Origin of the sequence: Streptomyces sp. NPDC001568 (genome assembly GCF_042893755.1) — a bacterium.
Lineage (GTDB): Bacteria > Actinomycetota > Actinomycetes > Streptomycetales > Streptomycetaceae > Streptomyces.
In genome coordinates, this window is record NZ_JBIAVF010000001.1 from 541257 (window position 1) to 595815 (window position 54559).

The 54559-nt window shown below is 71.8% G+C and carries 56 protein-coding genes and 1 riboswitch (1 of these 57 running past the window's edge); of the genes, 26 read left to right on the plus strand and 30 right to left on the minus strand.

What is annotated here, in order from left to right:
* Window positions 1-153: 153 nt before the first annotated feature.
* The gene (locus ACFY0I_RS02565; RefSeq protein WP_388889038.1) at window positions 154-573 is read right to left on the minus strand and encodes a Fur family transcriptional regulator; all 420 of its coding nucleotides are present in this window, start codon (window positions 571-573) and stop codon (window positions 154-156) included.
* Window positions 574-702: 129 nt separating this feature from the next.
* On the opposite strand from ACFY0I_RS02565, the gene ACFY0I_RS02570 reads away from it, so the two are divergent.
* On the plus strand, window positions 703-2172 hold the full coding sequence (locus tag ACFY0I_RS02570; protein WP_388889041.1) for a catalase: 1470 nt from the start codon (window positions 703-705) through the stop codon (window positions 2170-2172).
* 109 nt (window positions 2173-2281) lie between these two features.
* On the opposite strand, the gene ACFY0I_RS02575 is transcribed toward ACFY0I_RS02570, so the two are convergent.
* On the minus strand, window positions 2282-2674 hold the full coding sequence (locus ACFY0I_RS02575; RefSeq protein WP_388889044.1) for a cyclic nucleotide-binding/CBS domain-containing protein: 393 nt from the start codon (window positions 2672-2674) through the stop codon (window positions 2282-2284).
* A gap of 188 nt (window positions 2675-2862) precedes the next feature.
* Window positions 2863-3666 (minus strand): histidinol-phosphatase, encoded by an 804-nt coding sequence (hisN, locus tag ACFY0I_RS02580; protein ID WP_388889047.1) that lies wholly within the window; start codon window positions 3664-3666, stop codon window positions 2863-2865.
* A gap of 125 nt (window positions 3667-3791) precedes the next feature.
* On the opposite strand from hisN, the gene ACFY0I_RS02585 reads away from it, so the two are divergent.
* On the plus strand, window positions 3792-4433 hold the full coding sequence (locus ACFY0I_RS02585; RefSeq protein WP_388889050.1) for a TetR/AcrR family transcriptional regulator: 642 nt from the start codon (window positions 3792-3794) through the stop codon (window positions 4431-4433).
* On the opposite strand, the gene ACFY0I_RS02590 is transcribed toward ACFY0I_RS02585, so the two are convergent.
* From ACFY0I_RS02590 to ACFY0I_RS02605, 4 genes are all read right to left on the minus strand, one after another.
* On the minus strand, window positions 4399-4722 hold the full coding sequence (locus ACFY0I_RS02590; protein WP_030011402.1) for a multidrug efflux SMR transporter: 324 nt from the start codon (window positions 4720-4722) through the stop codon (window positions 4399-4401). The two genes, ACFY0I_RS02585 and ACFY0I_RS02590, sit on opposite strands and share 35 nt — an antisense overlap.
* A 116-nt stretch (window positions 4723-4838) precedes the next feature.
* Window positions 4839-5849: a ribosome small subunit-dependent GTPase A gene (gene rsgA, locus ACFY0I_RS02595; RefSeq protein ID WP_388889053.1), complete on the minus strand. Its 1011-nt coding sequence runs from the start codon at window positions 5847-5849 to the stop codon at window positions 4839-4841.
* Between the two features lie 8 nt (window positions 5850-5857).
* Window positions 5858-7204 carry a 3-phosphoshikimate 1-carboxyvinyltransferase gene (aroA, locus tag ACFY0I_RS02600; RefSeq protein ID WP_388889055.1) on the minus strand — a complete coding sequence of 449 codons (1347 nt, stop codon included), beginning with the start codon at window positions 7202-7204 and terminating at the stop codon, window positions 5858-5860.
* A gap of 53 nt (window positions 7205-7257) precedes the next feature.
* Window positions 7258-7971 (minus strand): M50 family metallopeptidase, encoded by a 714-nt coding sequence (locus ACFY0I_RS02605; RefSeq protein WP_388889058.1) that lies wholly within the window; start codon window positions 7969-7971, stop codon window positions 7258-7260.
* Window positions 7972-8024: 53 nt separating this feature from the next.
* On the opposite strand from ACFY0I_RS02605, the gene ACFY0I_RS02610 reads away from it, so the two are divergent.
* The 8 genes from ACFY0I_RS02610 (at window position 8025) to def (ending at window position 15683) form a co-directional block, all read left to right on the plus strand.
* Window positions 8025-8840 (plus strand): SOS response-associated peptidase, encoded by an 816-nt coding sequence (locus ACFY0I_RS02610; protein ID WP_388889060.1) that lies wholly within the window; start codon window positions 8025-8027, stop codon window positions 8838-8840.
* Window positions 8841-8934: 94 nt separating this feature from the next.
* Window positions 8935-9603 (plus strand): alpha/beta family hydrolase, encoded by a 669-nt coding sequence (locus ACFY0I_RS02615; RefSeq protein ID WP_388889062.1) that lies wholly within the window; start codon window positions 8935-8937, stop codon window positions 9601-9603.
* Window positions 9604-9922: 319 nt separating this feature from the next.
* Entirely contained in the window at window positions 9923-10567 is a 645-nt protein-coding gene (locus ACFY0I_RS02620) for a sigma-70 family RNA polymerase sigma factor (RefSeq protein WP_266576354.1), read from the plus strand.
* Window positions 10564-10866 (plus strand): mycothiol system anti-sigma-R factor, encoded by a 303-nt coding sequence (gene rsrA / locus ACFY0I_RS02625; RefSeq protein ID WP_388889065.1) that lies wholly within the window; start codon window positions 10564-10566, stop codon window positions 10864-10866. The genes ACFY0I_RS02620 and rsrA overlap by 4 nt, the downstream gene beginning before the upstream one ends.
* 218 nt (window positions 10867-11084) lie before the next feature.
* Window positions 11085-12566 (plus strand): HD-GYP domain-containing protein, encoded by a 1482-nt coding sequence (locus tag ACFY0I_RS02630; RefSeq protein ID WP_388889068.1) that lies wholly within the window; start codon window positions 11085-11087, stop codon window positions 12564-12566.
* Window positions 12563-13879: an HD-GYP domain-containing protein gene (locus ACFY0I_RS02635; protein WP_388889070.1), complete on the plus strand. Its 1317-nt coding sequence runs from the start codon at window positions 12563-12565 to the stop codon at window positions 13877-13879. Before ACFY0I_RS02630 ends, ACFY0I_RS02635 begins: the two co-directional genes overlap by 4 nt.
* A 104-nt stretch (window positions 13880-13983) precedes the next feature.
* On the plus strand, window positions 13984-14979 hold the full coding sequence (locus ACFY0I_RS02640) for a tetratricopeptide repeat protein (protein WP_388889073.1): 996 nt from the start codon (window positions 13984-13986) through the stop codon (window positions 14977-14979).
* A gap of 68 nt (window positions 14980-15047) precedes the next feature.
* Window positions 15048-15683 (plus strand): peptide deformylase, encoded by a 636-nt coding sequence (gene def / locus ACFY0I_RS02645; protein ID WP_388889075.1) that lies wholly within the window; start codon window positions 15048-15050, stop codon window positions 15681-15683.
* Window positions 15684-15708: 25 nt separating this feature from the next.
* Here the strand turns inward: def and ACFY0I_RS02650 are convergent, their stop codons facing one another.
* The gene (locus tag ACFY0I_RS02650; RefSeq protein WP_388889077.1) at window positions 15709-16674 is read right to left on the minus strand and encodes a helix-turn-helix domain-containing protein; all 966 of its coding nucleotides are present in this window, start codon (window positions 16672-16674) and stop codon (window positions 15709-15711) included.
* A gap of 82 nt (window positions 16675-16756) precedes the next feature.
* Between ACFY0I_RS02650 and ACFY0I_RS02655 the strand changes: the two genes are divergently transcribed.
* Window positions 16757-16981, plus strand: a complete 225-nt coding sequence (locus ACFY0I_RS02655) for a hypothetical protein (protein ID WP_388889080.1) — start codon at window positions 16757-16759, stop codon at window positions 16979-16981.
* An 88-nt stretch (window positions 16982-17069) separates the two neighbouring features.
* On the opposite strand, the gene ACFY0I_RS02660 is transcribed toward ACFY0I_RS02655, so the two are convergent.
* The 6 genes from ACFY0I_RS02660 to ACFY0I_RS02685 all read right to left on the minus strand — a co-directional run bounded on the left by ACFY0I_RS02660 (window position 17070) and on the right by ACFY0I_RS02685 (window position 24779).
* Window positions 17070-18083 carry a ribonucleotide-diphosphate reductase subunit beta gene (locus tag ACFY0I_RS02660; protein ID WP_388889083.1) on the minus strand — a complete coding sequence of 338 codons (1014 nt, stop codon included), beginning with the start codon at window positions 18081-18083 and terminating at the stop codon, window positions 17070-17072.
* A complete protein-coding gene (locus ACFY0I_RS02665) occupies window positions 18083-20476 on the minus strand; it encodes a ribonucleoside-diphosphate reductase subunit alpha (protein ID WP_388889086.1) in 2394 nt (797 codons plus the stop codon). The genes ACFY0I_RS02660 and ACFY0I_RS02665 overlap by 1 nt, the downstream gene beginning before the upstream one ends.
* 162 nt (window positions 20477-20638) lie before the next feature.
* Window positions 20639-20770, minus strand: a riboswitch (cobalamin riboswitch).
* 44 nt (window positions 20771-20814) lie between these two features.
* The gene (locus tag ACFY0I_RS02670) at window positions 20815-21327 is read right to left on the minus strand and encodes a GNAT family N-acetyltransferase (protein WP_388889088.1); all 513 of its coding nucleotides are present in this window, start codon (window positions 21325-21327) and stop codon (window positions 20815-20817) included.
* Window positions 21328-21419: 92 nt separating this feature from the next.
* Window positions 21420-21617 carry a CstA-like transporter-associated (seleno)protein gene (locus ACFY0I_RS02675; protein WP_388889328.1) on the minus strand — a complete coding sequence of 66 codons (198 nt, stop codon included), beginning with the start codon at window positions 21615-21617 and terminating at the stop codon, window positions 21420-21422.
* Window positions 21618-21631: 14 nt separating this feature from the next.
* Window positions 21632-23884, minus strand: a complete 2253-nt coding sequence (locus ACFY0I_RS02680; protein WP_388889091.1) for a carbon starvation CstA family protein — start codon at window positions 23882-23884, stop codon at window positions 21632-21634.
* Window positions 23885-24014: 130 nt separating this feature from the next.
* Complete coding sequence (locus ACFY0I_RS02685) at window positions 24015-24779, minus strand: GntR family transcriptional regulator (protein WP_281208094.1); 765 nt, start codon at window positions 24777-24779, stop codon at window positions 24015-24017.
* Window positions 24780-25068: 289 nt separating this feature from the next.
* Here ACFY0I_RS02685 and ACFY0I_RS02690 point away from each other — a divergent pair, with 289 nt between their 5' ends.
* From ACFY0I_RS02690 to ACFY0I_RS02705, 4 genes are all read left to right on the plus strand, one after another.
* Window positions 25069-26358 (plus strand): extracellular solute-binding protein, encoded by a 1290-nt coding sequence (locus ACFY0I_RS02690; RefSeq protein ID WP_388889094.1) that lies wholly within the window; start codon window positions 25069-25071, stop codon window positions 26356-26358.
* 371 nt (window positions 26359-26729) lie between these two features.
* Window positions 26730-27749, plus strand: coding sequence for a carbohydrate ABC transporter permease (locus tag ACFY0I_RS02695; protein ID WP_388889097.1), 1020 nt, complete (start codon window positions 26730-26732; stop codon window positions 27747-27749).
* Between the two features lie 68 nt (window positions 27750-27817).
* Window positions 27818-28654 (plus strand): carbohydrate ABC transporter permease, encoded by an 837-nt coding sequence (locus tag ACFY0I_RS02700; protein ID WP_388889332.1) that lies wholly within the window; start codon window positions 27818-27820, stop codon window positions 28652-28654.
* Between the two features lie 8 nt (window positions 28655-28662).
* On the plus strand, window positions 28663-30144 hold the full coding sequence (locus ACFY0I_RS02705; RefSeq protein WP_388889100.1) for a glycoside hydrolase family 3 protein: 1482 nt from the start codon (window positions 28663-28665) through the stop codon (window positions 30142-30144).
* Between the two features lie 93 nt (window positions 30145-30237).
* Here the strand turns inward: ACFY0I_RS02705 and nagB are convergent, their stop codons facing one another.
* Window positions 30238-31023 (minus strand): glucosamine-6-phosphate deaminase, encoded by a 786-nt coding sequence (gene nagB / locus ACFY0I_RS02710; protein ID WP_388889102.1) that lies wholly within the window; start codon window positions 31021-31023, stop codon window positions 30238-30240.
* Between the two features lie 195 nt (window positions 31024-31218).
* The gene (locus ACFY0I_RS02715; protein ID WP_388889105.1) at window positions 31219-31980 is read right to left on the minus strand and encodes an SDR family NAD(P)-dependent oxidoreductase; all 762 of its coding nucleotides are present in this window, start codon (window positions 31978-31980) and stop codon (window positions 31219-31221) included.
* Window positions 31981-32065: 85 nt separating this feature from the next.
* On the opposite strand from ACFY0I_RS02715, the gene ACFY0I_RS02720 reads away from it, so the two are divergent.
* Together ACFY0I_RS02720 and ACFY0I_RS02725 are read left to right on the plus strand one after the other, a co-directional pair.
* Window positions 32066-32659 carry a TetR/AcrR family transcriptional regulator gene (locus tag ACFY0I_RS02720; RefSeq protein WP_388889108.1) on the plus strand — a complete coding sequence of 198 codons (594 nt, stop codon included), beginning with the start codon at window positions 32066-32068 and terminating at the stop codon, window positions 32657-32659.
* A 422-nt stretch (window positions 32660-33081) separates the two neighbouring features.
* Window positions 33082-34551 carry a sensor histidine kinase gene (locus tag ACFY0I_RS02725; RefSeq protein WP_388889334.1) on the plus strand — a complete coding sequence of 490 codons (1470 nt, stop codon included), beginning with the start codon at window positions 33082-33084 and terminating at the stop codon, window positions 34549-34551.
* Window positions 34552-34747: 196 nt separating this feature from the next.
* Here the strand turns inward: ACFY0I_RS02725 and ACFY0I_RS02730 are convergent, their stop codons facing one another.
* Together ACFY0I_RS02730 and ACFY0I_RS02735 are read right to left on the minus strand one after the other, a co-directional pair.
* Complete coding sequence (locus tag ACFY0I_RS02730) at window positions 34748-35005, minus strand: WhiB family transcriptional regulator (protein ID WP_004937597.1); 258 nt, start codon at window positions 35003-35005, stop codon at window positions 34748-34750.
* A gap of 319 nt (window positions 35006-35324) precedes the next feature.
* Window positions 35325-36290, minus strand: a complete 966-nt coding sequence (locus ACFY0I_RS02735; protein WP_388889111.1) for a diacylglycerol/lipid kinase family protein — start codon at window positions 36288-36290, stop codon at window positions 35325-35327.
* Window positions 36291-36374: 84 nt separating this feature from the next.
* On the opposite strand from ACFY0I_RS02735, the gene ACFY0I_RS02740 reads away from it, so the two are divergent.
* Window positions 36375-36836 (plus strand): hypothetical protein, encoded by a 462-nt coding sequence (locus tag ACFY0I_RS02740; RefSeq protein WP_388889113.1) that lies wholly within the window; start codon window positions 36375-36377, stop codon window positions 36834-36836.
* Between the two features lie 23 nt (window positions 36837-36859).
* On the opposite strand, the gene ACFY0I_RS02745 is transcribed toward ACFY0I_RS02740, so the two are convergent.
* The 3 genes from ACFY0I_RS02745 to ACFY0I_RS02755 form a co-directional block, all read right to left on the minus strand.
* Window positions 36860-37849: an RNA polymerase sigma factor SigF gene (locus ACFY0I_RS02745; RefSeq protein WP_388889337.1), complete on the minus strand. Its 990-nt coding sequence runs from the start codon at window positions 37847-37849 to the stop codon at window positions 36860-36862.
* Between the two features lie 11 nt (window positions 37850-37860).
* Complete coding sequence (locus tag ACFY0I_RS02750; RefSeq protein WP_281208104.1) at window positions 37861-38274, minus strand: anti-sigma regulatory factor; 414 nt, start codon at window positions 38272-38274, stop codon at window positions 37861-37863.
* A 215-nt stretch (window positions 38275-38489) separates the two neighbouring features.
* The gene (locus ACFY0I_RS02755; RefSeq protein WP_388889117.1) at window positions 38490-38750 is read right to left on the minus strand and encodes a UBP-type zinc finger domain-containing protein; all 261 of its coding nucleotides are present in this window, start codon (window positions 38748-38750) and stop codon (window positions 38490-38492) included.
* Window positions 38751-38805: 55 nt separating this feature from the next.
* On the opposite strand from ACFY0I_RS02755, the gene ACFY0I_RS02760 reads away from it, so the two are divergent.
* Window positions 38806-40389 (plus strand): Na+/H+ antiporter, encoded by a 1584-nt coding sequence (locus tag ACFY0I_RS02760; RefSeq protein WP_388889120.1) that lies wholly within the window; start codon window positions 38806-38808, stop codon window positions 40387-40389.
* Between the two features lie 102 nt (window positions 40390-40491).
* On the opposite strand, the gene ACFY0I_RS02765 is transcribed toward ACFY0I_RS02760, so the two are convergent.
* The 4 genes from ACFY0I_RS02765 to ACFY0I_RS02780 form a co-directional block, all read right to left on the minus strand.
* Window positions 40492-41385: a 1-aminocyclopropane-1-carboxylate deaminase/D-cysteine desulfhydrase gene (locus ACFY0I_RS02765; protein WP_388889123.1), complete on the minus strand. Its 894-nt coding sequence runs from the start codon at window positions 41383-41385 to the stop codon at window positions 40492-40494.
* A gap of 39 nt (window positions 41386-41424) precedes the next feature.
* The gene (locus tag ACFY0I_RS02770) at window positions 41425-42015 is read right to left on the minus strand and encodes an N-acetylmuramoyl-L-alanine amidase (RefSeq protein ID WP_388889126.1); all 591 of its coding nucleotides are present in this window, start codon (window positions 42013-42015) and stop codon (window positions 41425-41427) included.
* 125 nt (window positions 42016-42140) lie between these two features.
* On the minus strand, window positions 42141-43337 hold the full coding sequence (locus tag ACFY0I_RS02775) for a globin domain-containing protein (RefSeq protein WP_388889128.1): 1197 nt from the start codon (window positions 43335-43337) through the stop codon (window positions 42141-42143).
* A gap of 168 nt (window positions 43338-43505) precedes the next feature.
* Window positions 43506-43964 carry an RrF2 family transcriptional regulator gene (locus tag ACFY0I_RS02780; RefSeq protein WP_388889130.1) on the minus strand — a complete coding sequence of 153 codons (459 nt, stop codon included), beginning with the start codon at window positions 43962-43964 and terminating at the stop codon, window positions 43506-43508.
* A gap of 248 nt (window positions 43965-44212) precedes the next feature.
* Between ACFY0I_RS02780 and ACFY0I_RS02785 the strand changes: the two genes are divergently transcribed.
* From ACFY0I_RS02785 to ACFY0I_RS02800, 4 genes are all read left to right on the plus strand, one after another.
* A complete protein-coding gene (locus ACFY0I_RS02785) occupies window positions 44213-45619 on the plus strand; it encodes a family 2B encapsulin nanocompartment shell protein (protein WP_388889133.1) in 1407 nt (468 codons plus the stop codon).
* A complete protein-coding gene (locus ACFY0I_RS02790) occupies window positions 45619-46665 on the plus strand; it encodes a family 2 encapsulin nanocompartment cargo protein polyprenyl transferase (RefSeq protein ID WP_388889135.1) in 1047 nt (348 codons plus the stop codon). Before ACFY0I_RS02785 ends, ACFY0I_RS02790 begins: the two co-directional genes overlap by 1 nt.
* A gap of 183 nt (window positions 46666-46848) precedes the next feature.
* On the plus strand, window positions 46849-47442 hold the full coding sequence (locus tag ACFY0I_RS02795; RefSeq protein WP_388889138.1) for a GNAT family N-acetyltransferase: 594 nt from the start codon (window positions 46849-46851) through the stop codon (window positions 47440-47442).
* A gap of 111 nt (window positions 47443-47553) precedes the next feature.
* On the plus strand, window positions 47554-48138 hold the full coding sequence (locus ACFY0I_RS02800) for a dihydrofolate reductase family protein (protein WP_388889141.1): 585 nt from the start codon (window positions 47554-47556) through the stop codon (window positions 48136-48138).
* Window positions 48139-48434: 296 nt separating this feature from the next.
* Here the strand turns inward: ACFY0I_RS02800 and snpA are convergent, their stop codons facing one another.
* Window positions 48435-49091 (minus strand): snapalysin, encoded by a 657-nt coding sequence (snpA, locus tag ACFY0I_RS02805; RefSeq protein WP_388889143.1) that lies wholly within the window; start codon window positions 49089-49091, stop codon window positions 48435-48437.
* A gap of 206 nt (window positions 49092-49297) precedes the next feature.
* Here snpA and ACFY0I_RS02810 point away from each other — a divergent pair, with 206 nt between their 5' ends.
* The 3 genes from ACFY0I_RS02810 to ACFY0I_RS02820 all read left to right on the plus strand — a co-directional run bounded on the left by ACFY0I_RS02810 (window position 49298) and on the right by ACFY0I_RS02820 (window position 52229).
* Window positions 49298-50230: a LysR substrate-binding domain-containing protein gene (locus ACFY0I_RS02810; RefSeq protein ID WP_388889146.1), complete on the plus strand. Its 933-nt coding sequence runs from the start codon at window positions 49298-49300 to the stop codon at window positions 50228-50230.
* Window positions 50231-50377: 147 nt separating this feature from the next.
* Window positions 50378-51295 (plus strand): DUF4097 domain-containing protein, encoded by a 918-nt coding sequence (locus ACFY0I_RS02815; RefSeq protein WP_388889149.1) that lies wholly within the window; start codon window positions 50378-50380, stop codon window positions 51293-51295.
* Between the two features lies 1 nt (window position 51296).
* Window positions 51297-52229, plus strand: a complete 933-nt coding sequence (locus ACFY0I_RS02820) for a helix-turn-helix transcriptional regulator (protein WP_388889151.1) — start codon at window positions 51297-51299, stop codon at window positions 52227-52229.
* 25 nt (window positions 52230-52254) lie between these two features.
* Here the strand turns inward: ACFY0I_RS02820 and ACFY0I_RS02825 are convergent, their stop codons facing one another.
* From ACFY0I_RS02825 to ACFY0I_RS02840, 4 genes are all read right to left on the minus strand, one after another.
* A complete protein-coding gene (locus ACFY0I_RS02825) occupies window positions 52255-52815 on the minus strand; it encodes a Clp protease N-terminal domain-containing protein (protein ID WP_388889154.1) in 561 nt (186 codons plus the stop codon).
* A complete protein-coding gene (locus tag ACFY0I_RS02830) occupies window positions 52815-53024 on the minus strand; it encodes a helix-turn-helix domain-containing protein (protein WP_243336126.1) in 210 nt (69 codons plus the stop codon). Before ACFY0I_RS02830 ends, ACFY0I_RS02825 begins: the two co-directional genes overlap by 1 nt.
* Before the next feature lie 77 nt (window positions 53025-53101).
* A complete protein-coding gene (locus ACFY0I_RS02835; RefSeq protein WP_388889157.1) occupies window positions 53102-54064 on the minus strand; it encodes a zinc-binding dehydrogenase in 963 nt (320 codons plus the stop codon).
* 183 nt (window positions 54065-54247) lie between these two features.
* On the minus strand, window positions 54248-54559 hold the 3' portion of the coding sequence (locus ACFY0I_RS02840) for an NADP-dependent malic enzyme (RefSeq protein WP_388889159.1). It continues 891 nt past the right edge of the window; the window shows 312 of its 1203 coding nt (coding positions 892-1203); its start codon lies off the right edge, out of view; its stop codon occupies window positions 54248-54250.

The window sequence follows — 54559 nt, forward strand, 5'->3', positions numbered from 1 at the left end:
GCTGTGGTGGGGGGGGTTGGGGGGGGGGGGCCCCGGGGGGGCGGGGGGGGGCCCCCCCGGGGGGGGGGGGGCCGGGGGGGGCGGGGGGGGGGGGGCCCCCCCCCCCCCCCCCCGCCGCTCTTCGTGCGGGTGCTTCGCGTGCGCGCCGCGCGGCTACGCGCCCGCGCAGTTCGGGCACACCCCGCGGTACGTCACCTCGACCGCCGAGACCACGAAGCCGAAGCGCTCGCCGTCCGGCAGGTCGGCCAGCGGGTCGCCCGCCGGGTGCACGTCGCGGATCGCGCCGCACTGGGCGCAGACCAGGTGTTGGTGGGGCCGGTGCGCGTTCGGGTCGTACCGCTTGGCGCGCCGGTCCGTCGAGACTTCCAGGACTTCGCCGAGGCTCACGAGCTCGCCCAAGGTGTTGTAGACCGTGGCTCGAGAGATCTCGGGCAGTTTGGTCACGGCGCGCGCGTGCACCTCGTCCGCCGTCAGGTGGACGTGGTCGCCGTCGAGCACTTCGGCGACGACACGCCGCTGGGCGGTCATGCGCCAGCCGCGTCCGCGAAGTCGTTCCAGCAAGCGGTCACTCATGGACGCCAGCCTAACAGCGAGGCGATTCGGTGTAGATCCCGAACCGGTGCGGAATTGGACCCTTACTTGACTTAGACAAAGTCCATCGTAGGATCGGTTACGGCAAACGCCAAGGACAGGACAGCAGTAATGACGCAGGAGGCGCACGTGACGCAGGGACCGCTCACCACGGAGGCCGGGGCTCCGGTCGCCGACAACCAGAACAGTGAGACCGCCGGCGTCGGCGGACCGGTTCTCGTCCAGGACCAGCTCCTGCTGGAGAAGCTCGCCCACTTCAACCGCGAGCGCATTCCGGAGCGCGTGGTGCACGCCCGTGGCGCCGGCGCCTACGGCACGTTCACCCTCACGCGTGACGTCTCCCAGTGGACCCGGGCGAAGTTCCTCTCCGAGGTCGGCAAGGAGACGGAGACCTTCCTGCGGTTCTCCACCGTCGCGGACAGCCTCGGCGGCGCCGACGCCCGTCGTGACCCCCGCGGCTGGGCGCTGAAGTTCTACACCGAAGAGGGCAACTACGACCTCGTCGGCAACAACACCCCGGTCTTCTTCATCCGGGACGCCATCAAGTTCCCCGACTTCATCCACACCCAGAAGCGCGACCCGTACACCGGCTCGCAGGAGCCGGACAACGTCTGGGACTTCTGGGGCCTGTCGCCCGAGTCCACGCACCAGGTGACCTGGCTGTTCGGTGACCGCGGCATCCCGGCGTCCTACCGCCACATGAACGGCTACGGCTCGCACACGTTCCAGTGGAACAACGAGGCCGGCGAGGTCTTCTGGGTCAAGTACCACTTCAAGACCGACCAGGGGATCAAGAACCTCACCCAGGCCGAGGCCAACGCCCTCGCCGGTGACGACCCGGACTCCCACCAGCGAGACCTGCGCCAGTCCATCGAGCGCGGCGACTTCCCGTCCTGGACCGTCCAGGTCCAGATCATGCCGGCGGCCGAGGCGGCCGAGTACCGCTTCAACCCGTTCGACCTCACCAAGGTGTGGCCGCACGAGGACTACCCGCCGATCGAGATCGGCAAGCTGGAGCTCAACCGCAACCCGGAGAACGTCTTCGCCGAGGTCGAGCAGTCGATCTTCAGCCCGGCGCACTTCGTCCCCGGCATCGGTCCCTCCCCGGACAAGATGCTCCAGGGCCGTCTCTTCGCGTACGGCGACGCCCACCGCTACCGCGTCGGCATCAACGCCGACCACCTGCCGGTGAACCGTCCGCACGCCACCGAGGCGCGCACCCACTCCCGTGACGGCTTCCTGTACGACGGCCGCCACAAGGGTGCGAAGAACTACGAGCCCAACAGCTTCGGCGGTCCCTTCCAGACGGACCGGCCGCTGTGGCAGTCCACCCCCGTCACCGGCGGCACGGGCAACCACGCCACCCCCTCGCACTCCGAGGACGACGACTTCGTCCAGGCGGGCAACCTCTACCGCCTGTACTCGGAGGACGAGAAGACCCGTCTGATCGAGAACCTCTCCGGCTTCATCGCCAAGGTCTCGCGCGACGACATCGCCGAGCGGGCCATCAACAACTTCCGCCAGGCGGACGGTGACTTCGGCAAGCGGCTGGAGGCCGCGGTCCAGGCCCTTCGCGGCTGATCGGTCCGCTTGTCGTAGCAGGCCGCCGGGCCGGAACCCCCAGTCGGGGGCTCCGGCCCGGCGGCCGTTTTCGGGTGCGCGTGCGGGGCCGTGCGCACGGGTGCGTGGATCAGGCGGGGACCGTGCGGCGCGCCGGCGCCCAACAGCGGACGACGTCGCGGACGGACACGATGCCGACCGGGCCGCCGTCCTCCAGCACGATCAGATGACGGAAGCCGCCGTGGACCATGGCCTCGGCGGCTTCCCGCAGGGTCGCGTCCGGGGTGCAGAAGACCACGTTGTTGGTGGTGTGGGCGCCCACGGACTCGTGGTCGGGATCGTGCCCCGCGCCGAGGGAGTTGAGGATGTCGCGCTCGGTCAGGATGCCTATGCCGCTGTGGTCGGTATCGAGGACGACGGCCGCGCCGACGCGCCGGCCGGACATCAGGCAGGCCGCCTGACGCAGGGTGTGCGCGGGTCCGAGGGTGAGGATCACGGTGCTCATGGCGTCACGGACGAGCATGGAGAGAGCCACCTCCTGGGGTGAGCCCCCCGCTCGGGTGGGGTGCGCGGGCGGGGCATTTCTTCGAGAAATGCTTCACAAGCGCACAAGCGGGGGGATCCTCAGATTCCCACGGGGGCGGAGGGTCAACAAGGGGGCGTGCTCGGCGCACTCGGCGGCGCGCGGCGCGGCCTTGCCGGCGCCGTGCGTCAGGCGCGCGGCCGGATCAGGTCCAGCATCTCCTCGTGCAGCAGGCCGTTGGAGGCGGCGGCGTTCCCGCCGTGCACCCCGTCCGCCCCGTCCAGGTCGGTGAAGCGGCCGCCCGCCTCCTGGACGACGACGGCGAGCGCGGCCATGTCCCACAGGCTCAGCTCGGGTTCGGCGCACAGGTCCAGCGAGCCCTCGGCGACCATCATGTACGGCCAGAAGTCGCCGTAGCCGCGGGTGCGCCAGCACGCGCGGGTCAGGTCCAGGAAGCCGGGAAGCCGACCCTGCTCCTCCCAGCCGCCCAGCGAGGAGTACGCGAAGGAGGCGTCGCCCAGGGTCGCCACCTTCGACACCCCGAGGGGCGTGGTGTCGCCGAGCGCGCCGCCCGTGAAGGCCCCCGAACCCTGGGCGGCCCACCAGCGGCGACCCAGCGCGGGTGCGGACACCACGCCGACGACCGGCCGGAACACCCCGTCGGCGTCCTCGGTCATCAGGGAGATCAGCGTGGCCCACACGGGGACCCCGCGCACGTAGTTCTTCGTACCGTCGATCGGGTCGACGACCCAGCGGCGCGGGCCCTCGCCCTTGAGGCCGTACTCCTCGCCCAGGATCGCGTCGGAGGGCCGCGCGGCCAGGATCCCGGCCCGGACGATCTCCTCGGTGGCGGTGTCCGCCTCGCTCACCGGGGTCATGTCGGGCTTCGTCTCGACCGCCAGGTCCAGGGCGCGGAACCGCCGCATCGTGGCGACGTCGGCGGCGTCGGCGAGCTCAAGGGCAAGGCGCAGGTCATCGTCATACTCGGGCATGCCCGAACAGTATCGACACTCCCGCGGACCGGCGAACGGGTCCCACGGTGCGGCCGGGAGGCGCCCTTGACAGAACCTGTCGCTCCGTCAACTCTGGCGGGGAGCCTATCGGGGGGAGCCGGGCGATGCCTGCGGCGCGCGAGTCCTTGCTGCGAGCGGCGGAAGCCGCCCTGTCCGCCCACCCCTGGCCCGCCGTGCGGATGACCGAGGTGGCGGCCGTCGCCGGGGTGTCCCGGCAGACCCTCTACAACGAGTTCGGCGGAAAGGGCGGCCTCGGTCGCGCCCTGGTGCGCCGCGCGGCCGACCGCTATCTCGACGGCGTGGACCGTGCCCTGAGTCCCGAGGCCCGGACCCCCGGGGGCCCGGCCGGCGCCGCCGAACGGCTCGCCGCCGTCGCCGAGTGGACCGTACGGGAAGCGCGGGCGCAGCCGCTCGTACGGGCCCTGCTGACCGGATGCTGGGACGGGGCGTTGCCCTCGCCGCCCACGATGGGATTGCGGCCGGGGCAGGCGGCGCCCGGTCCCGCGGAGCTGGTCCGCGCCGTCAGCGAGCGGGCCGCGGCCGCGCTCGCGCCGGAACCGGCCCAGCGCTGCGAGCTCGTCGTGCGGCTGGCACTCTCCTACGTCCTGGCGCCGGGCGCGGACGACGCCGGTCCCGGCCGGTTGCTGCGGCTCACGGGTGCGGCGCCCGCCGGGGCGGCGGTCGGAGGGGCACCGGTCGGTGGAGCCGCCCTCAGTGGGCCGAACCGGACAACTGGAGTCCGATGACCCCGAGGATGACCAGCGAGATCGAGACGAGCTTCAGGGTGGAGACCAGGTCGCCCAGGAAGACCATGCCGTAGATCGCGGTGCCGGCCGCACCGATGCCCGTCCACACCGCGTACGCCGGCCCCACGTCCAGCTTCTTGAGGGCGAGCGTCAACAGTCCGAAGCTGCCGAGCGCGAAGCACGCGAACGCGACGGTGGGCCACAGGCGGGTGAACCCGTGGGACAGCTTGAGGCAGACCGCGAAACCCGTCTCCAGGAGTCCGGCGACCACGACCAACAGCCACGCCATGGCTTGTGCCTCCCCGCGTCAGGTGACGTCGTGTCACTTGGTGCGATGAGCATTTATCCCGATGTGACCTCGGGTAAACCCGGGCCCACCCCGCCGGAGGACCCCGGGGCCGGGGGTCAGTCGCCCTCGCGCCGCTCCCGCGTCTGCAACAGACGGCGCAGCGAGTACAGCCGCGCCGGGTCGGCATGGCCCTTCTCCACCCAGGCGTCGAGCGCGCAGTCCTGCTCGTCGTGGCTGCACGCCCGCGGGCACTCCTCCGTCCCCGGCACCAGGTCCGGGAAGGCCAGGATCACCCGGGAGGGGTCCACGTGGTGCAGGCCGAAGGAGCGCACGCCCGGGGTGTCGATGACCCAGCCGTCGCCGGAGGGCAGCGGAAGGGCCAGCGCGGAGGTCGTGGTGTGCCGGCCGCGGCCGGTGACCGCGTTGACGTGGCCGGTGGCCCGCTGGCGGCCCTCGGCGACCAGCGAATTGACCAGCGTGGTCTTGCCGACGCCCGAGTGCCCGACGAAGGCGGTGATCCGGCCGTTCAGCCGCTCGCGCACCCGCTCGGCCGTGTCGCCCGTCGCCAGCTCCTCGCGATTGGTGACGACGTAGTTCAGGCCGAAGGTCGAGTAGATCTCCAGGATCTTGTCGGCGGAGGTCAGGTCGGACTTGGTGAGCACGAGCAGCGGCTCCAGCCCGGCGTCGTACGCGGCCACCAGACAGCGGTCGATCATCCTGGGCCGGGGCTCCGGATCGGCCAGGGCCGTGACGATGGCCAGCTGGTCGGCGTTGGCCACGACCACCCGCTCGTACGGGTCGTCGTCGTCCGCGGTGCGCCGCAGGACCGACTTGCGCTCCTCGATCCGCACGATCCGGGCCAGGGTGTCCTTGTTGCCGGTCAGGTCACCGACGATCCAGACGCGGTCACCCACCACCGCGGCCTTGCGGCCGAGCTCGCGCGACTTCATGGCGTGGACGGTGCGGTCCTCGACCAGACAGGTCAGCCTGCCGCGGTCGACGGTCAGGACGAAGCCCTCCGAGGCGTCCTCGTGCTTGGGCCGGATGTTCGTCCGCGGCCGGTTGCCCTTGGGGTTCGGGCGCTGGCGGATGTCGTCCTCGTCGGTGTGCTTGCCGTACCTGCGCATGACGGGCCCTACGCTCCCGCTCCCGGCGCTTCGCCGAGCATGTCCGCCCACATCGCCGGGAAGTCCGGCAGGGTCTTCGCGGTCGTCGCCACGTTCTCGATCTCCACGCCCTTCACCGCGAGGCCGATCACCGCGCCGGCGGTGGCCATGCGGTGGTCGTCGTAGGTGTGGAAGACACCGCCGTGCAGCGGGCGGGGCCGGATGTGGAGGCCGTCGGCGGTCTCGGTGACGTCGCCGCCGAGCCCGTTGATCTCCGCCGTCAGGGCCGCCAGGCGGTCCGTCTCGTGCAGCCGCAGGTGCTGGACGCCGCGCAGGATCGACTCAGAGTCGGCCAGCGCCGCGACCGCCGCGATGCCGGGGGTCAGCTCACCGACCTCGCCCAGGTCGACGTCGATGCCGTGGATCTTGCCGGTGCCGGTGAAGACCAGGCCCGCGTCGGTCAGCTCGCAGGAGCCGCCCATCTCGGTGAAGATCCGGCGCAGCGCGTCACCGGGCTGCGTGGTGCGGCGCGGCCAGTCGGGGATGGTGACCGTGCCGCCCGTGATCAGCGCCGCGGCCATGAAGGGCTGGGCGTTGGACAGGTCCGGCTCGACGACCATGTCGCGACCGAGCAGCGCGCCCGGCGCGACCCGCCACACGTTCTTCTCGCCCCCGGCCTCGGGGGTGTCGACCTGGGCCCCGGCCGCGCGGAGCATCTCCACCGTCATCCGGATGTGCGGCATGGAGGGCAGGGTCGCGCCGGTGTGCCGGACCTCGACGCCCTGGTTGAAGCGCGGGGCGGAGAGCAGCAGCGCGGAGACGAACTGGGAGGAGTTGGAGGCGTCGATCTCGACCGTGCCGCCCTCCAGGGCGCCGCCGCCCTGGACGGTCAGGGGCAGTGCGCCACGGCCGTCGTCGTCGATCCGGGCGCCGAGGGTGCGCAGGGCGTTGATGACCTCGCCGAGGGGGCGCTCGTAGGACCGCGGGTCGCCGTCGAAGCGGATGTCGCCGGTGGCCAGGGTGGCGACGGGCGGCAGGAAGCGCATGACCGTGCCCGCGTTGCCGACGTCGACGGTGGCCGGGCCGTGCAGGCCGGCGGGGATGATCCGCCAGGCCTCGCCGCTGTCCCCGTCGGCGGAGCTGGAGGCGACGGTCTCCTCGATGCCGACGCCGAGCGCGCGCAGCGCGTCCGACATCAGCCGGGAGTCGCGCGAGCGCAGCGGACGGCGGACCCAGCCGGGTTCGGCGGCGAGGGAGGCGAGCACGAGGGCCCGGTTGGTGACCGATTTGGAACCCGGCACGGTGACGGTGGCGTGGACGGCCCCGTCCGCGAGGGGGGCGGGCCAGAGGGCGTGGAGCGCGGGGGTCTCGGTCATGGCCTCCACTTTAGTGGCTTCCCCGGACCCCGGATCTTGATCGCGACGCCGTCTCAGAGGCCGAGAAGGCGGGTTCCGCCCCCGATGAGCGAGGACAGCGCGACGATGTGGAAGAACAACAGCCACACGACCGGGTGGACGTGGGTGAGCCGCCCCAGCTGGTCGGCGTCGGAGTCGGGCGCCCCACCGTGCCGGCGCTTGGCCTGGAGCTCGAAGACCGGCCGGACGCCGCCCAGCAGCAGGAACCACACCACCGCGTACGCGAACACCGCCTGCACCTCGGACGGCGCGAACCAGGACACCAGGACGAAGACGGCGCCGGTCAGCACCACCGTCAGCACCCCGTACGCGTTGCGGATCATGATCAGCATCACGACCAGCAGCGCGGTGGCCAGCCACAGCAGCAGCGTGATCCGGTGCGCCGAGAGCAGTACGGCCCCGCCGAGGCCCAGGAGGGACGGCGCCGTGTACCCGGCGGCGGCCGTGAGGATCATGCCGAGCCCGTAGGGCTTGCCGCGGCTGACGGTGACCCCGCTGGTGTCGGAGTGCAGGGTGATCCCGTCGAGCCGGCGCCCGGAGAGCAGGGCGATCAGGCCGTGGCCGCCCTCGTGCGCGATGGTGATCGCGTTGCGGGCGACCCGCCACACCGGCCGGACGGCCACCACGGCCAGCGCGACCAGGCCCGCCGCGACCACCAGCCGCCAATCCGGTTCCGTCTGTATCCCGGTGAGCCGGTCCCAGATGCCGGCCGTCGTGGTGCTGTCCATGAAGTGGCGGACTCCTTGCGGTGGTGTACGGGTGCCATGGCAGTGTGTCAGCCATGTGCGGAAGGTTTGCGGCGAGTCGTACGCCCGAAGAGCTGGCGGGGATATTCGGCGTCGAGCGGTGGGAGCCGCGCGAGACGTTGGCCCCCGACTGGAACGTGGCTCCGACCAAGGAGGTCCAGGTCGTCCTCGACCGTCCCCTCAAGGACGCGGCGGATCCTCGTCCGGTTCGCCAGCTGCGGACACTGAAGTGGGGGCTCGTGCCGTCCTGGGCGAAGAGCCCCGAGGGCGCCGCCCGGATGATCAACGCACGGTCGGAGACCCTGCACGAGAAGCCGTCCTTCCGGCGCCCCTTCGCGCAGCGCCGCTGCATCGTCCCCGCCGACGGCTACTACGAGTGGGTCACCGCCCACGACGAACGGCAGCTGGAGGTGGAGGGGAAGAAGAAGAGGGCCCGCAAGCAGCCGTACTTCGTGCTCCCCACCGACGGCTCGGTCTTCGCGATGGCCGGCCTGTACGAGTTCTGGCGCGATCGGACCCTGCCCGACGAGCACCCCCTCGCCTGGTGGGTGACCTGCTCGGTGATCACCGCCGAGGCCGAGACCGGCCCGCTGGGCGCGGCCCCCGACGAGGGGCCGAAGTCCCTGTCCGACATCCACCCCCGGATGCCGCTGATGCTCACCCCGGACCGCTGGGACGCCTGGCTGGACCCGGGCCGCACCGACGAGGGCGATCTGCGGGACCTGCTGACCCCGCCGCCGGGCGGGCTGATGCGCGCCTACCCGGTGTCCACCGCCGTCAGCAACGTCCGCAACAACGGGCCGGAACTGCTGGGCGAGCTCGCCGCGCCGGAGGAGGGCACGCTCTTCTGACCCGGCGCGGCCGGGCGCGACCCGGGCGCGATGGCCCGGCGCGGCCCGACGCGGCTTGACCGGCGGGACCCGGCGACCCGGCATGATCGGCCCCATGACACCGCAGCGCGCCGTGACCACCGAGAGCGTCGACACCCCGGCGGGCGAGGCCCGCATCACCTGGCACCCCGCCCGCGGGGCGCGGCTCGTCCTCGCCGTGAGCCACGGGGCCGGGGGAGGGATCGAGGCCCGAGACCTCCAGGCCCTGGCCGCCGCCCTGCCGCCGCTGGGGGTGACCGTCGCCCTGGTGGAGCAACCCTGGCGGGTCGCCGGGAAGAAGGTCGCGGCCGCGCCCAAGGTGCTGGACGAGGGCTGGCGGGGCCTGTGGCCCGCCCTGGCCCGACCCGGGCTGCCGGTGGTGGCGGGCGGGCGCAGCGCCGGGGCCCGGGTGGCCTGCCGGACCGCCGCCGAGCTGGGCGCGGCCGGGGTGCTCGCGCTGGCCTTCCCGTTGCACCCGCCGGGTCGGCCCGAGAAGTCCCGGGCCGCGGAGCTGCTGGGCGCCGACCGGCCCGTGCTGGTGGTGCAGGGCGGGCGGGACCCGTTCGGGAGGCCGGAGGAGTTCCCGGAGCCGGTCGGGCAGGACCCGTACGAACTGGTCGAGGTGCCGTACGGCGACCACGGGTTCGCGGTGCCGAAGAAGACCGGCCCGACGCAGGAGGAGGCCCTCGCGGTGATCACCGCGGCGGTGGCCCCGTGGCTCGCCCGGCTCAGCGGGCGGCCATGACCTGACAGATGTCCGGGTGATCCCGCTCACCCGGACACCGGCGCGCCCCGACGGGGTCGGAAAAGGCGTACGGGGCCCGGGAATGCGGGGCCCCGGGGGCCTGTTGTGGGGAGTGTCGGTACACACGGGAAACACGTCGGAGGAGAGGGACCGCATGGCCCAGGTCATCAGCCAGAACCGTCCGCAGGCCGCTGACCTGGACTGGACCGTTCTGCCCGGCCCCAAGCGCGCTTCGCTTCGGGCGGCGGAAGGCCGGGATGGTCGACTATTCTCCGATTCGAGCGGATCCGCTTTCGGAGCCGCCACGCTGTCGGAGGAGGTGGGTCCTGTCGCTGGGACCGACGAAGGCCAGGCGCAGGAGACTACTCCGGAGCGCAATGCGCGCTTCGAGCGGGATGCCCTCGGCTACCTCGACCAGATGTACTCCGCCGCGCTGCGCATGACGCGCAACCCGGCCGACGCCGAGGACCTGGTCCAAGAGACGTACGCCAAGGCGTACGCGTCCTTCCACCAGTTCCGTGAGGGCACCAACCTCAAGGCGTGGCTGTACCGGATTCTGACCAACACCTTCATCAACTCCTACCGCAAGAAGCAGCGCGAGCCGCAGCGCAGTGCGGCGGAGGAGATCGAGGACTGGCAGTTGGCGCGCGCCGAGTCGCACATGTCGACCGGATTGCGTTCGGCGGAATCGCAGGCGCTCGATCATCTGCCCGATTCCGATGTGAAGGAAGCGCTCCAGGCCATTCCGGAGGAGTTCCGCATCGCGGTCTATCTTGCCGACGTAGAAGGCTTTGCGTACAAGGAGATCGCGGACATCATGGGTACACCCATCGGTACGGTCATGTCGCGACTGCACCGTGGCCGCCGTCAACTCCGCGGAATGCTGGAGGACTATGCCCGTGAGCGCGGGCTGGTTCCCGCCGGCGCGGGAGAGTCGAACGACCTGAAAGGCTCGGGCTCATGAGCTGCGGAGAGCCGCACGAAACGGAGTGCGCGGAGGTCCTGGACCATCTCTATGAGTTCCTGGACCACGAGATGCCGGACAGTGACTGCACGAAGTTCGAGACGCACTTCGGCGAGTGCAATCCCTGCTTGGAGAAATACGGCCTGGAACAGGCCGTCAAGAAGCTGGTGAAGCGCTGCTGCGGTTCGGACGACGTGCCGTCCGATCTGCGTTCCAAGGTGATGGGCAGGATCGAACTGATCCGCTCGGGCCAAGGCGTGCCCGATCACGATGTGACCGCGGGTCCGGCCCCCGGCTGAGGAACCCCGGGCCGAAGAGCCGGCGGCTGAATGGTCGCCGCTTCAACAACCGCCCCCGGAAGAGCACTTCGTTCACCCGAAGGTGCTAATCCGGGGGCGTCCGTACGGCGCAAAGCGCTAATGGGCCCCGCTCCGTTCGGAGGTCGCCCTATTCTCCCCTCCCGGTACTGGTTCGTTTCCGGTATCCGGCCTGTGCGTCACGGGGGGAGGAGAGCGCCATGCGGGTACTGCCGCCGGCCGCGCGGGTCTGCGTCCTGACCGCGGTGTTCGCCGCCCTCGCGTGCGCGGCCCCCGCCCTGACGGACACCGCCACGCCGTGGGACGTGGTCGCCTTGGCGGCCGCGCTCTACCTCGGCTGCGAACTCGTCCGGATCCGCCCCTTTCCGGGCCGCCGGGTCCCCGAGGGCATCGGCTCCTTCTTCCCCGTCGTGCTGGCCGCCGTCTTCCTGCTGCCGCCCGCCGCCGCCGCGCTCGTGGCCGTGCCCGGGGGACTCGCGCAACTCGTGGTCGAGCGGCCCGCCGGGGTGCGACGGGTGTGGCACGCCGCCCAGCAGGCGATGGCCGCCTGGGCCGCCGGTCAGCTCTTCGGGCTCCTCGGCGGTCGCCGGGCCCTGGGCGCCGCGGCCGCATCGGGGGGCGGGGGCTCCGGACCTTCGAACGGCGCCGGGCGCACGGCCGACCCGGCCGGGTGGCCGGCGGACTTCCCGTACGCGATGCTCCCCGCGACGGCCGCCGCCGTCGCCTTCTGCCTCGTCCTGACCGCCCTCGACGGGATCGTCCTCGCCGCCGCCGAACGCCGCCCCGCCGCCACCGCCTGGCGCGGACTGCTGACCCGCTCCCTCCTTCCGCACTGCGTCCACGGCCTCGCCGGACTGATGATGGCCGTCATGTGGCGCAGCCCGTACGGGCTGCCGGCCGCGCTGCTCGTCCTGCTGCCGATGTACATCTCCTGCTGGGTCTTCGCCCGGTACCACCGCGAGCACGCCGCCCACCAGGCCACGATCCGGGCCCTCGTCCAGGCCGTCGACATCAAGGACCGCTACACCCGCGGGCACAGCGAGCGGGTCGGGCAGGCCTCCGCGATGATCGCCCGGGAACTGGGCATGGCCGGGGACCGGCTGGAGACCGTCCGCATCGCCGGAATCCTGCACGACGTCGGCAAGCTCGGGGTACCCACCCGACTGCTGCGCAAGGACGGGCCGCTGACGCCCGAGGAGCGCCGCGTCATCGAGCTGCACCCCGAGTACGGGCACGAGATGGTGCGCGGCATCGGGTTCCTGGGGGAGGCCCGGTCCGCGATCCTGCACCACCACGAGCGCGTCGACGGCTCGGGATACCCGTACGGGCTGAACGGGGAGCAGATCCCGGTGCTGGCCCGGGTGGTGGCGGTGGCCGACTCCTTCGACGCGATGACCTCGACCCGCTCCTACAGCCGGGCGCGCCCGGTGCCGGTCGCCCTGGCCGAGTTGGAGCGGTGCGCGGGCTCCCAGTTCGACCCGGCGATGGTCAAGGCCCTGGTGGGCGCGATCGGCCGGCACGGCTGGCATCCGGTGGTCACCTCCGACGAGGACCTCCAGGTCATCGGCCCCGCCGCCCCCGCCGCCCTCGGGCTGCCGCCCCAGGGCCGCGAAGGCGGCCCGCCGCGGTCGGACGCCGGGACCGGGACCGGTGACGGCGCCGGCGGCCGGGGCGTCCGGTGAGGGCCGCCGGCGTACGGGCGATCCGCGTGGCCGCCGCCCTGGTGGCCCTGGCCGGACTCGCCCACACCCTGTGGAGCGGAGTCGCCGAACCCGGTGTCGCCCTCGCCTTCGGCACCCTCATCACGGTCGGTGAGCTGGCCCGCCGCCACCCCCGCCCCGTACCCCGCCCCGATCCGCGCGGCGGCGGGGGCGGGGAGCCGGCCGGGCCGCCGGCCGCCGAGGACCGGCACCCGGCGCCGCTGGGCTCCGCCGGCGCGCTCGCCTACGCCCTGCTCGGCCAGAACGGCGGCCACTCCACCCACCACGGGGTCCTCCAGACCGTCACCGTCGTCGTCGCGGCGGCCCTCGTCGGGATCGTCCCGCACGTCGCCCGGGGTCGCGGGCCCGCCCTCGACCACGTGGCCCGGCGGGTGCTCACCGTCGCCTTCGCCGCCGCCTGTTTCCAGCCGCTCTACAACTCCGGGCGACTGGAGGAGTGGGTCGGGCAGGGCCCGTACCTCGTCGGGTTCCTGCTGTTCCTGCTCGGCCTCACCGCCCTGTGCGACGCCGTGCTCGCCGCGGCCCCGGCGGCCGCCCGCACCGGCTGGCCGTACGGACCGCTGCTGCGCGACGAACTGCGCGCGCAGCTCGGCATCGGCTCGGCGATCTGCGCGACCGGGGTGGTGATGACCCTCGGCGTGGCCGTGGTGGGCCTGTGGGCGCTGCCCGTCTTCAGCGTGCCGCTGCTGCTGACGCAGATGTCCTTCCACCGGATCACGGCCGTCCGCACCACCTACCGGCAGACGATCACCTCGCTGGCCCGGGCCACCGAGATCGCCGGCTGCACCCCGCCCGGCCACGCGCGCCGGGTCGCCGCCCTGAGCCGCTCGGTCGGCCGGGAGCTCGGGCTCTCGGAGCGGGAGCTCACGGTGCTGGAGTACGCCGCCCTGATGCACGACATCGGGCAGCTGTCCCTCGTCGACCCCGTGCCCTGCGGGGCCACCGCCGAGCTGCCCGCGGCCGAGGCCCGCCGGATCGCCGAGCTCGGCGGCGAGGTGGCCCGTCGCACGGGGGTCCCCGCCGAGGTGGCGGTGATCGTGGAACGGCAGGCGGACCCGTACCGGGACCAGCCCGTCGCCGCCCGCATCGTGCGCGCGGTGAACGCGTACGACGACCTCGCCGGCGGGGCCCGTCACCCGGGCGGCTCCCTCGCGGCCCTGGAGCGGCTGCGGCTGGGCACCGGGCACGACTACGAGCCTGAGGTCGTGGAGTCCTTGGCCCGGGTTCTGGCCAGGGGCGGGCGGAGCCGAGTCGTTCCCGTTCCACCGGGGTAACCCATGGGTAATGAGCGGGCGTCCGAGCGGGCATGGTTGGATGCAGTAGGAGTGTCCGTGAGGGTGTCCGCAAGGCTGCACCGTTGGACCGGCAGGCGGGAATCGTGAGGATCTTCGGGAAGGTACGGCATCGGCCCTCCGCCTCTTGGCGGCAGGCCACCGACCGCGCGTTCACGCTGATCGGTGACGGGCGGTACGAGGACGCGGGCGCGCTCCTGACCAGAGCGGCGGACCTGGAGCCCTGGCTGTCGGAGTCCTGGTTCAACCTGGCCCTGCTGCACAAGTTCCGCCACGACTGGGAGCAGGCACGGGCCGCGGGGCTGCGCGCGGTGGCGCTCCTGGACCGGGAGGCGGGCGCGCCGGACTGGTGGAACGTCGGCATCGCCGCGACCGCGCTCCAGGACTGGCCGCTGGCCCGGCGGGCCTGGCAGGCGTACGGGCTGAAGGTGCCCGGGGACCCGCACAGCAGCGCGGGGGCGGGCGAGCCGGTCGGCATGGAGCTGGGCAGTGCCGCGGTGCGGCTGTCGCCCGAGGGCGAGGCCGAGGTGGTGTGGGGCCGGAGGCTCGATCCGGCCCGCATGGAGGTCCTCTCGATCCCGCTGCCCTCCTCGGGGCGGCGCTGGGGCGAGGTCGTCCTGCACGACGGGGTCCCGCACGGCGAGCGGGTCACCGCGGCCGGGCCCTCGTACCCCGTATTCGACGAGATCGAGCTGTGGGCGCCCTCGCCGGTGCCGACCTGGGTGGTGCTGCTCGAAGCGGCCTCCGAGGCCGACCGCAACGCGCTGGAGCAGCTGGCCTCGGACGCGGGCTTCGCCGCCGAGGACTGGTCCTCGTCGGTGCGGCTGCTGTGCCGGACGTGTTCGGAGAGCGCGATGCCGAGCGGCGAGGCCGCCGGCGACCACCTGGACCCGCACGACCACAGCGAGCCCGGTCACCCCGGCCCGCTGGGCCACCGTACGGCGGGCTCCGGCCCGCTGTGGGTGCCCGAGCGCGAATGCGGCATCGCCGCGCCGGCCGGCCTGGTGCGCGGGCTCCTCGACGGCTGGGTGGCCGACAGCCCGGACAGCCGGGAGTGGCGGGATCTCGAAGAAGTCTGCTGAGTACGGGCCGTAGGCTGTACCGGTCACATCGGTGGCTCGGGCGAATCTACGGAAGGCGTACGGCGGACATGGCGCAGCAGGAGAACCAGGTGGTCCCGGTCGACGACGAGGGCTGGGTCGTGGACACCGAGGACTGTGAGGCGCGCGAGCTCGCCCACCGCGAGCGGGGTACGTCGCGCCCGATCACGGTGGTCGGCAATCCGGTGCTGCACCGGGAGTGCAAGGACGTCACCGAGTTCGGCGAGGAGCTCGCGCAGCTCATCGACGACATGTTCGCCAGCCAGAAGACCGCCGAGGGCGTCGGCCTGGCCGCGAACCAGATCGGCGTGGACGCGAAGGTCTTCATCTACGACTGCCCCGACGACGACGGCAAGCGCCACACCGGTGTCGTCGTCAACCCGAAGCTCGTCGAGCTGCCGGCCGCGGGCCGCGTGCTGGACGACTCGAACGAGGGCTGCCTCTCCGTCCCGACCGCCTACGCCGCGCTGGCCCGCCCGGACTACGCCGAGGTGACCGGCCAGGACGCGCGGGGCAACCCGATCAAGGTCCGCGGCACCGGTTACTTCGCGCGCTGCCTCCAGCACGAGACCGACCACCTGTACGGGTACCTGTACATCGACCGGCTCTCCAAGCGGGACCGCAAGGACGCCCTGCGCCAGATGGAGGAGAACACCCCGCGCTACGAGGTCGTCCCGAACGACTGACGCGTCGGGGGTCCGGCCCCGCCCGCTACGCCGCCTGCGGACCCCGGAAGGCGCGGCGGAAGGCGTTCGGGGTGGTGCCCAGGGTGCGCAGGAAGTGGTGGCGCAGGGCCGCCGCGTTGCCGAAGCCGCTGCGGGTCGCGATGGAGTCCACCGTCTCGTCGGTGGACTCCAGCAGTTCCTGCGCGAGCAGGACCCGCTGGCGCAGCACCCACTGGTAGGGGGTGGTGCCGGTCTCCTGGAGGAAGCGGCGGGCGAAGGTCCGCGGGGACATGTGGGCCCGCTCCGCGAGGTGCTCGACGGTGATCTCGTCCTCCAGGTGCCGGGTCATCCACCCGATGACCTCGCCCACCGTGTCGCACGCCGTCCGCGGCAGTGGCCGCCGGACGTACTGGGCCTGCCCGCCGTCCCGGTGCGGGGGTACGACCATCCGCCGGGCGATGGCGTTGGCCACCTCGGCGCCGTGTTCCTGGCGGACCACGTGCAGGCAGGCGTCGATGCCCGAGGCGGTGCCGGCCCCGGTGATCACCGGGCCCTCGTCCACGTACAGCACGTCGGGGTCCACGCGCGCCTTCGGGAAGCGGCGGGCCAGCGCCGGGGCGTGCATCCAGTGCGTGGTGCAGCGCCGGCCGTCCAGCAGCCCGGCCGCGCCGAGCACGAAGGCCCCGCTGCACACGCTGAGCACCCGCGCGCCCCGGTCCACGCCCCGCCGCAGGGCGTCGAGGAACGGCTCGGGGTACTCCCGCACGGGTGCCTGCCGGTCGGCGGGCACGCAGATCAGGTCCGCCTCCTCCAGCCGCTCCAGGCCGTGCGCGGGTGCGATGGCGAAGCCGACGTCGGACATGGTCAGCGGACCTTCCTCGGCCGCGCACACGGCGAAGTCGTACACCGGCAGCCCCTGGGCGCCGCGGTCGATCCCGAAGACCTCGCAGAAGATCCCGAACTCGAAGGGGGCCACTCCGTCGACGAGGGCCACGGCCACGTTGGTCAGCATGACCTCAGTGTGGCAGTAATTCGTACTTGAGTGACAGTACTGCCACTGTTCGATCATGGCCGATCAGGCGGACAGTGGAGGTATGAGCACCTTCGTGAACTACCTCGTCGTCCTGGCCATCGCCGCGGTCCTGCTCGGGCCCAGCCTGTACGGGATGTGGCGCGACCGACGGATCGACCGGCAGCTGCGGGCCGTCGCGACCCGGCGGGTGTGGCTGCCGCGCCAACGGGCGGGCGGTCTCGCACCCCCTCCGCGCCGGCGGGGCATCCGCTTCGGCCTCGGCCGCCGGGGACGCATGGCCCACTGAGCCACGACCCCGACCCCCGAAACGCGAGGAGCCGGAACGCGGTTCGTTCGCGTTCCGGCTCCCGGCGCACACCCGCGCGGAGGGGGGACTAGAAGTCCTCGTCCAGGTCGACCGTGCCCTCGACCGCGACCTGGTAGGCCGACGGGCGGCGCTCGAAGAAGTTCGTCAGCTCCTGGACGCCCTGGAGCTCCATGAACGAGAACGGGTTCTGCGAGCCGTAGATCGGCGGGAACCCGAGGCGCACCAGACGCTGGTCCGCGACGCACTCCAGGTACTCGCGCATCGACTCGGTGTTCATGCCCGGCAGACCGTCGCCGCACAGGTCACGACCGAACTGCAGCTCCGCCTCCACGGCCTCCTTCAGCATGTCGACGACCTGCTGCTGGAGGGCGTCGTCGAAGAGCTCCGGCTCCTCCTTGCGGACGGTGTCCACGACCTCGAAGGCGAAGTTCATGTGCATGGTCTCGTCGCGGAACACCCAGTTGGTGCCCGTCGCCAGACCGTGCAGCAGACCCCGCGAACGGAACCAGTACACGTACGCGAAGGCACCGTAGAAGAACAGGCCCTCGATGCACGCCGCGAAGCAGATCAGGTTCAGCAGGAAGCGCCGGCGGTCCGCCTGCGTCTCCAGCTGGTCGATCTTCTCGACGGAGTCCATCCACTTGAAGCAGAACTGCGCCTTCTCGCGGATCGAGGGGATCTCCTCGACCGCGTCGAACGCGGCGGCGCGGTCGTCCGGGTCGGGCAGGTAGGTGTCGAGCAGCGTCAGGTAGAACTGGACGTGCACGGCCTCCTCGAACAGCTGGCGCGACAGGTACAGGCGCGCCTCCGGGGAGTTGATGTGCTTGTACAGCGTCAGCACGAGGTTGTTCGAGACGATCGAGTCGCCCGTCGCGAAGAACGCGACCAGCCGGCCGATCATGTGCTGCTCACCGGGCGTCAGCTTCGCGAGGTCCGCGACGTCCGAGTGGAGGTCGACCTCCTCGACGGTCCAGGTGTTCTTGATCGCGTCCCGGTAGCGCTCGTAGAAGTCCGGGTAGCGCATCGGGCGGAGCGTCAGCTCGAAGCCCGGGTCCAGCAGGTTCTTGTTGGTGGTGCTCATTACTGGCAGGCCTCGCACGATTCGGGGTTCTCAAGGGAGCAGGCCAGCGCCTCCGCGTCGGTCACGGCCTGCGGGAGCGCCGCGGGGGCGGCGGCCTGCGCGGCGCGGGCGATCTTCGTCGCCGGGCGCGAGCGCAGGTAGTACGTGGTCTTCAGGCCCTGCTTCCAGGCGTACGAGTACATCGAGCTGAGCTTGCCGATGGTCGGCGTCTCCAGGAACAGGTTCAGCGACTGCGACTGGTCGAGGAACGGCGTACGGGCCGCCGCCATGTCGATCAGGCCGCGCTGCGGGATCTCCCACGCCGTCCGGTACAGCTCGCGCACCTCGGCCGGGATCCAACCGAAGCCCTGCACGGAGCCGCTGGACTCGCGCAGCGCCTCGCGGGTCTGCGCGTCCCACACGCCGAGCTGCTTCAGCTCCTCCACCAGGTACGCGTTGACCTGGAGGAACTCGCCGCTGAGGGTCTCGCGCTTGAACAGGTTGGAGACCTGCGGCTCGATGCACTCGTACACGCCCGCGATCGAGGCGATCGTCGCCGTCGGCGCGATGGCGAGGAGCAGCGAGTTGCGCATGCCGGTCTTCGCGACGCGGGCGCGCAGGGCGTCCCAGCGCTCGGGCCAGTTCAGCTCGACGTCGTAGTGGTCCGGGTGCAGGACGCCGCGGGCGGTACGGGTCTTCTCCCAGGCCGGGAGCGGGCCGCTGCGCTCGGCGAGGTCGCAGGAGGCCTCGTACGCGGCCAGCATGATCCGCTCGGAGAGCTTCGTGGACAGGGCCTTCGCCTCGGGGGAGTCGAAGGGCACCTTCAGCTTGAAGAAGACGTCCTGGAGGCCCATCGCGCCCAGGCCCACCGGACGCCAGCGGGCGTTGGAGCGCCCGGCCTGCTCGGTCGGGTAGAAGTTGATGTCCACCACGCGGTCGAGGAAGGTCACGGCCGTGCGGACGGTCTCGTCCAGGCGCTCCCAATCGATCTCACCGTCCACCACGAAGGCGCCCATGTTGACCGAGCCGAGGTTGCAGACGGCCGTCTCGCCGTCGTCGGTGACCTCGATGATCTCGGTGCACAGGTTGGAGGAGTGGACGACCGAGCCAGGCTCGGCGGTCTGGTTCGCCGTGCGGTTGGAGGCGTCCTTGAAGGTCATCCAGCCCTGGCCGGTCTGCGCGAGGGTGCGCATCATCCGGCCGTACAGGTCGCGGGCGGGCATGGTCTTGCGGGCCAGACCGTCCGCCTCGGCCTTGCGGTAGGCGGCGTCGAACGCGTCGCCCCACAGGTCCACGAGCTCGGGGACGTCGGCCGGGGAGAACAGCGACCACTGGCCGTCGGAGTTCACACGGCGCATGAACTCGTCCGGCACCCAGTGGGCGAGGTTCAGGTTGTGCGTACGGCGCTGGTCCTCACCGGTGTTGTCGCGCAGCTCCAGGAACTCCTCGATGTCCGCGTGCCAGGTCTCCAGGTAGACGGCGGCGGCGCCCTTGCGCCGGCCGCCCTGGTTCACCGCGGCGACGGAGGCGTCGAGGGTCTTCAGGAACGGGACGATGCCGTTGGAGTGGCCGTTGGTGCCGCGGATCAGGGAGCCGCGGGCGCGGATGCGGGAGTACGACAGGCCGATGCCGCCGGCGTGCTTCGACAGGCGGGCGACCTGGTGGTAGCGGTCGTAGATCGAGTCCAACTCGTCGAGCGGGGAGTCCAGCAGGTAGCAGGAGGACATCTGCGGGTGCCGGGTGCCGGAGTTGAAGAGCGTGGGGGAGGACGGCAGGTAGTCGAGGCGGCTCATCAGCCGGTAGAGCGAGGCCACTTCCTCGACGGCCTGGACGCTCTCGTCCGCGGCGAGGCCGCAGGCCACGCGCAGCATGAAGTACTGAGGGGTCTCGATGACCTGGCGGGTGATCGGGTGGCGCAGCAGGTAGCGGCTGTGCAGGGTGCGCAGGCCGAAGAAGCCGAAGCGGTCGTCGGCGCCCTCGGTGAGGGCGTGCTCGACCAGGGAGTTCAGCCGGGCGGCGTGGGTCTCGACGAAATCGGCCGTGCGGTCGGCGATCAGGCCCTCGCGGTGGCCGACGGCGACGGACTCGGCGAAGGAGGTGGAGCCCTGGCCCGCGGCCTCGTCGGCGACGGCGAGGGTCAACAGCCGGGCGGCGAGCCGGGAGTACGCCGGGTCCTCGGAGATCAGACCGGCCGCGGCTTCGGTGGCCAGCCCGCGCAGTTCGGCCTCGTCGGCGACGGAGCTGCGACCCCGCAGGGCGGCGGCGGCGACCCGGCCGGGGTCGGTGTCGGGCAGATCGGCCGTGAGTTCGGTGAGGGTGCGCAGCAGTGCGGTCCCCGGGCCCTCGGGCGCGAGCGCGGCCTCGTTGGCGGACTGGGCGGACTCGGCGCGCGGTGCGGCGGGCGCGATGGTCACGGGGGGAGCTCTCCCTCACTCGGCCCGGTCTTCGACGGGGCGGGGAGAGCGGGCGCACGCGGGAAGACCACGCACCGGCCCGGACAGGGCAGGCGGTACGTGCACCGCGTGGCGTCCACCGGCCCAACCGCGAGGCCCGGACGTGTCGACACCCGGTTCGGTCGAGCCGGGCGCGCTGTCGGCAGGTCCTCGGACTTGCGGACGCACCAATGGGTGCACTTCATACCGTTGCGGGACAGTTCCGGATTCGCACCGGATTCCCCTGCGGCGACAGCAGGCATGAGCATACATGTGGGGGCGGCTCGTTGCGGTAGCCCCCACATGTTGTGTCGGGGTGGCTACTGCTCGGGTGCGTACAGCTCCAGGGCGTAGGTGATCAGGGGCACCGTGGGCAGCGGGGACCAGTCCCGCGTGGGGGTGCGGACGAAGCCCAGGCGGCCGTAGAGCCGGTGCGCGGCGGGGCTCTGCGGCTGGGTGGAGAGCACCAGCCGGGTCACTCCGGGCAGCGCCCTGGCCCGCTCGGCGCAGGCCCGTACGAGGGCCTCTCCGGCGCCCTTGCCCCGGCCGGCGGCGTCCACCGCGAGCATCCGGAACTCGGCCTCGCCGGGGCCGGCTATGTCGGCGAGCGGGCTGCCCGGAGGGGCGAACGTCACACCGCCCAGCAGCTGCCCGTCGAGCACGGCCACGAGGACCTCGCCGTGGTCGGCGCGGCCGGCGACGTCGCGCAGCACGCGCTCGTAGGAGCCGTCGGGATTCCCGTCGAGCAACCCGTCACCGAGGTAGGCCCGCGCGGTCACATCGCCCAACTCTTCGTACTCGGCGGGGAGTGCCGCCCTGATCGTCATGTCCATGCGTCGAGTGTGCGGGACGGATGGAGGGCGGGGGCGACCCGCGGACGCGGAAGGGCCCCGCCGGGGTGCGGCGGGGCCCTTCGCGCGGGCGGTCAGCAGCAGCGGAAGCCCTCGCGGGGGTCCGCCTCGCGGGCGTCGGTGCGGGCCCGCTCGAAGGCGCGCCGGGTCAGGACCCCGGCGTCCGGGTCGTGGGCCCGGGCGTGGGCGACGTAGCGGTCGTACGCCGCCTCGCCGGAGAACTCCCGTACGTAGTACCGGGCCTTCGTCAGCGCCCGGCGCAGTCCGCCCACCGCGCGCGCGGTGTTCACGCGACGGGCTCCTTGACCTTGCCGCCGCCGCTGTCGAGGCCGGCCGCCGCGAGCTCGGCCTTCTCCTCGGCCGTGGCGATGAGCCCCGCCGGCGCGACGATCTTCGACTCGGACCACGGGACCTCGGAGAGGCGGACCGACTCGGGGTGGGCGATCGCCCTGAAGCAGGTCCGGCCCGCGTCCACCAGCACGATGATGATGAGGACGGCGAACAGCACCGACAGGACGCCGTCGACCGTGGCGTTGGTGACCACGGTGTGCATCTCGTCCATGGTCTTGGCGGGCGGCAGCACCTTGTCGGCGTCGATGCCCGCCTGGTACTTGTCGCGCTGGGCGAAGAAGCCGACCTTGACGTCCTCGGAGAAGATCTTCTGGTAGCTGGCGGTGAGGGTGACGGCCACGTCCCACGCCAGCGGGACCCCGGTGACCCAGGCCCACTTCAGCCGCCCGGACTTGACCAGCAGGGTCGTGCAGACGGCCAGCGCGACCGCCGCGAGCAGCTGGTTCGCGATGCCGAACAGCGGGAACAGCTGGTTGATGCCGCCCAGCGGGTCCTTGACGCCGACCCACAGGAAGTAGCCCCAGCCACCGACGACGATGGCGCTCGCGAGCCACACGCCCGGCTTCCAGCTGACGTCCCGGAAGGACTTGTGCACGTTTCCGAGGGTGTCCTGGAGCATGAACCGGCCCACGCGGGTGCCCGCGTCGACCGTGGTCAGGATGAACAGGGCCTCGAACATGATGGCGAAGTGGTACCAGAACGCCTTCATGCCGGCGCCGCCTATGACGGCCGAGAAGATCTCCGACATTCCGAGTGCGAAGGTCGGGGCGCCACCCGTACGGGAGAGCAGGCTGGCCTCCTCCACGTCCTTCGCGGCCTGCGCGAGGGCGTCCGGGCTGATGGCGAAGCCGAAGTTGGTGACGGCGGCGGAGGCGGTCTCGACCGTGGTGCCGATGACCCCGGGGGGCGAGTTGACGGCGAAGAAGAGGCCGGGCTCGATGATGCAGGCGGCGATCACGGCCATGATGGCGACGAACGACTCGGTGAGCATCGCGCCGTAGCCGATGACCCGGACCTGGGTCTCCTTCTGGATCATCTTCGGGGTGGTGCCCGAGGCGACCAGCGAGTGGAAGCCGGACAGGGCACCGCACGCGATGGTGATGAAGACGAACGGGAACATCGAGCCGGCGAACACCGGTCCGTCGCCCCGCGCCGCGAAGTCGGTGACCGAGGGCATTTGGAGCGTCGGCATCGCGATGACCACGCCCAGCGCCATCAGGGCGATCGTGCCGACCTTCATGAAGGTGGACAGGTAGTCGCGGGGCGCGAGCAGCAACCACACCGGCAGCACCGAGGCGATGAAGCCGTACACGATCATCCAGACGACCAGCGTCTCCTTCTCCAGGGTGAAGGTGTCCGCCCAGGAGGACTCGGCGACCCAACCGCCCGCGACGATGGCGAGCAGCAGCAGCGCGACGCCGATGGCGGAGACCTCGGTGACCCGGCCCGGCCGCAGCACGCGCAGGTACACGCCCATGAAGAGGGCGATCGGGATGGTCATGCCGATGGAGAAGACGCCCCAGGGCGAGTGCGCCAGGGCGTTGACGATGACGAGGGCCAGCACCGCCAGCAGGATGATCATGATGGCGAACACGGCGACCAGGGCGGCGGCTCCGCCCACCGGCCCTATTTCGTCCCGGGCCATCTGGCCGAGCGAACGACCGTCGCGCCGGGTGGAGAAGAACAGCGTCACCATGTCCTGGACGGCGCCGGCGAAGATGACGCCGACGACGATCCAGATGGTGCCCGGCAGGTAGCCCATCTGCGCGGCGAGCACGGGACCGACGAGCGGGCCCGCGCCGGCGACGGCCGCGAAGTGGTGGCCGAAGAGCACCCGACGGTCGGTGGGATGGAAGTCGACACCGTTGTCGAGGCGTTCGGCGGGGGTGGCCCGGGTCTTGTCGACCTTCAGGACGCGCCGCGAGATGAAGCGCGCGTAGAAGCGGTACCCGATGGCGTACGAGCCCAGCGCCGCCGCGAGCAACCAGGCGGCCGAGATCTCCTCACCCCGTGACAGGGCCAACACGCCCCAGCCGATGGCTCCGATCAGGGCCACGAGCGCCCACACGGCGATCGACTGCGGGGAGAGGCGGCCCGACGGAGAGGGCGAGTCGGGCCTGCCGCCCGGGCTCGCCGCATCCCCCGGTGGTGGAGTCCGGTCTGTCCTTGTTGCGTCCGGTTCCGGCATGATCCTCGTCCCCTCGTTGATCATCTGCTTAAGCGCAGGGAATCTACGGGGGCTCGACCGCTGGACGTAAGCCCCCGTCCGCATAGCGGTACGAGCGTCCACCGAGGATCGAACGGGAGTCAACCGGTGATCACAAGGCAGGCCTCTGAAGACGGGCAACGAACTTGTAACGGTCGCCGCGATATACCGAACGTACCCATTCGACCGGTTCCCCGTCGGCGTCGAGGGAGTGCCGGGAGAGCATCAGCATCGGCAGTCCGACGTCCGTGCCGAGCAGTCCGGCCTCCCTCGGGGTGGCCAGGGAGGTCTCGATGGTCTCCTCCGCCTCCGCGAGGCGGACGTCGTACACCTCGGCGAGGGCCGTGTAGAGAGAGGTGTACTTGACCAGCGAACGGCGCAGCGCGGGGAAGCGCTTGGCCGACAGGTGCGTGGTCTCGATGGCCATCGGTTCGCCGCTCGCCAGACGCAGCCGCTCGATGCGCAGGACCCGTCCGCCCGTGGAGATCTTGAGCAGGCCGGCGAGGGTGTCGTCGGCCGTCACGTACCCGATGTCGAGGAGCTGGGACGTCGGCTCCAGGCCCTGGGCCCGCATGTCCTCCGTGTACGAGGACAGTTGGAGCGGCTGGGAGACCTTGGGCTTGGCGACGAAGGTGCCCTTGCCCTGGATCCTTTCCAGCCGGCCCTCGACGACGAGTTCTTGAAGGGCCTGCCGGACGGTGGTCCGGGAGGTGTCGAATTCGGCCGCGAGCGTGCGCTCCGGCGGGACCGGCGTGCCGGGGGGGAGCGTTTCGGTCATGTCGAGCAAGTGCCGCTTGAGCCGGTAGTACTTGGGCACGCGCGCCGTCCGAGTGACTGCCCCGCCTTCCGGCTCCGTGGTCGCCCCTTCGGTGGCCATCGCCGCCCGCCTTCCCGACTCCAGTTTCGCTGCCGTCACCGGCTCCTCCGATATGTGCGGTCACATCGTGACACGGGAGGGAGGACAGGCCTCCTCCCTCCCCCAGGTGTCGGTCCGATAACGGACCGAGCACCCGCTCATTAGACCCTTGACACCCCTAAAGGTCTAGGCCAAGCTCCAGCTACTGGTCTAAACCAATCTGGATCGGATCCCGGCCCCACGGGCAGTACTTGGTACGTCACCGCGGTGGGCGAGGGAAGTTGCAGGCAGCATCCCTGAGGAGGGTGGCGTGAAGCGCAAGCTCATCGCGGCGGTCGGAGTCGCGGGCATGGTTATCGGCCTCGCGGCGTGTGGCGACGGTGCCGACGACAAGGCGAAGACCGAAGCATCGGGTGGCGCGGCCAAGGAGATCACCGTCTGGGTGATGGACGGTTCCGCACCCAAGGCCTGGATCGACGAGGTCAACAAGGAGTTCTCGGCCAAGCACCCCGGTGTCACGGTCAAGGTCGAGGAGCAGAAGTGGACCGGCATCCAGGAGAAGGTCACCACGGCCCTCTCCGAGAACACCCCGCCGGACGTCATTGAGCTCGGCAACACCCAGACCGTCGGCTACGCCGTCACCGGTGGCCTCGCCGACCTGTCGGGCGACAAGTCCAAGCTCGGCGCCGACGCCTGGTCGAAGGGCATGACGTCCTCCGCCGAGGTCGACGGCAAGCTCTACGCCGCCCCGTGGTACGCCGCCAACCGCGTCGTCATCTACGACAAGAAGGCCTACGAGAAGGCCGGCATCACCGCCCCGAAGACCCGCGACGAGTGGGTGGCCGGCCTGGAGAAGCTGAAGACGACGGACCCGGCCTCGCAGCCGATCTACCTGCCCGGCCAGAGCTGGTACGTCCTCGCCGGCTTCGTCTGGGACGAGGGCGGCGACCTCGCCGTCAAGGACGGCGGCAAGTGGAAGGGCCAGCTGGCCACCCCGCAGGCCGCGTCCGCGATGGACTTCTACAAGAAGCTCCAGTCCTTCTCCACGGCCCCCAAGGACAAGGACGAGGCCACCCCGCAGCAGTCCACCGACATCGTCCCCAAGGGCGGCGTCTCGTCCTGGATCGGTCTCGGCTGGGAGGCCCAGGGCGCGCTGAAGGCCCTGAAGGAAGCGGGCAAGGAAGGCGACTTCGGTTACTTCCCGATCCCGGGCAAGACCGCCGACAAGCCGGGCTCCGTCTTCCTCGGTGGCTCGAACCTCGCCGTCGCCGAGCGCTCCAAGAACAAGGAGCTCGCCAAGGAGTGGCTGGCCCTCGCCGCAGGCAAGGACCAGATGACCAAGTACGCCACCGCCACCGAGGGCGCGCTGCTCCCGAACCAGACGGCCGCGAACTTCCCCGCCGCCCCGGGCTCCTTCGCCGAGTCGATGGCCAAGGCCGCCGCCTCCGGCAAGATCACCCCGGTCACCGCGGGCTGGGCGAACGTCGAGACCGAGCCGAACCCCATCAAGGAGTTCATGACCAAGGTCCTGAAGGGTGAGGACGCCGCCAAGGCGGGCGCGGACGCGGACAAGGAAATCGCGAGCCGCATCAACAAGTAGTCCCACCCGGCAGCACCGCACCACCGCACCACCGCACCACCGCTCCACCGCAGCACCGCTCCACCCGACACACCGCAACACCCGCAGCAACCAGCAGTGTGAACGCACCGGGGGGTGGGGGGGGGGGGCCCCCCCCCCCCGCGCCCCCCCCCCCCCCCCCCCGAGAGAACAACAAAAAACCACCCAGCACCCCCCACCACCACACCGCCACCCGCCCGCCCCCCCACCGCGCCCACCCCGCCCCCCCATCACCTCCCGGGCATGCAATTTTATTTTTTAGGATGGGGGTGGGCGGGTACGCCCCCCCCCCCCCCCCCCCCCACCCCCGGTCGCGCATTTGACTCCACAGTCAACCGCGAGGAAGCCCAGACATGACCGTGCACTCCCAGGGAGCGACCACCAGCGCTCCACAGGACGCACCACAGAAGTCCGCCGGACGGCCGAAGGTGCCCGGCACCGGTAGCGGCCCCAGCCATCCGTCGCCTCGCGGGGGCAGAAGGTCGCTCCCCTCGGGGTGGGCGCCGTATCTGCTCGTCCTGCCCGCGGTGCTCAGCCTCGCGACACTGCTGCTGTATCCGCTGATCAAGAACGTGATCCTGTCCTTCCAGGACATCAACAAGATCGAGTTCATCCAGCGGAAGTACCCGTTCGCGGGACTGGACAACTACACCCAGCTGCTCGGCGACTCCGACTTCTGGACCGTCGTCCTGCGCAGCTTCGGCTTCACCCTCGCCAACGTCGCGCTCATCATGGGCATCGGCTGCCTCATCGGCATCCTGCTGAACCGGCTCGGCAAGTGGATGCGCCTGGTCCTGTCGATGGCACTGGTGATGGCCTGGGCCATGCCGATCGTCGCGTCGGTCCAGGTCTTCAAGTGGCTCTTCGACGAGCAGTTCGGCGTCATGAACTGGGTCATGCGCTCCGCCGGCATCGCCGGGTACGACCAGCACAACTGGTTCGAGACCGGCCTCTCCACCATGGTGATCATCACGATCCTGGTGGTCTGGGGATCGGTCCCCTTCGTCGCCCTCAACATGTACGCCGGCCTGACCACGGTCGGGGCCGAACTGTACGAGGCCGCCCGGATGGACGGCGCCAACGGCTGGCAGACCTTCTGGAAGGTCGTCTTCCCCCAGCTGAAGCCCTTCTTCCTGATCACCACCTTCCTCGAGGTGATCTGGGTCTTCAAGGCCTTCACCCAGGTCTACGCGATGAACAAGGGCGGCCCCGACCGCGCCTCCGAGATCCTCCCGGTCTTCGCCTACGTCGAGGGCCAGAGCCAGTTCCACTACGGTCTGGCCGCCGCGATCTCCGTCCTGACGATCCTGATCCTCATCATCGTCATGTCCTTCTACTTCCGCCTGATCCTGAAGCAGGAGGAGGAGCAGTGAGCACGACCACCGCCCCGAAGCCGGCGCCGTCCGCACCGTCCGCACCGGCGACGCAGACCGCCCAGCGGCTGCGCACCCGCCGGCCGCTGCGCCCCGGGACCGTCGCCAAGAACGTCGGCGCCCTCCTGCTGGCCCTCGTCTTCGTCTTCCCGGTCTACTGGATGTTCTCCTCGGCGCTCAAGCCGCAGAGCGAGATGCTCAGCAAGGACCCGGTCTTCGTCTTCACGCCGACGCTGAAGAACTTCGACAAGGCCACCGGCGTCGACAACTTCTGGTCGTACGTCACCAACAGCCTCATCGTCACCGTCTGCGCGGTCGTGCTGGCCCTGCTCGTCGCCCTCGCCGCGAGCTTCGCCATCGCCCGCATGAAGTTCAAGGGCCGCAAGGGCCTCGTGCTCGCCGTGATGATGGCCCAGATGGCCCCCTGGGAGGTCATGGTCATCGCGATGTACATGATCGTCCGCGACGCCGAGATGCTGAACAGCATCGGCGTGCTGACCGCCATCTACTTCGTGATGGTCCTCCCCTTCACCATCTGGACCCTGCGCGGATTCATCGCCGCCGTCCCGGTGACCCTGGAGGAGGCGGCCCAGATCGACGGCTGCACCCGCGGCCAGGCCTTCCGCAAGGTGATCTTCCCGCTGCTGGCCCCCGGTCTGATGTCCACCTCGCTCTTCGGCTTCATCACCGCCTGGAACGAGTTCGCGATGGTCCTGATCCTGAACAAGGACAAGACCTCGCAGACCCTCCCGCTGTGGCTGACCGAGTTCCAGACCGCCTTCGGCAACGACTGGGGCGCCACCATGGCCGCGTCCTCGCTCTTCGCGGTCCCGGTCCTGCTGATCTTCATCTTCCTCCAGCGCAAGGCCGTCGGCGGCATGACCGCCGGCGCCGTGAAGGGATAACGGCCGACATGACTGTCCTTGCGCACCGCACGGATACGGTGACCCGCGACGCCCTCGCGGTCCTCCAGCCCGGCTTCGAGGGCACCACCGCCCCCGCCTGGCTGCTGCGCCAGGTCGCCGAAGGCCTCACCGCCGTGGGCCTCTTCGGCCGCAACATCACCTCCGCCGCCCAGCTCTCCGCCCTCACCGCGCAGCTGCGCGCCGAGCGCGACGACGTACTCGTCGCCATCGACGAGGAGGGCGGCGACGTCACCCGCCTGGAAGTGCGGGGCGGCTCGTCCTTCCCCGGCAACCTCGCGCTGGGCGCCGTCGACGACACCGACCTCACCCGTGACGTGGCCCGCGAGCTGGGCCGCCGCCTCGCCGAGTGCGGGGTCAACCTCAACTGGGCGCCGTCCGCGGACGTCAACTCCAACCCGAACAACCCCGTCATCGGGGTCCGTTCCTTCGGCGCGGACACCGCCCTCGCCGCCCGGCACACCGCCGCCTACGTCGAGGGCCTCCAGGCCGCCGGCGTCGCCGCCTGCACCAAGCACTTCCCGGGCCACGGCGACACCAACGTCGACTCGCACCACGCGCTGCCCCGCATCGACGTCGACCTGGACACCCTCCAGGCCCGCGAACTGGTCCCCTTCAAGGCGGCCATCGAGGCCGGCAGCAAGGCGGTCATGAGCGCGCACATCCTCGTGCCCGCCCTCGACCCGACCCGCCCGGCCACCCTCAGCCCGCAGATCCTGACCGGCCTGCTCCGCAAGGAGCTCGGCTACGAGGGCCTCATCGTCACCGACGGCATGGAGATGAACGCCATCGCCGGGACGTACGGCATCGAACGCGGCTCGGTGCTGGCCATCGCGGCCGGCGCCGATGCCATCTGCGTCGGCGGCGGGCTCGCCGACGAGGCCACCGTGCTGCGCCTGCGCGACGCGCTCGTGGCCGCCGTCCGCGAGGGCGCGCTGCCGCAGGAGCGGCTCGCCGACGCCGCCACCCGGGTGCGCGCCCTCGCGCAGTGGTCCCGTCGGGCCCGGCCGGACGCGCCGGCGGAGGGGAGCGGCGCGTCCGGCATCGGCCTGACGGCGGCCCGCCGGGCCGTGGTCGTCACGGGCGCCGCCACCCCGGTCGCCGCCCCGTACGTCGCCACGCTCACCCCCGTCCCGAACATCGCCGTGGGCGACGAGACCCCGTGGGGAGTGGCCGCGGAGCTGGCCGCGCTGGTCCCGGACACGGAGGCGGGCGTCTACCCGAAGGGCTCCACCGCCGGGGACGTCCTCGCGGCCGCCGGCGCCCGCACCGTCGTCGCGGTGGTCCGCGACGCGCACCGGCACCCGTGGATGAGCGAGGTCCTGGACGCCCTGGTGGCGGCGCGCCCGGACACCGTGGTCGTCGAGATGGGCGTACCGCTCGCCGCGCCGCGCGGGGCCCTGTACCTCGCCACGCACGGCGCCTCCCGCGTCTGCGGCCGGGCGGCCGCCGAGATCATCGCGGGCGCGTAGGCGCCGCCGGCCCCGCGCGGGCCGGAGCCGGACGTGCGAAAGGGCCGGGCCCCCGAGGAGGGGGGCCCGGCCCTTTCGCCGTGCCGGTGTGGCCTACAGGCCCTGCCAGGCCGGCTTGTCGGCCCAGGTCTGACGGAAGTAGTCGGCGAGCTTCAGCTTCGAGGCGGCGGCCTCGTCGACGACGACCGTGGCGTGCCGGTGCAGCTGGAGCGCGGAGGCCGGGACGAGGGCGGAGAGCGGCCCCTCCACGGTCTGCGCGACCGCCTCGGCCTTGCCCTCGCCGGTGGCCAGCAGGACCAGGTGACGGGCGTCGAGGATGGTTCCGATGCCCTGGGTGATGACGTGGTGCGGCACCTGGTCGATGTCGTCGTCGAAGAAGCGCGCGTTGTCGACGCGGGTCTGCTGCGTCAGCGTCTTGATCCGGGTCCGGGAGGCCAGCGAGGAGCACGGCTCGTTGAAGCCGATGTGGCCGTCGGTGCCGATGCCCAGCAGCTGGAGGTCCACGCCGCCGGCCTCGGCGAGGGCGCGGTCGTAGGCGTCACAGGCGCCGACGATGTCCTCGGCGGAGCCGTCCGGGCCCATGAAGGAGGCCTCGGACAGGCCGAGGGGCTCCACGACCTCGCGGAGCACGACGGCGCGGTAGGACTCGGGGTGCCCGGCCGGGAGGCCGACGTACTCGTCGAGCTGGCAGACGCGCGCCCGGGCGGCATCGACCAGGCCGGCCTTGACCTTGGCCGCGAGGGCTTCGTAGATGGGCAGCGGGGTGGAGCCGGTCGCCACGCCGAGCAGGGCGTCGGGCTTGCGGCGGACCAGGGCGGCCATGGCCTCCGCGATGAGTTCGCCGCCTGCCTTGGCGTCCGGGACGATGACAACTTCCACGCTGGGCCTGCCGATCTGAGAGGGGGACGGTCGGAATGTGGTATAGACCAATCTAGCAGAGTGGGGCCGTCCGTGGCGGGCCTTCGCCCGCAATCCATGGTGATCCCGTCCGCCCCTCCCGGCCTCCCGGGCGCTGCCCCCGGGGTCCCGGCCGGGAGGCCGGGACCCGCCGCCCCGGCCGCGCTCGGAGCGGCCTCAGACCAGCGAGAGCTGGAGCCCGCCCGTGGCATCGAGGTGCTGGCCGGTGACCCAGCGGGAGTCCGGCGAGGCGAGGAAGGCGACCACGTCCGCCACCTCGCCGGCGGTGCCCACCCGGCGGAAGACGGACCGGGCGGCGAGGTGTTCCCGGGTCCCGGGATCGGAGAGCAGCGCGGCGTTCAGGTCGGTCTCGGTGATGCCGGGGCCGACCGAGTTCACGGTGATCCCGCGCGGGGCGAGTTCGGCGGCCAGGGACACGGTCAGGGCGTTCACCGCCCCCTTGGCCATGACGGTGGCGAGGATCGCGGGCAGTGCCAGGTGGGGGGTGCCGGTGACGTTCACGATCCGACCCCCGTCCCGGAGCCGCGCCAGCCCGTGCTTGATCACGAAGAACGGCGCCCGGGCGTTGAGGGACTGGACCCGCCGGAAGGTCTCCTCGTCCGTGTCCGCGATGCCGGCGAAGGCCGCCGCGCCGGCGTTGTTCACCAGGACGTCCACGTGCTCCGTGGCCAGCGGATGGGCCTCGTACGCCGCCCAGAGCGCCTGCGCGTCGCCCGGCACCCCGAGCTCCGCGCGGATCGGGAAGGCCGTTCCCCCCGCGGCCCCGATCGCGGCGACGGTCTCCGCCGCCGCCACCTCGTCGTGTCCGTAGTGCACCGCGACCAGGGCTCCGTCGCGGGCCAGCCGCTGCGCGACCGCCCGTCCGATCCCCCTGCTGCCGCCCGTGACCAGTGCCGTCTTCCCCTTGAGCACGCCCATGACGCGCCCCCCTTCAGCATTCGCTAGTGGTCGCTACAGAAAGGGACGGTACCAGATTCGCTAGCGACCGCTATAGAATCCGGGCATGGTGACCGGACAGCGCGGCAGGCCCCGCTCCTTCGACCGCGACGCCGCCCTCGACAAGGCCATGTTCGCCTTCTGGGAGCGCGGCTACGAGGCGACGTCCATCTCCGACCTGACCGCCTCCCTGGGCATCAGCGCGCCCAGCCTCTACGCGGCCTTCGGCGACAAGCGCAAGCTCTTCGACGAGGTCGTCGTGGTGTACGGGGGCCGCTACGGCGACTTCGCGAGCGTGGCCATGGCCGAGGAGCCCACCGCCCGGGACGCCGTACGGCGCATCCTGTTCGAGGCCGCCGAGGTCTACACGGACCCGGCCCACCCGCCGGGTTGCATGGTGATCAGCGCGGCGGTGAACACCACCAGCGAAGAGGTGGCGCAGGCCCTGCGCCTGCGGCGCCACGCCAACCTGCTGATGTTCGAGAGCCGGATCCGCGCGGACGTCGCCGCCGGGGTGCTCCCCGCCGACACCGATGCCGGTGCGCTGGCCCGCTACGCGGGAGCCGTGATCCAGGGAATGTCCGTGCAGTCGCGCGACGGGGCGAGCCGGGAAGAACTGGAAGCGGTCGCGGCGCGGGCGATGCTGGCCTGGCCGGCGTGACGCGATCCGCGTGAACTGATCCGCCGGGAAAGATCCACTGCGGCAATTCCTGAAATGGGGCCCGGAATTCGGCCCTGAAATTCCTCTGGGCCACGGTGCAGGGAGGGACCCTCGACCCGCCCGGCACCGTAGCCCGGAGTACTTACGGCCGTCGGGTGTGCGGTTCCCGGCGGCCGGTTGGGAGGTGCCTGCGCGGTCAGGGCAGAGCGCGCGGTTACCTCTATCCGTCCTCCTGTGCGGGGAGGGCGGAAGCCTGACTCAATTGTGGACTAGACCATTCTGCTCTGTCCATCCAATGGCGGGTGTCTTCATCCCGTCACTTCCTCCAACAGTACGCGGACCGGGCCCCTCGTGGGTACTCCTGGGTATTCGCGTGGGGAAAGTCATGGCCGTACCCGGGGTACGCTCGCCAGGTGCCCTCCATGAACGACCTCGTACGCCAGCACACCGCTCTCAGTGAAGCCGAACTGGAGTGGCTCCATCTGCTGGTCTCGGAGTGGCAGCTGCTCTCCGACCTGTCCTTCGCCGACCTCGTGCTGTGGGTGCCCACCCTCGACGGCTCCCGGTACGTGTCCGTCGCGCAGATGCGCCCGAACACCGGCCCCACCTCGTACCAGGACGACATGGTCGGCCACCTGGTGCCGCGCGGCCGCCGTCCGCTCCTGGACGCCGCCCTCGACGAGGGCCGGATCGTGCGCGAGGGGGACCCGGAGTGGCGCGAGGAGGTACCCGTCCGCGTCGAGTCGATCCCCGTGCGCCGCGAGGGCCGGGTGCTCGGCGTCATCGCCCGCAACACCAACCTGCTCACTGTGCGTACACCGAGCCGGCTGGAGCTGACCTACCTCCAGTCCGCCTCCGACCTCGCCCAGATGATCGCGGCGGGCTCCTTCCCGTACCCCGGCCAGCAGGTCGACATGGACGCCTCCCCGCGCGTCGGGGACGGCCTCATCCGGCTCGACGCCGAGGGGGTGGTGACGTACGCGTCCCCGAACGCCCTCTCCGCCTACCACCGGCTCGGCCTCGCCGCCGACCTGGTGGGCCAGCACCTGGGCACCACCACCGCCGAACTGGCCCCGTCCCGCGGCCCGGTGGACGAGGCGCTGGTGAAGCTGGCCAGCGGCTGGGCGCCCCGGGAGACCGAGGTCGAGGGCACCAGCGGGGTCATCCAACTGCGCGCGATCCCCCTCAAGCCCAAGGGGACCCGCATCGGTTCCCTCGTGCTGTGCCGCGACGTCACCGAACTGCGCCGTCGCGAACGCGAACTGATCACCAAGGACGCGACCATCCGGGAGATCCACCACCGGGTGAAGAACAACCTCCAGACGGTGGCGGCGCTCCTGCGGCTCCAGGCCCGGCGGATGGATTCGGAGAACGCCCGCGAGGCGCTGAACGAGGCGGTGCGCCGCGTCGGTTCGATCGCGATCGTGCACGAGACGCTGTCTCAGAACCTCGACGAGCGGGTGGAGTTCGACGAGATCGCCGACCGCGTGATCGCGATGGTCGCCGAGATCTCCCCAGGCAAGGTGGCCTGCCGGCGCACCGGCCGCTTCGGCATCCTGGACGCGGAGGTCGCCACTCCGCTGTCGATGGTGCTGACGGAGGTGCTCCAGAACGCGCTGGAACACGCCTTCACCCAGGGGGAGGGCGGCACGGTCGAGGTGGCCGCGATCCGTTCGGGCAGCGGCCGGGCCGACGGCCGGCTCCTGATCACCGTGCTCGACGACGGCTGCGGCCTGCCCGAGGGGTTCGACCCCCAGCGCGCCGGCAACCTCGGGCTCCAGATCGTACGGACCCTCGTGGAGGGGGAGCTCGGCGGCACCTTCGACATGCTGCGGGCCGAGCCGCGCGGCACCAAGGTGGTCCTCGACGTGCCGTCCAGCTCCCAGAAGTAGCCCCCCGGATCGTCACTCAACGTGACGGGCCGAAAGCGGTCACCGCCGCCGGACGGAGGCCCGGACAAAGCACTGAGCCCCGGACCGGGGCACCTCCAGCGGGTGGCTGGGGGAGTCCCGGTCCGGGGCTCAAGAGCACGTTGCTGAGCGCTGCTATGGGTACTACGCGCTGCGGCTCGAGGCTCGAAAGTCGATGTCAGGCGGTGGCGTTGCGCGCCCGATTGCGAGCGGCGCGGCGCTTCATCGCGCGGCGCTCGTCCTCGCTGAGACCGCCCCAGACGCCGGAGTCCTGACCGGACTCGAGCGCCCACTGCAGGCACTGCTCCATGACGGGGCAGCGGCGGCAGACGGCCTTGGCTTCCTCGATCTGCAGCAGCGCAGGACCGGTGTTGCCGATGGGGAAGAAGAGTTCCGGGTCTTCCTCACGACAAACGGCGTTGTGACGCCAGTCCATGGCTGCTCCATCTCCTTGTATTGCGGGCAGGTTGCTTGTGAATGTGAACGCTTTCACGAATCCCCCCGTGAGGGAAGGGCCGACGCCCAGTTGCCTGGTGCGGTCCGAGATGCGTGGAGGGGTTCTGGCGCTCTGTGTGGGTGCCGGGTGCTGCGGGCTGTCCCGATCGCCATGTAGAGATTCGCAAACCTCGGACGGGGATACAACCCCTTCCGGAAAGTTTTTTTGGATTCGTCGGTGTCTACTAGGTCACAGCCCTAGTTCCTAGGGGTGGACCGGCGTGTAAACGTTCGAGTGAAAGGACTTTTGGCCCTTCCACTCACACAATCACACGCAGTGCCCGGCGTACGCCTGTGAACCGAACGCTGGTGCGCAGTCCGAGGTGATCGCCGTCCATCTGGAAGGGCAGCGGGACCTTCGAATGCAAGGTGAAGTCGGTCAGATCGTGCAGAGACACCGCGTGCTTGCCGTGCGGACCGCGCTCAGGAGTCGAGGTCAGGAGCTGCGTGGCGTACCGGGCGACCGCCGGAGTTGACAAACGATTGAGTGCCAATACGTCAAGCGCGGTATCGAACGAGGCCTCCGGGGAGGCGTAGAGGGGCCGGTTCCCCAGGTACGTCCAGGGGGAGGTGTTGCAGACTATCGAGAGCACCAGGTCCGTCACCGGATCCTGGCCGGGACGCTCCAGCGTCACCGTGCCGTTCCTGCGGTTCGGCTCCTCCCAGAACTGACGCATGAGCTGCCGCACGTACAGGGCGTGCGTCGAACGCTTGCCGCGTTCGCGCTGCTGCTCGACCCGCCCCACCACGCCCGCGTCGAAGCCGAAGCCCGCGCAGAACGTGAACCAGCGCGCCGGGACCGATTCGTCCTCGGTGCCGGGCGAGCCGGCCGCCAGGCCGAGGCCCACCGTCCGCTCGCGTTCCTCGCGCAGTGCGTCCAGGAGGGCGCCGGTCGCCTCGACCGCGTCGTTCGGCAGGCCGAGCGCCCGGGCGAAGACGTTCGTCGATCCACCGGGGACCACCGCCAGCTTCGGCAGCCGGTCGGGGTCGGGTCCGTCGTGCAGGAGACCGTTGACCACCTCGTTGACCGTGCCGTCGCCGCCGAGGGCCACCACCAGGTCGAGACCCTCGTGCGCGGCCTTGCGGCCCAGGTCACGGGCGTGGCCCCGGTACTCGGTCGTGACCGCCTCCAGCTTCATCTCGCTGGCCAGCGCGTGGGTCAGGACGTCGCGCGTGCGCGCACTGGTCGTCGTCGCTGCTGGGTTGGCCACGAGGAGTGCACGCATGACCGCCAGAGTACCCACCCCTCCTCCGCCATTCCCTACCGACCGTCCCGTACCGCGCCGGCGGCGCGCGGCTACCCTGCTGGGGTGAGCAAGAAGCAGAGCCGTCAGCAGACCCCGAACGTCCCCGCCGCCGCGGTCGCCGCCCCCGCGGCGCTGCCCCGACGGCTCACGGCGGCCGCCGTGCTCACCGCCCTGGAGGGTCTGGCCCTGGCCGGGCTGGGCGTCTACATGCTGTTCGTCGGCATCGCCGGCGACCCCGACTCCCCGCAGCAGGCCGAGACCGGCGGTGTGACCCTGCTCGCGCTCGCCGCGCTTCCGCTCGTCGCCGCGCGGGGGCTGCGGCTGGGCCGCCGCTGGAGCCGCGGCCCGGCGCTGATCACACAGCTCATGGCGATGCCGGTGGCGTGGACCCTGTGGACCACCGGCGGCGCGATGACGGCCGCCGCCGTGGCACTGGCCCTGGCAGCCGTCGCCGTCGCCGCCCTGCTGGTGAACCCGACGGCCACCGAGGCGCTCGGCATCGGGCCCGGCGAACAGGCCCGATAACCCCGCTCCTCCCGTACCGCGGGCTACTCCTCCACGAGGAGCTTCTCCCGGAGCTGGGCCAGGGTGCGGGCCAGCAGCCGGGACACGTGCATCTGGGAGATGCCGACCTCCTGCGCGATCTGCGACTGGGTCATGTTGCCGAAGAACCGCAGCAACAGGATCCGTTTCTCCCGCGGCGGCAGTCCCTCCAGCAACGGCTTGAGGGACTCCCGGTACTCGACGCCCTCCAGCGCCTCGTCCTCCGAGCCCAGGGTGTCCGCGACGGCCGGGGACTCGTCGTCCGTGTCCGGTACGTCCAGGGAGAGCGTGCTGTAGGCGTTGGCCGATTCCAGCCCCTCCAGCACCTCCTCCTCGGAGATCCCGAGCCGTTCGGCCAGCTCGTGCACCGTCGGCGAGCGGCCGTGCTGCTGCGACAGCTCGGCCGTGGCCGTGGTCAACGACAACCGCAGCTCCTGCAGGCGGCGGGGGACGCGTACCGCCCAGCCCTTGTCGCGGAAGTGCCGCTTGATCTCGCCGACCACGGTCGGTGTGGCGTACGTCGAGAACTCGACGCCGCGGTCCGGGTCGAACCGGTCCACCGACTTGATCAGGCCGATCGTGGCGACCTGCGTCAGGTCGTCCAGCGGCTCCCCTCGGTTGCGGAACCGCCGTGCCAGGTGCTCGACCAGCGGCAGGTGCATCCGGACCAGCCGGTTGCGCAGTTCCGCGCGCTCCGGTGAGCCCTCGGGCAGCTCGCGCAGCTCGAAGAACAGGGCCCGCGCACCGCTGCGGTCCCGCGGATCCGGCAGCGCCACGGGCGCGGCCGGCACCGCCGGGGCCGTGGCAGCGACCTCCGGTGGCTGTGGTTGGTCGTGCTGGTTCTCGCTCATAGGGCCCGCCCGTCGCTCCGCCGAGTCCAAAAAGCCGTCTTCCGCATCCGCGTCAGCCGGGTGCGGCCGGGCGTGCTGCTGTTCCGGAATGCCGCCGTCGACCTCGTGCCGTACCCGGGGCCGATCCCCGCCCCGCACCGGGATCTCCCCGCCGCTCACACCGGGCCTGGCCCCGCGCCGCGCTGTTTGTAGAGACTGATGCTCACCGTCCGGTTCTCCTCGACCGTCGCCTCGACCTTGCCGGCCAGCGCCGACAGGACCGTCCACGCGAACGTGTCGCGCTCCGGCGCGCGGCCGTCGGTGGTCGGCGCCGAGACGGTCACCTCCAGCGAATCGTCCACCAACCGGAAGACGCAGCTGAGGACGGAGCCGGGCACGGCCTGCTGGAGCAGGATCGCGCAGGCCTCGTCCACCGCGATGCGGAGGTCCTCGATCTCGTCGAGAGTGAAGTCCAAACGGGCTGCGAGGCCGGCCGTGGCCGTTCGCAACACGGACAGGTAGGCACCCGCAGCGGGCAGCCGGACTTCCACGAAGTCCTGGGTCCCGGGCTCGCCTGCGATCTGGGACACCCTCACCTCCAAGGTGGTACGAGCTCTGTTCGCCGGTGACGCTATCGCGATCCGGGTGATCGTGTCGCGGCACCCCTCACAGCGCCCCTTTCGGGGGCGCCCGGGCCGGCCGGCCGTGCGTCCAGTGACTGATGGTAAGCCCATGGGTACGCACAGTGGCTAGAGGTCTGCGGGCCCAATTCGGGGGAACCGGCGGAGGGTTGACCTACCCCGGTTCAGACGATCGAACCGTCGACAAAGCACCATCGCCAGGTCTCCCCCGGCTCGAAGCTTCGCATCACCGGGTGACCGGACTCCTGGTGGTGCGCGGTGGCGTGCCGGTGGGGGGAGGAGTCGCAGCACGCCACGTATCCGCACCCCAGGCACATCCGCAATTGCACCGGATGACTCCCGAGTGCCAGACATTCCGGGCATGTCATCGCACGAGGGACAGGCTCGGGGCGCGGCAGTTCTGCAACGTGGGTGCACTCGCTCATGATGGCCAGCGTACGACCAGGGTGCGGGTGCACGACGCGATGAGGGTGGATCGTCATGGAGGTATTGCCGCTGGTGGCGCTGGTGGCCGGGAGCGCGGCGGTGGCGGGTCTGGCCCGCCGCACGCCGGTGCCCGCGCCGCTGCTGCTCGTCGCGGTCGGACTGATCGCCGCGTACGTCCCGGGCGTGCCGCCGTACGTCCTGGACCCGCACATCGTGCTGCCGTTGCTGCTGCCGCCGTTGCTGCACACGGCCGCGGTCGACAGCTCGTACCTCGACCTGCGCGCCAACATCCGGCCGGTCGCGCTGCTGTCGGTGGGGTACGTCCTCTTCGCGACGCTGGCCGTCGGCTACGCGGCGTACCTGCTCGTGCCGGGCCTGTCGCTGCCCGTGGCGCTGGTGCTGGGCGCGGTGATCGCCCCGCCGGACGCGGTGGCGGCGACCGCGATCGCCCGCAAGTTGGGGCTGCCGAACCGGATCACGACCATCCTGCAGGGCGAGTCGCTGGTCAACGACGCGACGGCCATCACCGCGTACAAGGTGGCGCTCGCCGCGGCCGTCGGGGTGAGCGCGGGCTGGGCCGGCGGGATCGCGGAGTTCCTGCTGGCCTCCGTCGGCGGGGTCGGCGTGGGCCTGTTGCTGATGGTGCCGATCCACCAACTGCGCAAGCGGCTGAAGGAACCCCTGCTCCAGAACACCCTGTCGCTGCTGATCCCGTTCGTGGCGTACGCGGCGGCCGAGCGGGTGCACGCCTCGGGGGTGCTGGCCGTCGTCGTCGTCGCCCTGTACCTCGGACACCGCAACTGGCAGGTCGACTTCGCCACCCGGCTCCAGGAGGAGGCGGTGTGGAAGGTGGTCGCCTTCGTCCTGGAGTCGGTGGTCTTCGCGCTGATCGGACTCCAGCTGCCGGTGGTCCTCAAGGGCCTGGACGAGTACGAGCCCTCGTCCGTGGCCTGGTACGCCGTCCTGGTCTTCCTCGCGGTGGTCGCCGCCCGGTTCCTGTGGGTGTTCCCCGCGACGTTCCTGCCGCGTTGGCTCTCCGAGCGGATCCGGCGGCGGGAACCGGAGACCAACTGGAAGGCCCCGGTGATCGTCGGTTGGGCCGGCATGCGGGGCGTCGTGTCGCTGGCGATCGCCTTCTCCGTACCGCTGGACGTTCCCCACCGGAACCTGATCCTCTTCCTCACCTTCACGACCGTCATCGGGACCCTGGTCGTCCAGGGCCTGACGCTGCCGCCGCTGATCAAGCTGCTGAAGCTGCCGCCCCGCGACGTGCGCGCCGAGACGCTCGCCGAGGCGCAGGCGCAGAGCGAGGCCTCGCGGGCGGCGGAGGAGCGGCTGGCGGAGCTGTTGGAGGACTCGGAGCACAACGCGCTGCCGCCGCCGCTGGTGGAACGGCTGCGCACGGTGCTGGAGCGCCGCCGCAACGCGGTGTGGGAGCGGCTGGGGGAGGTCAACGCGCAGACGGGGGAGTCGGCCGACGACGTCTACCGCAGGCTGGCGCGGGAGATGATCGCCGCCGAGCGGGAGGTGTTCGTCGCCCTGCGCGACGCCCGCCGCATCGACGACGAGATGCTGCGCGCCCTGCTGCGCCGGCTGGACCTGGAGGAGGCGGCGGCCTACCGGGAGGAGTCCGCCTGACCGTCGCGGACGCGGCGCTCGCCGGCCGGTCCGGAGCCGTCGGCGGGTGCGGTCGGGGGCCGCCGGTGGCGGGGCGGTCCCGCCGGCCGCGGACGCGGCGGGTCACGGCCGGCCCGTGACGACGGCGGCCAGGGTGGTGCCGTCGGGGAAGGCTCCCGATTCGGTGAGGGCGACCAGGGCCCACAGCAGCTTCGCCACGTAGATCCGTTCGACGGGGAACCCGTGACGGGCCCCGAAGTCGGCGGCGAAGGCTTCCAGGGCGTCCGGGACGCGGGCGTAACCGCCGTGGTCGAAGCCCTCGGCCAGGCTCCAGTCACCGGCCGGCCCGCCGAAGGCGGCCTCCTGGAGGGAACGTATCTCCGCCCCCAGGAAACCGCCCGCGAGGACCGGTACGCCGAGTGCCCGCTGGCCGGGGTCGAGGCCGGCGGCCAGGCCGGCGAGGGTGCCGCCCGTGCCGCAGGCCACCGCCACCACGTCGGCCGCCCCGCGCAGCTCGTGGCCCAGCCCGGCGCAGCCCCGCAGGGCGAGGGCGTTGCTGCCGCCCTCGGGGACGACGTACGCGCCGGCGGCGCCGGCCTCGGCCAGCAGCCGGTCCCGCGTCCGGGGCTCCGCCTTGCGGCGGTAGTCGGAGCGGGTCACGAAGCGCAACCGCATGCCGTCCGCCGCGCACCGGGAGAGGGAGTCGTTGAGGGGCCGGTCGGCGAGTTCGTCCCCGCGCACGATGCCGGTGGTGCGCAGTCCGAGCAGCCGACCGGCGGCAGCGGTGGCCCGCAGGTGGTTGGAGTAGGCCCCGCCGAAGGTCACGACCTCCCCGTGACCCGCCTCCAGGGCGGCCCGGAGGTTGGGCGCGAGCTTGCGCCACTTGTTGCCGGGCAGCTCCGGATGCACCAGGTCGTCCCGCTTGAGCAACAGCCGGACCCCGCGCACGGCGAACCGCTCGTCGACCACCTCGACCAACGGGGAGGGCGGACGCGGACGCAGTTCGGGGTGACTCACCCCTTCATTGTCGGCCCGGACGGGGCGCGGGGCGGCCGGTCACTTGAGGCGTTCCGCCACGCGGGCTCTCATCGAGGCCATCGTGAAGCCCCTGGGGTCGACCTTGCCGGGTTGCCATTCGAGGTGGCCGATGACCGACGGGGCGGTCCAGCCGTGGAAGCGGCAGACGGCGGCCGCCGCGCGGGCGATGGCGTCGAGTTGGACGGCGGGCCAGGGGTCCTTGCCGTCGCCGAGGTTCTCGCACTCGAAGCCGTAGAAGTGGCGGTTGCCGTCGGTGTTCGCCGCGTGGTCGACGGGCAGGCGCTTCTCGGCGATGACGGCGGCCAGGACGTCGGAGTCGCCGGAGCCGGCGTGGTTGGTCCGGCCGTGGCCGACGAGGTGGACCCGGCCGTCCTTGGCGATGACGCCGTGGCAGAGCGGGCCGGGCAGGTCCGGGTGTCCGTCGCGGCAGAGGGCGACGGTGTACGGGGTGCCGTGGGTGACGGTGTGGTGGATCATCACCCCGTGCACGGGGCCCCAGGGGCCCTTGTGGTTGCGGTTGTGGGTGCGCCAGGCGCCGACCTCGACGACGGTCAGGCCCTCGCGCCGGAGTGCTGTGATGAAACGGTCCGCGGACATGGGTGCGGCCATGGCCGCCTCCTTTGCGGTGCGTGAGAGACACGCTCAGTGTGCGTCTCGTTACGTTCCGGTGTAGCGGAGGCGGCCCTTCCGGGGCTAGGGCGTTCGTACGCCGAGCGAGCGGTTCCGGCCGGCCGTCAGGCCGATGCCAGCCACAGGTCCGGGCCGAACACCTCGTAGTGGATGTCCGACGCCGGCACCCCCTTGGCGATCAGCTGCGCGCGCACCGCCCGCATGAACGGCAGCGGTCCGCACAGGTAGGCGGTGGTGCCGGGGGCGACGGGGACGTCCGTCAGGTCGACGAGGCCGGTGGCGTCGCCGGGCTCCGCCGACTCCTCGTACCAAAAGCGCGCCGAGGCGTCGGCGAGCTTGTGGGTGAGGGCGCGGTGGTCGGCGCGCAGGGCGTGGTCGGCGGGGGAGCGGTCGGCGTGCAGGACGCTGACGGGCGCGGCGTGGCCCGTCTCGGCCAGGTGCTCCAGCATCGACAGCATCGGGGTGCAGCCGATGCCGGCCGACGCGAGCAGCACGGGCGCGGAGCCGTCCCGCAGGACCAGGTCCCCGTACGGGGCCGAGACGCGCAGCCGGTCGCCGGTGCGGACCCGGGCGTGCAGGTGGTTCGAGACCTCACCGTCGGGACCGCCGGCCGCCGGGCCGTGGACGCGCTTGACGGTGATCGCGCGGATCGGGGAACCGGGGGCCCGGGAGAGGCTGTACTGGCGGATCTGGCGGGCCCCGTCGGCGAGTTCGACCTGGACGGAGACGTACTGGCCCGGCCGGAAGTCGGGGGCCGGGGCGCCGTCGGCCGGGGTCAGGTGGAAGGTGGCGCAGTCCGCCGTCTCCTCGACGCGCGCGGCCACCGTCCACTCCCGCCACACGTCCCCGGCGAGGATCCGCCGCTCGGCGTACAGGCGCTCCTCGATGGCGGCGAGGGCGTTGGCCATCAGCCAGTAGACCTCGTCCCAGGCTTCGGCCACCTCGGGGGTGACGGCCTCGCCGAGGATCTCGACGATCGCCGCGAAGAGGTGCGTGTGGACCACCGCGTACTGCTCGCGGGTGACGCCGAGCGAGGCGTGCTTGTGGGCGATGCGGCCGAGCATCACGTCGGGACGGGTGCCGGGGTTCTCGACCAGGTGGGTCGCGAAGGCGGCGATCGAGCCCGCGAGGGCCTGCTTCTGGAGGCCGGCGTTCTGGTTGCCGCGGTTGAACAGGTCGCGGAGCAGCTCCGGGTGGGCCGCGAACAGCTTGCTGTAGAAGAGCTCCGTGATGTCGCCGATCGCCGCCCCGACGGCGGGCAGGGTGGCGCGTACGGTCGCGGTCGACTTCTCGGACAGCATGGGAGCTCCTCGCGTAATTGGTATGTGACATGCATATTCAAGGGCCGAAAAAAAGGCCCGTGACGGTGCGGACGTTTGTTCGCACCGCCCTGCGCTCCCGGCCCGGGCGGGCGGGGCGGCGGACCGAACCGGCCATCCGGCCCGCGTCGGCGGGCCTTCGGTCCCGCCTCAGGCCGGACCCGGAGCGCCGGCGCCGGATCCGCCCGAGAGGCTCAGCAGCAGCGGGCCCGTCGGGCTCGCCACCAGGTCATTCACGGTGAGCGGGTCCAGTGCGGCGAAGAACGCCTCCTGGGCCCGGCGCAGCGCGCCGCGCAGGACGCACGCGCCGCGCAGCGGGCAGGGGGTGGCGCCGTCGCAGTCCACGACATCGCCGGCGCCCTCCAGTTCGCGCACCACGCCACCGATCGAGGCGGCCCGGCCGGAGGGGGTGAGCGCGAGCCCGCCGCCCCGGCCCCGGCGCGCCTCGACCAGCCCCAGATGCTGGAGCCGGGCGACCACCTTGGTGGTGTGGGTGTACGGAACCTGCATGGTCGCGGCCACTTCCCGGGTCGTGGGGAGGTCCGCCTCCTCGACGGCCAGGCGCATGAGCACGCGCAGCGCCAGGTCGGTGAATCGCGTCAGCCGCATGCCCGTAGCCTAGGAAACTTGCATGGGAGATTCAAGTTAAAGCCGGGGGTTGCGACCGTCGGGCGCGGGCGGCCTGCCCGTAATGGCCGAAAACAGTGGTCCGCCGCCGGCGGCGCGGACAGGTGGGACCGCTGAGGATGCCCACACCCACACGGAGTAGTCCCACCCTTTTGTGTAATGGTCCGGCTGCGTTGCGTACTGGAAGGCTTTCGTACCGCATACCCATGGAGTGATCGAAAGGGAAAGACATGTCGGTCCAGGCAGGTTCCGAAACCGAAGCCCAGACACCGCAGCGCAGTCTCGGCACTTCGGCCGCGCGGAACTTGGCAACCACGACCAAGTCCGCGCCGCAGATGCAGGAGATCACCTCGCGGTGGCTCCTGAAGATGCTCCCGTGGGTCCCCGTGCAGGGTGGTACGTACCGCGTCAACCGCAGGCTGAGCTACTCGGTCGGCGACGGGCGCGTCGAGTTCATCAAGACCGGGACCCAGGTCCAGGTCATCCCCGCCGAACTCGGCGAACTGCCCCTGCTGCGCGACTACGACGACGAGTCCGTCCTCACCGAACTCGCCGCCCGCTGCCAGCAGGTCGACTTCGAGGCCGGTCAGGAACTCACCTCCTTCGGCAACACCTCCGACAAGGTCTTCCTCCTCGCCCACGGCCGCATCGACCACGTCGGCCCCGGCCCCTACGGCGAGGACGCCGTCCTGAGGACCGTCGCCGACGGCGCCTACTTCGGCGAGGACGCCCTCACCGACGACGAGGCCATCTGGGAGTACACGGCCCGCGCCGCCACCTCCGGCACCGCCCTCGTCCTGTCCCGCCAGGACTTCCAGCTCCTCGCCGACCGGGTCGACTCCCTGCGCGAGCACGTCGAGGAAGTCCGGACCGCGCCCGCCCAGCGCACCAACAAGTACGGCGAGGCCGCGATCGACCTCTCCGCCGGCCACCAGGGCGAGGCCGTGCTGCCCGGCACCTTCGTCGACTACGAGGGTTCGCCGCGCGAGTACGAGCTCTCCATTGCACAAACGGTCCTTCGCGTGCACACCCGCGTCGCCGACCTGTACAACCAGCCGATGAACCAGACCGAGCAGCAGTTGCGGCTCACGGTCGAGGCGCTGCGCGAGCGCCAGGAGCACGAGATGCTCAACAACCGCGAGTTCGGTCTGTTGCACAACGCCGAATACGACCAGCGCATCCAGCCCCACGACGGCGCGCCCACGCCCGACGACATGGACCAGCTGCTGAGCATGCGGCGCGGCTCCAAGATGTTCCTCGCGCACCCCAAGGCCATCGCCGCCTTCGGCCGCGAGTGCAACAAGCGCGGCCTGTATCCGGAGGCCATCGACATCGGCGGGAACCGGGTGCCGTCCTGGCGCGGCGTGCCGATCTTCCCGTCCAACAAGATCCCGATCAGCGACGCCCGTACGACCTCCATCCTGTGCATGCGCACCGGCGAGGAGGAGCAGGGTGTGATCGGCCTGCACCAGCCCGGGATCCCCGACGAGATCGAGCCGAGCCTGTCGGTGCGGTTCATGGGCATCAGCGAGCAGGCGATCATCTCGTACCTGGTCACCGCCTACTTCTCCGCCGCGGTACTGGTGCCGGACGCGCTCGGTGTCCTGGAGAACGTCGAGATCGGCCGCTGGCGCTGATGACCCCCAACGCCGTCGCCGCGGGCGAGGGACAGGAAGCGGCGGTCCTGCTGGAGCGCACGAGGGAAACGGTCAACCCGCGGCTGCGCCGGACGGTCGAGAGCCTGCCGGGCTCCATGCGGGACGTGGCCATGTACCACTTCGGCTGGCAGGAGGCGGACGGCAGGCCGGCCGCGGGCAACGCGGGCAAGGCCATCCGGCCGGCGCTCGTGCTGGCCTCGGCGCAGGCCGTGGGCGGATCGCCCGGAGTCGCCGAGGACGCCGTACGGGCGGCGGTGGCCGTGGAGTTGGCGCACAACTTCACGCTGCTGCACGACGACGTCATCGACAAGGACGTCCAGCGCCGGGGCCGGGCCACGGCGTGGACCGTCTTCGGCATCCCGGACGCGGTCATCACGGGCGACGCCATGATGGCGCTCGCGCTGCGGCAGCTCGCCGAGGACCCGCACCCGGCCTCGGCGGCGGCCTCGGCCCGGCTCGCGACCTGCGTCATCGAGCTCTGCGCGGGGCAGCAGGCGGACTGCGCCTTCGAGCGCCGGCCGGACGTCTCCCTCGACGAGTGCCTCACGATGGCGACGGCCAAGACCGGCGCCCTGCTCGGTTGCGCGTGCGCGCTGGGCGCGCTGTACGCGGGGGCCGGGCCGGAGGAGGTCGACGCGATGGACGCCTTCGGCCGGGAGGCCGGGCTGGCCTTCCAGTTGATCGACGACCTGATCGGCATCTGGGGCGATCCCGGACACACCGGCAAGCCGGCCGGGGCCGACCTGGTCGCCCGCAAGAAGTCCCTCCCGGTCGTGGCCGCCCTCACCTCGGGCACCGAGGCGGGGGCGGACCTGGCGGCGCTGTACGCGGGGCCGATGACCGCGGACGACGTACGACGGGCGGCCCGCGCCGTGGACCGGGCGGGTGGCCGGGACTGGGCGCAGGCCCACGCCGCCGACCGGATGGGCCGGGCGGTGCAGGAACTGTCCCGGGCCGTCCCGGACCTCGCGGCGGCGGGGGGCCTGCTGGCGCTGGCGGAGTTCGTCACGCGCCGGACGAAGTGACGCGCGGGACGAAGTGACGCGCCGGGCGGAGTGAGGCTCCCGGCGAAGCGAACACGTAGGGCAGGTTCGCGGGCCCGAGGCCTGTTCCGGCACCGCTGTGGTGCCGGAACAGGCCTTTCTGCGCCGGAGCGTCAACTCTAGGATCATTCACGGTTGTTGACACGTGAGTGAAGGGTGTGACCTGTGGTGCTGGAGATACGTCAGGCGGATCATTCCGAGCGGGACGCGGTGGCGCGGCTGCTCGACGAGGCCTTCCGGGACGACCCGGTCAGCACCTGGGTCTTCCCCGATCCGGAACACCGGGCCGCCGTTCACGGCAAGTTCCTCGGCGTCTTCGTCGACGTGGCCCTGGAGGAGGGCCGGGTCGACCGTACGGCCGACGGCGCCGCGGCCGCGCTGTGGCTGCGGGTCCCGGCGGGCGAGCCGGAGGGCGAGGACGAGGTCCCGGCGCGGATGCGCGCGGTGGCCGATCCCGACAACGAGCGCTGCGAGCTGGTCGGCCGGCTCACCGGGGAGGTCCATCCGACCGCCGAGGAGCACGAGTACCTGCTGATGATCGCCGTCGCGCCGGACCGGCAGGGCGAGGGGCTGGGCACCGAGCTGATCCGGCCGGTGCTGGAGCGTTGCGACCGCGACGGGGTGCCCGCCTACCTGGAGGCGAGCAGCGAGCGCAGCATGCGCCTGTACGAGCGGCTGGGCTGGGAGTTCACGGGCCGGACGGTGCGGCTGCCCGGGGGGCCGCAGATGTGGCCGATGTGGCGCAAGCCGCAGGGCTGAGGTTCGTCCGTCCCGGGTTCCCCGAAAAAGGGGCTGGGCAAAGTACTTCATGTGAAGTACTTTGCTTGACGTGCCCCGGAGCGGTGGCACGGTCCAGTGGAAGAGAATCGCTTGCGCAAGCTCACGTACTTCATCGCCACCACGGTCGACGGCTTCATCGGGGCCCCGGACGGCGACGCCGATTTCCTCTACGGCCACCTCGACGCCGAGTTCATCGCCCACCTGACGGCCGAGTACCCGGAGACGATCTCCGCGGCGGGGCGCGTCCAGCTCGGCATCGAGGACGCCGCCCCGAAGCGGTTCGACGCGGTCCTCATGGGTCGTCGCACCTACGACCCGGGCCTCAAGGCGGGCATGACCAGCCCCTACGGGCACCTGCGCGAGCAGTACGTCGTCTCGCGCACCCTCGTCGGGACTCCCGATCCGCAGGTGACCCTGATCTCCGGGGACGTGGCCGCGAAGGTCCGCGAGCTCAAGGCCCGTGACGGGCTCGGCATCTGGCTGTGCGGCGGCGCCGATCTCGCCGGGCAGCTCGGCGACGAGATCGACGAGTACATCGTGAAGACCTACCCGGTCGTCGTGGGGACCGGCATGCCGATGTCCCGGGCCGGATTCGGGATGCGTCCGCTGGAGCTGACCGGCTGCACCGTCCTCGGCGGCGGCCAGACCGTCACGAGCTACACCGTCAAGCGCTGACCCGCCGCACGCGCGGAAACCGGCCCGCCGTGAAGGCGTGGCCGGTGGCGGCGCGCGCGGGGCGGCGCTCGTCCCGCGGGGCCGGGCGCGAGCAGCAGACGCGCCCGGGCCGCGGGAGCCCCGTCGAGGGTGGTTCGTAGGGGTCGACCACGTCCCTCCGGAGGCCCGCTGGGGCACCTCCGGAGGACCGCGGGGAGGCCGCGAGGCCGCCCACGGGCTCACGAGCCGATGGTCAGCGCTTGGAGCCGAAGATCAGCCCTTCGAGCCGAAGGCCAGCCCGAAGGTCAGCCCGAAGGTCAGCCCTTCGAGCCGAGGCCCGAGGCGGCCAGACCGTTCGCCCAGAGCTGGTTCACGCGCGACCGCTCGGTGCTGTTCGGGGTGGCGTTCTGGCACGAGGTGCCCGGTCCGCCTCCCGACATCAGCTCGCTGCACGGACCCGAGTAGTGGTCCGGCAGCCCCAGCACGTGGCCGGTCTCGTGCGAGGTCACCCGGGTGGAGTTGTACTGCTGGTTCTGCCGGTAGTCCAGGAAGATGTAGCCCCGGCCGTGCCCGTCCGTGCTCGCGTACGAGCCCCGGGAGTCGTTGCCCTCGCGGTACGAGAAGTTCCCGCCGGAGGCCACCTCCTGCAGCTTCACGTTGGTCACCGAGCTGTTCCAGATCCGCGTGGAGTTGGCTATCTGGGTACGGAAGCTGGGCGCGCTGCGGGTGTTGTAGGTGACGGTCACGGCGAGGGCGCCCGGGTTCGCCGCGCGCTGCTCGGCGACCGAGCGCTGCACGGCGTCGAAGAAGGCGCGGTTGGCGCTCTCGTTCTCCTGCGAGCGCTCGTACGCCGCGTAGGAGGAGGGGGTGCCGGCGGGGGCGGCGGCGCTGGCGGTGGGGACGATGCCGCCGAGCGCGGCGGCGACGCCGAGACCGACGGTGGCGGCCAGCGTGGCCTTGCGGGAGTGGCGCATGTGGGGGAGCTCCTACTCATCCGGTGTGGGGGTGGTCGTTCGGTACCGGAGTCTGCGGGAGCACCAGGGGCCGGCGGATGATGTCAGCGCCCGATAACACGGGCCTATCGGGAAGTTTTCGGTAGGCCAACTGGAGTGAGAATGGCGGGATTCGGGGGGCTATCGGTGGCTGGTGCGGTCCACCGGCGCCGCCCTACTCTCGGGTCATGGAGCTCGAGGTGAGGCACCTGCGCGCGCTGTGCGCCATCGCCGATGCCGGCAGTCTGCACAAGGCCGCGCGGCAGCTCGGCGTGAGCCAGCCCTCGCTGACGACCCAGTTGCGGCGCATCGAACGGGCGCTGGACGGCGAGCTGTTCCTGCGCGAGCGGACCGGCTGTCGGCCAACCCCCTTCGGGCGCACGGTACTCGGGCGGGCGCGACCGTTATTGGCCGAGATGGCGGCGCTGGTCGCCGAGGCGCGGGCCGCCGCGCACGGGCCGCGGCTGCGGATCGGCTCGACCGCGAGCCGGGCCCTGCCGGGATGGCTGCGCAGGCTCCACCGAAGACACCCGGACGCCGAGACCTCGCTGGTCGTCGACGTCTCGGCCAACGTGCTGCTGCGGATGGTGGACGCCGGTCAGCTCGACGTGGCGTTCGTCCACGAGGTGGAGGGCAGCCCGCTGCGGGTGCCGGCGGGACTGCAACTGCACGTGCTGATGGAGCGCGAGCCGCAGTTCGTCTCCATGTCCCGGGACCATCCGGCGGCGAGCTCGCCCATCGTGAAGCTGGCCGACCTCGCGCGCGACCGGTGGACGGTCGACCCCTCCGTCGACGGCGAATGGGACGGTCTGCGGCGGGTGTTCGTCGGAGCCGGACTCGATCCGCCCGTCCTGCACGCCGACTACCACACGGCGACCTCGCTGATCATCTCCGGCGAGGCCGTGGCGCCCTGCCAGCCCACGTCCGGGCCGCGGGAGGACATGGCCATCCGGCCGCTGTCGGGGGACCCCCTCGCCGTGCGGCTGCTGCTCGCGACGCGGCCGGGCGCGCACGCGGAGGTCTTCGAGGACCTGCGCGCCGCCTACCGGGAGGTGGCGCTCGGCACCCCGCCGTACCGGGCGTGGCTGCGGCACCACGGGAACCGGCTGCTGGTGGCCTGAGCCGTCCCGGTGCCCGCAGGGCGGTCACGGCACCCGGGCCGCTTTCCGTTGTATCGCGACATGCTGCTTGACTTCCCCGGTCCGCGATATATCGTGTTCCTACGAGACGCGATATGTTGCGTGCCGTCCACGAGGAGGAGCAGCACCATGACAGAGCAGATGACGTGGTCCGTCGCCGCACCCCAGAAGCTCGTCTTCGAGCAGCCGGTGACGGAGCTGCGCGTCCGCGTCGTCGGCGGCACGGTCAACGTGGTCGCCGCGGACGAGGGCTCCGCCCGGCTGGAGGTGGCCGAGGTCGAGGGTCCGCCGCTGCATGTGGTGCAGGAGGGCGGTGTGCTCACCCTGTCCTACGAGGACCTCCCGTGGAACGGCTCGCAAGGCCTCAAGAAGTGGTTCGAGGGCAAGCCGTGGAAGGCCTGGTCCGGGTCCTCCGAGGACGGCCGCAAGGCCTGGGAGCGCAGTGTCGGCGTCACCGTCGCCGTGCCCGCCGGCACTCGCGTCCAGGTGGCCGCCGTCAGCGCCGCCACCTTCGTCTCCGGCATCGCCGGTCCGGTCGACGTCAACGGGGTCTCGGGCGACACGACGCTCGTCGGACTCTCCGGCCGGGTCAAGGCGCACACGGTCTCGGGCAGCGTCGAGGCGCAGTCCGTCACCGGTGAGCTGGGCTTCCACTCGGTCTCCGGCGGCCTGACGGTGGTCGACGGTTCCGGCGGCAGCGTACGGGCCGACTCGGTCAGCGGGGACATGCTCATCGACCTGGCCCCGGACACGGCCGCGCCGAAGCCGGTGGAGATCTTCCTGAACTCGGTCTCCGGCGAGGTCGCCATCCGCCTCCCGCACCCCGCCGACGCCAAGGTGGAGGCCAACACCGCCACCGGCGGCGTCTCCAATGCCTTCGAGGACCTCCGGGTCTCCGGTCAGCTCGGCGCCAAGCGCATCACCGGCACCCTGGGTACGGGCGCGGGCACCCTGCGGGCCACCACGGTCTCCGGTGCCATCGCGCTCCTGCGCCGCCCCCCGGCCGAGGCCGACGCCCCCCTCCAGCTCGACAAGAAGGTGCTCTGACATGCCGCCCGTCTTCGCCCACGGCCGCCTCCGCCTCTACCTCCTCAAGCTGCTCGACGAGGCCCCGCGCCACGGGTACGAGGTGATCCGGCTGCTGGAGGAACGCTTCCAGGGCCTGTACGCGCCGTCCGCCGGCACCGTGTACCCGCGGCTGGCCAAGCTGGAGGCCGAGGGGCTCGTCACCCACGCCACCGAGGGCGGGCGCAAGGTGTACTCGATCACCGAGGCGGGCCGCGCCGAACTCGCCGACCGGGTCGGTGAACTGGCCGACCTGGAGCTGGAGATCCGCGACTCCGTCTCCGAGCTCGCCGCCGAGATCCGTGACGACGTCCGGGGCGCCGCCGGCGACCTGCGCCGTGAGATGCGGGCGGCGGCCGCTGCCTCCGCGACGGCGACCCACGTCGAGGACGAGTCCTGGAAGGCGGCCAAGGAGGAGCTCCGCAAGGCGAAGGCCGAGTGGAAGGAACAGGCCCGCCGGGCGAAGGACGAGAGCCGCCGGGCCCGCGAGGAGGCCCAGCAGGCCCGCCACCAGGCCAAGGAAGCGCAGGAGCGGGCCCGCGAGGAGGTCCAGCGGATCGCGGCTCAGCTCCAGGAGCAGTTCACGAAGCCGGGCGGGGTCCTGGGCAACCTGGCCGGAGCCTGGCTGGGCGGCGGGGCCAACGGCGGCAACGGCGGACACGGGGCCGACACCCGCAGCGCCGGCGCGGACCGGGCCGCCGGGACGACGACGACCCCGGACCACGGGTGGGCCGAGGACCTGACGGCCGGCTCCGACCCGGCGCGGGACCTGGACCGGCTGCTGGACCGCTTTCGCGACGACGTGCGCGACGCGGCCCGCGACCACGGCGTGACCCCGGCCCAACTGGCCGAGGCCCGCGCCCACCTCGCGGCGGCCGCCGGCCGCATCGCGGCGGGGTTGCGCCCGGGGGCGTAGCCCCCGCCGGCGGGCGGGGGGTCGGTCAGGCGGCCAGGCCCCGCTCCGCCGTCGCGTACGTGACGCCGTGGTCCGCGAGGACCTCGGCGACCGTGCCGGGCCGCGAGAGCAGGGCCAGCAGCAGGTGCAGGGTGCCGATGTGACGGTCCTTGCGGCCCAGGGCGATCCGCAGGGACTGCTCCAACGCCTTCTTGGCGCCCTGGGTGAAGGGGACGTGACGCCGGTCGGGGTCCGGGCGCCCGAGCGCGGAGCGCAGCGAGGACCCCAGGGTCCGCCGGCGCGGCGCCGGCGAGGACAGGGCGCCCGCGCCGTGGGTCTCCTCGAACCGGGCGACGATCTCCCCGAGGTCGATGCCCAACCCGGCCAGGGCCTCCTCGTCGGCCCGGGACATGCCCCCGCGCCGCCGGGCCTCGGCGAGGGCCGCCGCCACCGACTCGCGGTCCACCCCCAGCGGTTCAAGGGCGCCCAGGGTCAGCAGGGAGAGCAACAGGTGCTCCTCGGACACGGTGGCCGCGCCCACGTGCCGGGCCTCGGTCACCGCCCCCGACACCGCGTCGCGGGCGTCCCGGGTGAAGCGTTCGAACATCACAGCCTCCCGTGTTTCTTGTGCACGGCCTGCCGGCTGACGCCCAGCTCGGCCGCGATCTCCTGCCAGGACCAGCCCTGCGCGCGGGCACCGCGTACCTGTACGGCCTCCAACTGCTCCAGCAGGCGGCGCAGGGCGGCCACGGCGCGCAGGCCCACGCGGGGGTCCCGGTCTCCGGCTCGTTCGGCGAGATCGGTGGCTTCCGTCATGGATGTCAATGTAGGTTGACAAGGGAGGGCTGTCAACCCACATTGACGGACGGCGGGCCGGCGCGGCGGCCGGGAGGTCAGACCGTGAGCACGACCTTCCCGAACAGGTCGCCCGACTCCAGCTTCTCGAAGCCCTCGCGCGCCCGGTCCAGGGGCAGCACCTCGTCGATGACGGGCCGCACCCCGGTTGCGGCGCAGAAGGACAGCAGGTCCTCCAGCTCGTCCTTGGTGCCCATGGTCGAGCCGACGACCTTCAGCTCCAGGAAGAAGATGCGCGTCAGCTCGGCGTTCGCGGGCCGGTCGCCGCTGGTGGCGCCGGAGATCACCAGGGTTCCGCCCGGCCGCAGGCACTTGATCGAATGCGACCAGGTGGCGGCGCCCACGGTCTCGATGACGGCGTCCACCCGCTGCGGGAGCCGCGCGCCGGGCTCGAACGCCTCCACCGCGCCCAGCTCCACGGCCCGCCGGCGCTTCACGGCGTCCCGGCTGGTCGCGAAGACGCGCAGGCCGGCCGCCCGGCCCAGCACGATCGCGGCGGTGGCGACCCCGCCGCCGGCGCCCTGGACGAGGACGGAGTCGCCGGGACGCACCCCGGCGTTGGTGAAGAGCATCCGGTAGGCCGTCAGCCAGGCCGTGGGCAGGCAGGCGGCCTCGGCGAAGGACAGCTCGGCGGGCTTGCGCAGGACGTTCCAGGCGGGGACGGTCACCTGTTCGGCGAAGGTGCCCTGGTAGCGCTCGGTCAGGATCGAGCGCGGCTCGTCCGGGCCCACGCCGTGGCCGCTCTGGCCGATCACGGAGTGCAGGACGACCTCGTTGCCGTCCTGGTCGGTCCCGGCCGCGTCGCAGCCGAGGATCATCGGGAGCTTGTCCCCGGAGAGCCCCACCCCGCGCAGCGACCACAGGTCGTGGTGGTTGAGGGAGGCGGCGCGGACGTTGACGGTCACCCAGCCCGGACGTGCCCCGGGGGCCGGGCGTTCGCCCAGTACGAGGCCGCTCAGCGGCTGGTCACGGTCGATTCGGGCGGCGTAGGCAGCGAACATGCCGCGACGCTACCGCTCGGTAGGGTCGGGATTCCAGAGTTACCGCGGCCGGGTCGTGAGGCCTTCGTCGCATCGACCGGGCAGGGGCGCGGGGAGTCGATCGCGCCGGGCGCCGAAAAGGGTGAGGCCCGGCCGGAACGTTCCGGCCGGGCCTCACCCGTGGAGCTGCGTACCGCCCGCCGATCAGACGAGGCGTGCCACACCGTCGGCCTTCGCCGCGGCGGCGACCGCGGCCGAGACGGCCTCGGCGACGCGCGCGTCGAACGGCGAGGGGATCACGTAGTCGGCGGCGAGCTCGTCACCCACGACGCCGGCGATGGCGTCGGCGGCGGCGATCTTCATGCCTTCGGTGATCCGGGTCGCGCGGACCTTGAGGGCGCCCGCGAAGATGCCCGGGAAGGCCAGCACGTTGTTGATCTGGTTCGGGAAGTCCGAACGGCCCGTCGCCACGACCGCCGCGTACTTGTGCGCGACGTCCGGGTGGACCTCCGGGTT

Excerpts from the sequence above, each read along its gene's own strand:
- ACFY0I_RS02565 (WP_388889038.1), bottom strand. The coding sequence starts at position 573 with ATGAGTGACCGCTTGCTGGAACGACTTCGCGGACGCGGCTGGCGCATG.
- ACFY0I_RS02570 (WP_388889041.1), top strand. The coding sequence starts at position 703 with ATGACGCAGGAGGCGCACGTGACGCAGGGACCGCTCACCACGGAGGCC.
- ACFY0I_RS02575 (WP_388889044.1), bottom strand. The coding sequence starts at position 2,674 with ATGCTCGTCCGTGACGCCATGAGCACCGTGATCCTCACCCTCGGACCC.
- hisN (WP_388889047.1), bottom strand. The coding sequence starts at position 3,666 with ATGCCCGAGTATGACGATGACCTGCGCCTTGCCCTTGAGCTCGCCGAC.
- ACFY0I_RS02585 (WP_388889050.1), top strand. The coding sequence starts at position 3,792 with ATGCCTGCGGCGCGCGAGTCCTTGCTGCGAGCGGCGGAAGCCGCCCTG.
- ACFY0I_RS02590 (WP_030011402.1), bottom strand. The coding sequence starts at position 4,722 with ATGGCGTGGCTGTTGGTCGTGGTCGCCGGACTCCTGGAGACGGGTTTC.
- rsgA (WP_388889053.1), bottom strand. The coding sequence starts at position 5,849 with ATGCGCAGGTACGGCAAGCACACCGACGAGGACGACATCCGCCAGCGC.
- aroA (WP_388889055.1), bottom strand. The coding sequence starts at position 7,204 with ATGACCGAGACCCCCGCGCTCCACGCCCTCTGGCCCGCCCCCCTCGCG.
- ACFY0I_RS02605 (WP_388889058.1), bottom strand. The coding sequence starts at position 7,971 with ATGGACAGCACCACGACGGCCGGCATCTGGGACCGGCTCACCGGGATA.
- ACFY0I_RS02610 (WP_388889060.1), top strand. The coding sequence starts at position 8,025 with ATGTGCGGAAGGTTTGCGGCGAGTCGTACGCCCGAAGAGCTGGCGGGG.
- ACFY0I_RS02615 (WP_388889062.1), top strand. The coding sequence starts at position 8,935 with ATGACACCGCAGCGCGCCGTGACCACCGAGAGCGTCGACACCCCGGCG.
- rsrA (WP_388889065.1), top strand. The coding sequence starts at position 10,564 with ATGAGCTGCGGAGAGCCGCACGAAACGGAGTGCGCGGAGGTCCTGGAC.
- ACFY0I_RS02630 (WP_388889068.1), top strand. The coding sequence starts at position 11,085 with ATGCGGGTACTGCCGCCGGCCGCGCGGGTCTGCGTCCTGACCGCGGTG.
- def (WP_388889075.1), top strand. The coding sequence starts at position 15,048 with ATGGCGCAGCAGGAGAACCAGGTGGTCCCGGTCGACGACGAGGGCTGG.
- ACFY0I_RS02650 (WP_388889077.1), bottom strand. The coding sequence starts at position 16,674 with ATGCTGACCAACGTGGCCGTGGCCCTCGTCGACGGAGTGGCCCCCTTC.
- ACFY0I_RS02655 (WP_388889080.1), top strand. The coding sequence starts at position 16,757 with ATGAGCACCTTCGTGAACTACCTCGTCGTCCTGGCCATCGCCGCGGTC.
- ACFY0I_RS02660 (WP_388889083.1), bottom strand. The coding sequence starts at position 18,083 with ATGAGCACCACCAACAAGAACCTGCTGGACCCGGGCTTCGAGCTGACG.
- ACFY0I_RS02670 (WP_388889088.1), bottom strand. The coding sequence starts at position 21,327 with ATGGACATGACGATCAGGGCGGCACTCCCCGCCGAGTACGAAGAGTTG.
- ACFY0I_RS02680 (WP_388889091.1), bottom strand. The coding sequence starts at position 23,884 with ATGCCGGAACCGGACGCAACAAGGACAGACCGGACTCCACCACCGGGG.
- ACFY0I_RS02685 (WP_281208094.1), bottom strand. The coding sequence starts at position 24,779 with ATGGCCACCGAAGGGGCGACCACGGAGCCGGAAGGCGGGGCAGTCACT.
- ACFY0I_RS02695 (WP_388889097.1), top strand. The coding sequence starts at position 26,730 with ATGACCGTGCACTCCCAGGGAGCGACCACCAGCGCTCCACAGGACGCA.
- ACFY0I_RS02705 (WP_388889100.1), top strand. The coding sequence starts at position 28,663 with ATGACTGTCCTTGCGCACCGCACGGATACGGTGACCCGCGACGCCCTC.
- ACFY0I_RS02715 (WP_388889105.1), bottom strand. The coding sequence starts at position 31,980 with ATGGGCGTGCTCAAGGGGAAGACGGCACTGGTCACGGGCGGCAGCAGG.
- ACFY0I_RS02720 (WP_388889108.1), top strand. The coding sequence starts at position 32,066 with ATGGTGACCGGACAGCGCGGCAGGCCCCGCTCCTTCGACCGCGACGCC.
- ACFY0I_RS02725 (WP_388889334.1), top strand. The coding sequence starts at position 33,082 with ATGAACGACCTCGTACGCCAGCACACCGCTCTCAGTGAAGCCGAACTG.
- ACFY0I_RS02730 (WP_004937597.1), bottom strand. The coding sequence starts at position 35,005 with ATGGACTGGCGTCACAACGCCGTTTGTCGTGAGGAAGACCCGGAACTC.
- ACFY0I_RS02735 (WP_388889111.1), bottom strand. The coding sequence starts at position 36,290 with ATGCGTGCACTCCTCGTGGCCAACCCAGCAGCGACGACGACCAGTGCG.
- ACFY0I_RS02755 (WP_388889117.1), bottom strand. The coding sequence starts at position 38,750 with ATGAGCGAGTGCACCCACGTTGCAGAACTGCCGCGCCCCGAGCCTGTC.
- ACFY0I_RS02760 (WP_388889120.1), top strand. The coding sequence starts at position 38,806 with ATGGAGGTATTGCCGCTGGTGGCGCTGGTGGCCGGGAGCGCGGCGGTG.
- ACFY0I_RS02770 (WP_388889126.1), bottom strand. The coding sequence starts at position 42,015 with ATGGCCGCACCCATGTCCGCGGACCGTTTCATCACAGCACTCCGGCGC.
- ACFY0I_RS02775 (WP_388889128.1), bottom strand. The coding sequence starts at position 43,337 with ATGCTGTCCGAGAAGTCGACCGCGACCGTACGCGCCACCCTGCCCGCC.
- ACFY0I_RS02780 (WP_388889130.1), bottom strand. The coding sequence starts at position 43,964 with ATGCGGCTGACGCGATTCACCGACCTGGCGCTGCGCGTGCTCATGCGC.
- ACFY0I_RS02785 (WP_388889133.1), top strand. The coding sequence starts at position 44,213 with ATGTCGGTCCAGGCAGGTTCCGAAACCGAAGCCCAGACACCGCAGCGC.
- ACFY0I_RS02790 (WP_388889135.1), top strand. The coding sequence starts at position 45,619 with ATGACCCCCAACGCCGTCGCCGCGGGCGAGGGACAGGAAGCGGCGGTC.
- snpA (WP_388889143.1), bottom strand. The coding sequence starts at position 49,091 with ATGCGCCACTCCCGCAAGGCCACGCTGGCCGCCACCGTCGGTCTCGGC.
- ACFY0I_RS02810 (WP_388889146.1), top strand. The coding sequence starts at position 49,298 with ATGGAGCTCGAGGTGAGGCACCTGCGCGCGCTGTGCGCCATCGCCGAT.
- ACFY0I_RS02815 (WP_388889149.1), top strand. The coding sequence starts at position 50,378 with ATGACAGAGCAGATGACGTGGTCCGTCGCCGCACCCCAGAAGCTCGTC.
- ACFY0I_RS02820 (WP_388889151.1), top strand. The coding sequence starts at position 51,297 with ATGCCGCCCGTCTTCGCCCACGGCCGCCTCCGCCTCTACCTCCTCAAG.
- ACFY0I_RS02825 (WP_388889154.1), bottom strand. The coding sequence starts at position 52,815 with ATGTTCGAACGCTTCACCCGGGACGCCCGCGACGCGGTGTCGGGGGCG.
- ACFY0I_RS02830 (WP_243336126.1), bottom strand. The coding sequence starts at position 53,024 with ATGACGGAAGCCACCGATCTCGCCGAACGAGCCGGAGACCGGGACCCC.
- ACFY0I_RS02835 (WP_388889157.1), bottom strand. The coding sequence starts at position 54,064 with ATGTTCGCTGCCTACGCCGCCCGAATCGACCGTGACCAGCCGCTGAGC.